Origin of the sequence: Rhodococcus sp. NPDC059968, from assembly GCF_042738615.1 — a bacterium.
GTDB lineage: Bacteria > Actinomycetota > Actinomycetes > Mycobacteriales > Mycobacteriaceae > Rhodococcus_F.
The window spans coordinates 1-54,353 of the sequence record NZ_JBHWUE010000062.1; the positions used below are offsets into that span (position 1 = coordinate 1).

The following is a 54,353-nucleotide window of genomic DNA, read 5'->3' on the forward strand; positions in this document are numbered from 1 at the left end:
TAGGGGAAGGGGTGGGCGTGGTCGACGGCGAGCGGTGTGAGGACCGGGAAGATCTGGTCCTGGAAGTGCACCGTCAGCCGGCCGCGGTCGTCGTCATCGAGATCGGACCAGCCGACGATCGAGATGCCTTCGGCGGCCAGGGCGGGGCGCACCGAGTCGAGGAACACCCGTGCGTGTTTGTCCGAGATCTCCTGGGTGCGTGTGGCGATCAGTGCCAGTTGCTCACGAGGGGTGAGGCCGTCGGCGGACCGGACCGACAGACCGGTCTCGTCGCGGCGTTTGAGACCGGCGACCCGGACCATGAAGAACTCGTCGAGGTTGGAGGCGAAGATGGCGAGGAACTTGGCGCGTTCGAGCAGCGGGAGCGAGGTGTCCTCGGCGAGTGCGAGTACCCGGGAATTGAAGTCGAGCCAGGTGAGTTCGCGGTTCAGGTAACGATCTTCGGGGAGCCCGTCGGCGAGCACCCTCGCCATTGCGCTGGTGGAGGCTGGCGGTGCCCCGGGAATGGTCGGCGGGGGTGTCAGGACGCGACCGTCGCGTCCTCCGGTCTCCACATTGACGTCGGTGTTCTGATCGGGTGCGTCGCCGGTGCTCACTCCTCGATCATCGCACCCTCGGTCCGAATCCGTTCTGCGGAAGGATCGTCCTGCCGCACGGCAAATTGGTAGTGAGACCGTGTGTCGCCGCCGTGCCCGCGAGCGCAACCGAAGTCTTGTCGGCGTGCTCGAAAGGTCGCCGAAAGCCGACGAGGAGGCGGAAGGCTAACGGTGCGAGGTGGACCGTGGCTTCAATTCCCGACCGCAGATCGGGCGTGTGACCCGATTCGGCGTACCCGCGCGGATGGTGGAATTCACACCACACGGGAGGACGTACGCCTGCGCCGTATCGGCAGCATCCGGCGCTGTCTCGACGGTCACGTCTCGATCAAGGTGGCGAGCTTGGCGGTCGCGGTGCGCTCGATGAGCAACGGAACGAAATCCCGAATGCGCCCGCTCTTGAAGTGTGCGGCCGCTTCTTCCACAGCGGTTTCCACCACCTCCGGCGAGGCGGCCGGGAACTTCGTGAGCAGCCGCGTGGTGACCTGCGAGATCTGGCGTGCTTCTTCCGCGGAATTCATAATACGAATTGTTCTTGCCCGCGACCTCCCAGGTCAATCCAGCACCGAGCGTCTGTGACCAACGCATCTCCGCGCTTCATCCGCCCGGTCCCGCTCACGCGTTCGAGTGGTGTCGTGCGCGGTGGATCATGATCGGGCACGGGCTGTGGTGCAGGAGATGGTGGCTCACCGATCCGAGGATTGCACCGGCGAGACGACCGTGGCCATGGCTGCCGACGACAACCAGTTGCGCGGCGGTGGCCCGATCGAGGATCAACCGGGCCGGAGTCGTCGGCTCGACCACCTCGGTGACCGCTACGCCGGGGTATCGCTCCCTCACCCCGGAGAGGTGCGCGGCCAGCACATCATGTTCGGAGTCCTCGAGAGCGTCCCGGTCCACCAGGAATGGGATGGTCACGTTCCCCGCCGCGTGCCGGGGCGACCACGCATGGACGGCGACCACGGGTGCACCGAACAGGTGCGCGAACTCGAAGGCAGAGAACACGGCGGCGGCGCTGGAGTCACTGTCATCGATGCCGACGACGACCGGGCGCCGATCCGGGAGCATCTCGGATTGTTGGCGGCACACCGTGATCGGGCAGGTGCCATGCCTGGCGAGTGCGATGGCGGTCGATCCTGCCGCCGATACCCCCACACCCGATGGGATGTCGGCACCGAGCACGATCATCCTTGCGGTCGCACCCGCTGCCGCCAGGGCCGGAGCGGTCGGGCCGGGTGCTAGGTCGGTGTGCACGTCGAGTTCCGGAAAGCGGAGCCGTACTTCGGTGGACGCATCATCGAGAACCTTCTCACCGGCCGCGCGGTGCTGGGCGATGGCCGGCCCCTGCCCCATGACCGCGGCGTCGGTCATCAGGTAGAGGGCCTCCGGGAGGGCGTGCACGACCCGCAGCGGTGCCCCGGTGCGGGAGGCGAGTGCCGCTGCCCACACGGCCGCCCGACGAGCGGCCGGTGATCCATCGACACCGACCACCACCACTGGACCTGCCGGTGTGTTCATGTCGAGTCCTTTGGTAGGAACACGATTGGTAGGAACACGATTACGCCGACGACCCCGACCCCGACCCCACGTCGCCGAGCACTGTCAGTGTGCACGAACGTCGTTTCACAGCGCAGGAGCTCGCCTGGGGTGGTTGACTCCTGCGGTACGTGGGTCGGTCAGGTTGCGGGTGCGATGGGGTTGCCCTGCCATCGGGTGGACGGGGGGACGGTGTCGCCGCGCATCACCAGTGAGGCGGGGCCGACGGTGGTGCCCTCGCCCAGGGAGGCGGCGGGAAGGGCGACGCAGTGCGGTCCGAGGGTGGCGCCTGCGCCGAGGGTCACGGTGTCCATGCTCATGATGCGGTCGTGGAACAGGTGGGTCTGCACCACGCAGCCCCGGTTGACGGTGGCGCCGTCGCCGAGGTGCACCAGATCGGCCTCGGGGAGCCAATAGGTTTCGCACCACACGCCGCGTCCGAGGTGGGAGCCCATCGCCCGCAGCCACACGTTCAGTGCCGCGGTGCCGGTGGCCGCCCGCGCGAACCAGGGTGCGGCCACCGTCTCGACGAAGGCGTCGCAGACCTCGTTGCGCCACACGAACGAACTCCACAACGGGTGCTCGATCGCCTCGATCCGTCCGACGAGGGCCCACTTGGCGGTCACGGACACCGCGGCGGCCACCGCACCTGCGAGGATGAGGACACCACCGGAGAGCGCGGCCGCGGTGAGGAAGCCGAAGGTATCGGCCAACGCCTCGAGCGTGAACAGCACGCCGAGCCCGATTCCGAAGGTGACCATCACCGGAATCAACCGGCACGTCTCGACAGCGGCGCGGGCGATTTTCAGCCGCCGCGGCGGCTCAAAGGTGCGGGCGGCGTCCGTCTCGTTCACGGCACGGCGCAATCGCACCGGCGGGCTGCCCAACCACGACGAGCCGGCCTTCGACTTGTTCGGCGCCGCCGACAGCACCGCAACCAGACCGTTCTTCGGTACCCGGCGGCCGGGCCCGGTCATGCCGGAGTTGCCGAGGAAGGCGCGTTTGCCGACCTTGGCCTGTTCGATCCGCAGCCACCCGCCGCCGAGTTCGTAGGGGGCGATCATGGTGTCGTCCGCGAGGAACGCGCCGTCGGCGACGGTGGTGAACTTCGGCAACAGTAGGACGGTGGAGGCCTCGACGTCCTTCCCGATCTTCGCGCCCAGCAGGCGCAGCCACCCCGGGGTGAGCAGGCCCGCGTAGAGCGGGAACAGGAAGGTGCGGGCGGAGTCCATCAGGCGCTCGGTGGCCCAGACCTGCCAGCCGATCCGGCTGCGCACCGGGTGATACCCCTCATGCAAGCCGATGCCGAGCAGCCGGACGGCGAGCACGGTCAGGGCGGCGAACACGATGAGTGCGAGCAGGGTTGCGGCGGGAAGCATCGGCAGCGCCGCGGCGGCGGCGTCTCCCACGGTGTCGGCGCCGCGGATCCACCAGCCGAGCAACAACAGGCCGCAGCCCAGCGCGATCAGCGGCATCGCGGACAGCGCGAGCGACGTGAGCCCGTAGACCGGCACCCATCGGGTCGCGGGCTCGGGACGCTGCGCCGGCCACCGGTGGCGGGCCTTGCCGACCTTGGCGGCGGGTGATCCGGCCCAGCGTTGACCGGCCTTGACCCTGCCGAGCACCGCGGACCCGGGGGCGATCTCGGCGTCGCGCCCGATCGTCGCCCCGGGCAGCAGCGTCGACCGGGCGCCGACCGTTGCGCGTTCGCCGATGCTGATCGACCCGACATGGACTACGTCGCCGTCGATCCAGTACCCGGACAGGTCGGTCTCGGGTTCGACGGAACAGCCGTCGCCGAGTTCGAGCATCCCGGTGACCGGGGGCAGGGTGTGAAGGTCGATGCCGCGGCCGATCCGGGCGCCGAGCGCGCGGGCGTAGTAGATCATCCACGGCGCACCGGACAGGTTCGCGGCGCCACTGGCCTCGACAAGGCGTTCGGCCAGCCAGATGCGCAGGTGCACCGACCCGCCCCGCGGATACGTGCCCGGTGTCACCCTCCGCAGCAGGATGCGGGCACCGACCACCGAGGTGGTCATTCGGCCGAGCGGGGTGATGACCACCAGGAACATCGCCGCCACCGCCCACCAGGACAGAGTTGGTGCCCAGGCGACATCGACGAACCACGCCAGCACGTTGTTCGCGACGGCGAGCCAGGTCAACCATTGCAGTCCGGTCAGTGTGGTCAGTGGCACGGACAGTGCAAGCTGCGCCCACTGGGCGCGGCGCGGTGTGGGGATCACGGTGCGCGCTTCGACCGCTGCCGCCGGGGCCAGGTCGTCGAGGAACTCGGCGAGTGACCCCAGCCGCGGGTGGTCGTACAGCTGGGCGACGGTGACCTCAGGGAACCGCTCCCGCAGCGCACTGACCAGCTGGGCGGCACTGAGCGATCCGCCGCCGATCGCGAAGAAGTCGTCGTCGAGCCCGCCGGCCTGGGCGCCCAGAATCCGAGCCCACAGATCGGCGACCCAGGCCGCGGTGCCGTGGAGGTCCGTGGACGCGGCATCTTGTGTGCCGGTCCCCGGCAGCGGCCAGGGCAACGCGTCCCGGTCCACCTTTCCGGAGGTGCGGGTGGGCAGGTCGTCGACCACCGCCAGCCGAGGCACCAGTGCGGCCGGAAGCTGTTCGGCCAGCCACGTCCTGGCTGCGGTGATGTCGAAATTCTTTGGTGCGGCGAGGTAGCCGACGAGCACCTTGGTGCCCGAGGCGGTGGTGCGGACCGCGGCGGCCGCCCCGGAAACCCCCGGCAAGGCCTGCAGCGCCGCGTCCACCTCGCCGAGCTCGATGCGCCTGCCGCCGATCTTGACCTGGTCGTCGGCACGTCCCTGGAACAGCAGTCCTGCGCGGTCGAGCCGCACCAGGTCGCCGCTGCGGTACGCACGATCCCAGCCCAGGGTCGGCATCGGCGCGTACTTCTCGGCGTCTTTGGCCGGGTCGAGGTAGCGGGCCAGCCCGACGCCGCCGATCACCAGCTCACCGACCTCGCCCTCGGCCACGGGGTGGCCGTCGGGGTCGACCACTGCCAGGTCCCAGCCGTCGAGCGGCAGCCCGATCCGGACCGGGCCGGTCCCGGTCAGCGGGGCAGCGCAGGCAACGACGGTGGCCTCGGTGGGGCCGTAGGTGTTCCACACTTCGCGGCCCGGGACGGCGAGGCGCTGCGCCAATTCGGGTGGGCAGGCTTCCCCGCCGAAGATCAACAGTCGCACCGATTCCAGCGCTTCGACGGGCCACAGTGCGGCCAGGGTAGGAACGGTCGAGACGACGTTGATCTCGCGGGAGATCAGCCACGGGCCGAGGTCCATGCCGGTGCGCACCAGCGACCGGGGCGCGGGGACCAGGCACGCCCCGTGCCGCCACGCCAGCCACATTTCCTCGCAGGACGCGTCGAAGGCCACCGACAGCCCGGCGAGGACCCGATCACCGGGGCCGAGCGGGGCGCCCTGTAGGAACAGCCGGGCCTCGGCGTCGACGAAGGCCGCGGCGTTGCGGTGGGTCACCGCGACGCCCTTGGGGGTGCCGGTCGAGCCGGAGGTGAAGATGATCCAGGCGTCGTCGTCGGGTGTCGGGACACACACCTCGGCCGGTACCGACGCGGATGTCTGGGCGCCTTCCGCGGTGATGATCGTCTTGACCCGCGCCTGGCCGAACACGAGCTCGGCGCGTTCGTCGGGATCGTCCGCGTCGACCGGTACGTAGGCGGCGCCGGCGGCGAGGGTGGACAGGATCGCCAGATACAGCTCCCGCGAACCCGAGGGCATCCGGATGCCCACCCGGTCGCCGGCGCGGACGCCGCCGCTCGCGAGCCGCCGTGCGCCCTCGCGCACCTGCATCATCAACTCTGCATACGTCACGGTGGCATCGCCGTCGTCGATCGCGGGTGCGTCGGGGTACCGGCGGGCGGTCGCGTCGAGGATGTCGAGCAGGGTGCGGGGTGGGGCCGCGAGGTCACCGCGGGTGAATTCGGTGGGAAGGATCCGTTCGCTGAGTGAGACGGACATGGAGAACCGTTGTTCCTCTCTGGGGTGGGCACGCCGGGGTCTGGGATGGGCAGGCCGGGGCCAGGTACCCGAGATCGATGAGCGACAGTGGCGCGGGCGACGGAGGTCGCCTCGGTGTCAGGCGCCGATGTCGGCGAATTTCTTCGGATGACCCAGGGCGCGCAGCGCGAGCCGATGCAGGGTCCGGCGATCCGTCGCCGTGAGGTCGGCGAACAGTGTGTCGGTGGCGCCGTCGACCAATTCTTCGGTCCGGGCCACCGCCTGCTCGCCGTCCTCGGTCAGCGAGAGCAGCTGCTTTCGCCGATCCTTGGCGTGTTTTCTTCGCACCACGAAGCCTCGTTTCTCCAGGCCGTCGACCAGGCGCACCATGTCGCTGCGGTCGACGGCGAGAACGTCGCACACCTGGCGTTGGGTGAGCTCACCCTCCTGCTTCAGGCACGCAAGGATCCAATGCATTCGAAGGGATAACCCCTCATCGGCCAGCGCAGAATCGAGCTGCACACGCCCCACCCGATGGAGGTCGGCAACGACGAATGCTGCGCTGCGCAGCAACGCGTCGGGCGGGGTGGTCGATTTGGGCACGCCGACCACCGTAGCACTTTGCGGGGGATGCAGATGATGGGTAACACCCGCAATCCTCGGCGTGTCGCCGCAGGTAACGGTCCTGACCAGCGGCGATGCCAAAGATTATTGATCGACTCACACCCACGCACTCGGCGTGGTGGGACAGTGGAGTCATGGGGTTCGCCGACCACCGAGGAGGGCTCCGATGAACACCACACAAGCCCCCGCCGTCGAGGAACGACGCAGCCGCAAGTCCCGCGAACCCGGCGAATTCCTCCGCCGGTACCTGCAGCGGGAGATCCACAATCTCGGCCTCGCCGACACTGCCGTCAGGCGTGACGAGCCCGAGGCGATCCACGACATGCGCAAGGCGGCGCGCCGCGCCCGCAGCGCCCTACAGGCCTACGCCCCCGGGCTCGGACTCACCGAGGCGGCGCAGCCGCTCGTCTTGGACCTGCGATGGCTCGGCCGACGACTGAGCGAGGCGCGCGATGTCGAGGTTCAGTGGCAGCGGATCATCACCCGGATCACCGAGTCCGCGGCCCTACCCGCTCAGGAATCCGTCTACGCCCGCGTGAACGAGTACTTCGCCGAACAGGCCGAGGTGGCCCGGAACACGGCGCTCGGTGCACTCGATTCGGACCGCTATCGAGCGCTCCTCGATTCGCTGAACGGAATCGTCGGCGAACTCGCCACGAGATCCGGACCAGGCCCGTCGACGCCCGCACCGGCCACAGGCGCAGCGACCGGGAACGCGACGGCGAGGGACCTCGTGCGGACGCTGAAACAACTGGCCACCAAGGTGTCCAAACGGGTCGACAAGGTGAGCGACAGCACGTCCCGCACCGAGCGCGACGAGCGGATCCACCGCGCCCGCAAAGGCGCGAAACGGATGCGCTACGCGATGGAGGTGATCCGTCCCCTCGCCCCGAAGAAGACGAAACATGCCCTGGACCACTTCAACGACTTCCAGGACGTCCTCGGCGAATTCCAGGATTCGACGGTGGCGCGGGAGCGGCTGCTGAGCATCATCACCGCGCACGATCACACCGCACAGTCGAGTTTCGGGCTCGGCATCCTCTATCAACAGGAACTGCAGATCGGCGACGAGCAGGCCGAACGCCTGGACGGTCAATGGCGGGCGGCACGGAAAGCGGCACGCCCCCTCTGGCGATGACCGGCCGAGCAGGACGATGCGCTCCGATAGAGGGTTCGTCGACAGGGGTGCATTGACCGGAACGCGATTTAGTTCTGATGTGCCGACTCGGGTGACGGAATTGTCGAACCGCAGTGTGGCGCAATCGGCTGCCACCCATTCGCAGGTGCCGGACCGCTTCGCTGGTGCGCCTGGGTCAGGATTGCCGCTCGTGTGCGAGGTCGACGAGGCGATGTGCGAGCGCCGGGGCGAGCTGGAAGGTTCGGATGAGGTGACCGGCGTCGTACCCGGACCAGGCCGCCCAGAGCCGCGCAATCTCTTCGAATCCCATCCCAGCCGACTGGCCGGGCGGAATGTTCGGCCGCCGCGACGCCCTGATACCTGCGCTTACAGCGGCGCGGGCGTACCTCCGTGTTCTCGTCCAGCACCGTTGCGGACCTCTAGGGGACGGTGCGGGTCGTGGCACTGCCGGTCCCGGCGTGCCGGCACCCGCCGCGCGAGGAGATGGGGATCTCCTCGAATTCGCCGCCGGGCAGCTGGATGTGGACATGGGCCTCGCCCGCCACCACCCCGAGGGGGCCGAGCCCGAGCAGGCGGGCCAGGACATAGGTGGCACTGAGGCTGGTCACGTCGCGGGTCACCCCCAGCGGCAGCAGCGACCGGGTTTCCGCGAGCACCTCCTGCTCCCCGGCCCGCAGCACCAGGCGCAGTCCCGGCGCGATCGCCTGGGCGGCGAGGGAGACCGCGATGTTGTCGCGGTCGTCGGACCCGACGGCCGCCGGCGCCACGGCACGGTGAATGCCGATCCGCTCCAACAGTGCACTGTCCCCGCCGTGGCCGACCACCGCGGGAATGGTCAACTCCCGCACCAGCCGCAGGTTGCGGGCGTTGGTGTCGCGTTCGACGCCGACCACCGGTATCCCCAGCGCGCGCAGTTCCCGGCACAGGCGCAGCCCGACCTGTCCGAGCCCGACCACGATGACGTGCCCGGACCGGGGCACCGCCCGGGCACCGATCAGGGCGGTCAGCCGCGGGCCGAGCAGCCGGTCCACCATTCCGGCGGTGAACATCGCGGTGAAGACGATGGTCATCAGCATGGCCGTCGAGGCGACGACCGCGTACGGGGTGTTGCCGTGCGGATCGGCGGCGGGCCCGACCGTGGTCACCACCCGCACCGCCTCGTGAAACGCGTCGGCGGCGCCGTGGCCCTCCCCGGCCGTCAGCCACACCCAGTCCCCGACCAGCACGGCGGCGAGCCCGAGCAGCCCGGCCAGCAGGATCCGGGTGCCGGTCTCGTGCGAGCCCCACAGGCCGGCCACCTGCATCGGCCAGGTGCGCCAGCGGCGGTGCGCCCGGAGGGTGACCGGGACCTCGTCGAGCACCGCACCCACGCTGCGGATGCCCCGCGGCCGCTCGCCCACCCGGGTGACCGCCAACAGGCCGGGTTCGATGCACGGACCGGCCAGTGACGGGGCGGCCAGATCCGCGGGTGAGGTGACATCGCACTGAGGCAGGAACCGCGCCAGCTGGTCCCCGATGGTGCGGTCGAAAATCGTCACCGTCATCGGCGCCGACGGCTGGATATGCGCGGCCGCCAGCGCGTACCGCAGCGCGTGCACGTCGTCCTGCAGCAGGATCGCGATCCCCCGCACCGGTGCCCCGTCGAGGGTCCGACGGAGTTCGTCGTCGTCGGGCCCGACAAGGTGGCGCACCTCGTGCCCGCGCTGCGCCAGCGACGAACACACCCGCCGGGCCACCGTGGTGTCCCCGATCACGACGAAGGAATCTGCCGCCATGTGTTGCCCACCCTCCGAACTCGCGGGGGAAGATCTTCCTGTCCAGGACAACACCGCCCGTCGCAGTGCGCACCCCGAGGAGGCGGCGGTGTGACCGAATCCGTCCGTACGGGCACCTGTGACCGCCCCGGCATTGCGGCGAGTCCCTCCCGAAAACCCCTCAACTCGGCCACATCTCGCGAAGCGGAAGCGGCTGTCATCGTGCGGGATGGTCGTCCGCGCACGCCACTGATCTTGCACCCAAGCGCATTTGACTCGGGCATCCTTCCGCGATCCGGCAGCAGCTTTTGAATTCCCCACGGGCGGGTTGGGTGCGGACGTCACGGGTGGTCGGGATCCGCCCACTGCTCGAATCGTTTCCGCAGGTCCGGAGCGGGGGTGGGGAGACCGGCGCCGGCAAACGCGCGGCGCACCGCCAACTCGTACACCGCGGCCGAATCGTCGAGCCACACGAGGTGGTGATTGACCTCCAGGGTCACCGCACCGTGAAACGCCGTCCAGACGACGGCGAGCTCCTCGGCCGGTAGCTCGGGGGAGTCGAGGTCGGCCAGGGCGTCGACGATCGGGGCGAACACCGCGGTCTGTGCGGCAATGGTCGGGCCGCCCGGCGGGGCCTGATAGCCGGGCAGCTGGTCGGAGAAGATCAGGTTGAATTCGCTGCGATGTGTCAGGGCCCAGTGCCGGTAGGCCAGGGTCCCGATCATCGCCCGGTCCACCGGCGGAGCATCGTCGAAGACGGTGACCGCGGTCGCGGTGGCCGCGGCCAGGCTCCGGTAGCTCCCGAGCAGGAGCAGAGTGAACACGTCGTCGAGGCTGGCGAAGTAGGTATAGAGCGAGGCGGCGCCGAGCCCGACACCGCGGGCGATCGCCCGCATGGATACCGCTCCGGGCCCACCCTGGGTGAGCTGGCGCCGCGCCTCGACCTCGATCTCGGCCAGCAGTTCGCGGCGTTGCCGGTCCCGTCGGGTCTCTCGGTTCCCATTCGACATCGGTCCACCCTACCTGGGAAACGGCCCTCTTACGAACATCGTTCGGGAACCGTACGCTAGTCGACATCGAACACTGTTCGGTGTTCGACCAATAGTCGGAAAGTTCCGTTGTCCTGGCAACACTCGTGTTCGCCAGCGTCGACAACACGTCCGCCCCGCTCGAAGGAGTCACCCAAATGACCACCACATCTCACGTTGTGCTCGGTGCCGGTCCGGTCGGACGCGCCGTCATCTCCTCACTCGCCGGCCGCGGGATCACCCCCACCGTGGTGACCCGCTCCGGACAGGCGGTTCCCGGCGCGGTCAGCCTGCGGGCCGACCTCGGCGACCCGTCCGCGGCCGCCGCCGCGACCGCGGGTGCCGAGGTGGTGTTCCAGTGCGCGCAACCCGCCTATCACCGCTGGCCGCAGGAGTTCCGGGCGCTGCAGTGTCGTGTAGTCGAGGCGGTCGCCGCGTCCGGGGCGCTGCTGGTGGCGGCCGAGAACGTCTACGGCTACGGTCCAGTTTCTGGACCGCTGACCGAGGCGCTCCCGCTGGCCGCGACCACACGCAAGGGCCGGGTGCGGGCGCAGATGTGGCGCGACCTCGCCGACGCCCACCAAGCGGGGCGTTTGCGCGTTGTGGCCGGGCGGGCGTCGGACTTCTTCGGGCCCGGCGTCACGGCGTCTGCGGTCGGCGACCGGTTCTTCGCACCGATCTGTCGCGGCGAGCGGGTGGATGTGGTGGGCGATCCGGATCGCCTCCACACCTTCACCTATGTCCCCGACTTCGGGGAGGCGCTGGTCCGGTTGAGCGAGACGCCTGCGACCTGGGGGAGTGCCTGGCACGTCCCGAACCCCACTACCGTCACTACCTGCGAGTTCGCCGCCATCGCCGCGGGCCTCGCCGCGGCGCCGCTGCGGTTGCGCCCGGTCCGGGCCTGGCAGTTGCGTCTGGTCGGGACGGTGGTGCCGCAGGTTCGCGAGATCGTCGAGATGCTCTACGAGTTCGACGAGGACCACGTCGTCGACCACACCGCGTACACCGGCGTGCTCGGTGACCCCGCGACACCGTTGGAGGAAGCGGTGGCGGCCACCGTCGCGGCGTACACCGCGCCCCGCCGCCACGCCGAGCACGCCAACCGCCTCATTCGTCGGCGCGCATGATGGGGCGCAGTCGTTCGGTCTTCTCCGGTGTCCACCCGGGTGGTTGGAGGACGGTGGCCCAGCCGTTGGCGACGTCTTCGACGTAGCGGTGGCCGTGCCCGTCGGGGACGTCGATCGCCACGGCCATGTCGGCCGAGACCTGCAGGAACGTGACGACGGGGATCCATTGCATGTCGTCGGGGACGTCGTAGCCGCGGGGTTCACGTAGCCAGTCCGGCTTGGCGAACAGCAGGTCGGGGTTCCACCAGGCGATCGGGTCGGAGGCGTGCTGTAGGTACACCACGCGAGGATTTGCCCATGGGTCGGCAGGGCGTTCCAGGTTGTCTGGACGGGCGACGAACCGGATGTTGTCGCCCTGCTGGTAGATCGGCAGCCATTGCGGTGAGCCGTCATCGCGGTGGGCGGTGACGTCCTTCCACATGGTGTTGTTGAACGTGGGACCGCTGAACAGGGCGCCGTCGGTGCGGGCCTCGATGTTGTTGGGTGACAGGAACGGCGCCTCGCCGCCGAACGATCCGAGGCTTTCGCCGAACACGACGAGCTTGGGGCGCTGGCCTTCCGGCAGCGCCCGCACCCGGCGGTCGACCGCCTCGAACAGCGCCTGCCCGGCCTGACGCGCGTTTTGCTTGTCCACCAGAAACGACAGCCAGCTGGGCAGGTACGAGTACTGCATACTGACGATTGCGGTCTCGCCGTTGAACATGTATTCGACCGCGTCGGCCTCTGCCTCGTTGATCCAGCCCGTGCCGGTCGTGGTGGCGACCGCGACCACCTTGCGCTGCAGCCCGCCGGTGCGCTCGAGTTCGCGCGCGGCCAGCTCGGCGGTGGCCTGGATCCCGTTGGCCGAGTTCAGGCCGGCGTAGGCCCGGATCGGCTCGACCGCGGGCGCGCCGTTGAACGCCGACAGCTGTGCGGTGGTCGGCCCGCCGTCGACGAAGATGCGGCCCTGATGGCCCAGCGAGTCCCACGACACGAACGAGCCGGGGCCGCCCGAGCGCAGCGGCGACGCCGGCGCCGGGGTGTTCGGGCTCTGTTCGTTGTTGAGCGCCGCGAAGGTGCTGTTGAGCGTGTGCATCGCGAACTGCACCACCACGCCGTTGAGGAGTGCGATACCCAGCGCCACCACGAGCAGCACCGCCACTACCGCAGAGACCCGGGGCGGGGCGACACGATTGAGTTGTCGGATCAGGTACCGGATCAGCCTGCCGATGAGTTGGCCTATCTCGACCAAAACGAACAACACCATAAGGGCCAGGGCCGGGGTCAGCAGGTAGTCGGGCCTCGTCAGCCGCGGCACACCCATCAGGTCGCGCACGTGGTCCTGCCACACGTGGAACCAGACGATCATCGCGATCGTGCCAATCACGCCAACCACGATCAGCCCGATCCACGCCACCCGTGGCGCGGGCGGGCTGGCATCCTTCGAGGTCATGTAGCGCACCAGCCACACCGCGAACACCCCGATTGCGTAGCCGATGGCGCCCGCCGCCGCGCTGACCAGTCCCTGGAACAGCGGCCCACGCGGAAGGAGCGACGGGGTCATCGACAACCACACAAACACCAGCCCGACAGCCGTTCCGGTGAATGTGTAGTGGCGCTTCCACCAGTCCGGCTTGGCTGCCGGTTTCGTGGCCTCCTCGGTGTGGGACTGAGCTCCGGCCTCGTCCTGCTCGGGAGTCGATGACTGCGTCGTGTCAGATTCATTCATCTTGTGCACGTCTTTCGCTCACGCCAAGGGGCTGCACAGCCCCCTGGCGATCGGCGGCAGCCCCGCGCGGGGCTTCGTGGTCGCGAGCGTTCAGGTCGGCGTAGGCCTCGGTGAAACGGGTGAACGCGATGCCGGCGTCGCCGTCGCTGCCGTGGTGGGCCGTGATCGCGACCCGATTGCTTGTGCGGGCATGCGCGCGGCCCGGCGCGTATCCGCAGGATCGCCCGGTATCGGCGAGCAGTTGTGGGTGCATTGCCTCCACCGTTTGCCGAGTCCGTCCAGTCACGAAGTCGACGCACGTAGTATAGCGGTGGGTTTGCCCAGCTCAACTGGGTGTTCGCTCGTCCTCACGGCTGCAGCTGTGGACTGTTCGACTCGCTCGCTACGACCACACAGGTCGGCCGGAACGAATCGAGACGGCATCCAAGATGACGGCCATGGACGCGCCGTGTAGTCCACTTGCTTGGGCGAGTGGCGGGTTCCGTGGAGCTGCCGGTGGCGGGATCCCAGCCGGCTGCTGGCCGACCGGGCCGAGTGCGATGGCCGCGGTGGTCGGAGCCCGAATCGACCGGTCAGGTTGGAGGGTTCGGCCCGACATAGCGGGGACGGCGGTCAGGATGCACGATCCACAGACCACCCTTCGCGGTCTTCCCGGTCGGCAGAAACCGTGCGGCACTGTGGGCGGTCGCGGCCGCAGCCAGTTGGTCGAACACCTCCCCGTGGGTGCACCAGAGGGTCCCGTCGTCGCACCGGCCGAGCGCGGAGAGCAGCGCACCGACCGGGGCGTCCCTGACCAGACGCGGGTCGTCGACGATCGGCAATCCACGCGCCACCGCCAGGGGTTGCAGGGTTTGCCGACAGCGCGCGGTGGGACTCGAGAACAACGCGGACAGTGTGACATCGGCGAGGGCATCGACGAGATGAGCGGACTGCTGGTGGCCGAGAGGGCTGAGAGGGCGGACCGCGTCCGGGCCCTGCCACGCCTTCTTGGCGACGGCGTCCGCGTGACGCACCAGAACGAACATGGTTGCCCTCCCGGGGACATCGGCGCGGCGTTGTGCCACCGCCGGACAGGATAGTGCCGGCGGTCCTCGGGCAGCGGGCAGACGCCGACCGGCGGGATGCCCGACCGAACGCCCCGCCGATGCGCCGTTCGCGTTCGGTCGACGCCCAGTCGAGGGGTCGGCCCGCGAGCAGTAGGTCTGATCGAGTGTCATTCGGGCGAGTGCCACGTCCTCACCGCGAGATCGGTGTGAGTGGGTGCCGCGCTCATGTAGGAGTGCGGGCGAAGGTACGGTGCGGTTGCGTGCCCGACGAGTTCACTGCACCGTCAAGGGGTTTCGCGACGCCTGTTGGCCGTCGTGAGGCCGCCGCGATGGATCGACACCACTTCCAGTGCACCCTTGTGCGGATGGGTGACAGTGACGGCGGGGGAAAGTGTGCGCACCCTACGGGCGTCGTGTTCGTGTCCATCCGGTGAAAGGTTTGTTGCTGGTTCCCACGAATCCGACTGTGAGGCAAGTTGTTTCATTGGCACTGCCGCCCGCGGCGGTTGCGTCGGGCGTGCGAGCCGATAGGCTGTGGCAGCGAGATCGATTGTTCGACCGTCCCCCTCCGTCCGCCAGCACGACCTGGGAGTCATCGTGTCGTCCACCTCCATGCGCCTTGCCTCGTTCAATGTCGAGAACCTCTTCTCCCGTCCCCGCGCGATGGGCAGCGCCCCGGACGAGGTGGCGAGCGAGATCCTCGACGCGCACGCCCGCCTCGGGGCCCTGATCGCCCAGGACACCTACACCGACGGTGACAAGAAGCTGATCCTCGATCTGCTGGTCGCGTTGGATCTCGACCGGTCGGACACCGCCGCCTATGCGGTGCTGCGGCAGGTCCGCGGCCGTCTGGTCAAACGCTCGAAGGGCCTGACCACCGTCGTCGCCGAGGGTCGCGGCGACTGGGTCGGCTGGGTCGATCTGACCACCGAACGCGTCGACGCACTCGCGATGACCCACACCGCCCAGGTGTTGCGGGAGGTGAACGCCGATATCACCGCCGTGATCGAGGCCGAGGACCGGATCGCCCTCAAACGCTTCACCGAGGCCGCGATCGTCGACCCGGAACGCAATCCCGTGTTTCCGCACGTGATGGTGATCGACGGCAACGACGACCGCGGCATCGACGTCGGGGTGCTGTCGAAGGCGGCGTACCCGCTGCGGGGGATCCGCTCGCACGTCGACGACCTCGCACCGACCGGGCGCCCGATCTTCAGCCGCGACTGCCCCGAGTTCACCTTCGCCTTCCCCGACGACAGCGCCCTGGCGGGATCGTCGTTGATGGTGCTGGTCAACCACCTCAAGAGCAAGGGATACGGGCGGCCGGAAGACAACAACGCCCTGCGCCGCCGGCAGGCCGAGCGGATCGCCGAGATCTATCGGCAACTCCGCTCCGACGGGGCCGAGTTCGTCGCCGTCGCCGGCGACCTCAACGACACCCCCGACAGCGAACCCCTGGCGCCGTTGCTCGCCGACACCGACCTGCGGGATGTGGCCGAGGTGAACGGGTTCGACGACGGCGGCCGGCCCGGCACCTACGCCAACGGCACCGCCGGAAACAAGATCGACTACGTGCTGCTCTCACCCGCGCTGTTCGACCGTGCTACCGGTGGGGCGATCTTCCGTCAGGGTGTGTGGGGCGGCAAGCATGGCACCCTGTTCGAACACTTTCCGACCATGACCTCCCCGGTCCACGCGGCCTCCGATCATGCCGCGATCTACGTCGACATCAAGATCGGCTGATTGCACTCAGTTCCTAGCCGTGGGCCCGTGCTGAGGGGGTCCAGTCGCTCGGCATAGCGGCGCCGTCGAAGCTGCCGTTTTTTGACACTGCCGCCGGCGCAAACACCAGGACGTTGGCCGACCGTGCGCCTGAGGGGGGTGCGAATTCGGTGTCCGAGGTTCGTCCGCGCAGGGCGGCGCGGGCGCAGAGCACCGCGAGGAACGCGAGAACAATGGAGACGACGACCTCGGCGCGGACACCAGCGGCACCGCCACCGCGAGGATCGCCAGTGCGAACGCCGCCCGCGCCCACCAGCGGCGGGCTCCGGTCGCGGTGTCGGGGGCGGCGGATCGGTCGTCGCTCACCGTCACGTCCCCGGGCGTGCGGTGATCCGGCCGTCGCCGATGGCCTGGCGCAACGCGGCGTGGTCGCGGGCGTTCTGGTCGGCGTAGGACTCGGCGAAGGAGGCCAGCGCCTTGTCGAAGTCGTCGTCCGAACCGAGGTAGCCGGCGATGGCGAACCGGTCACCGGCGCGGGCGTGCGCGTACGCGAGGACCCGGGCACACAACCGTCCGTAGAGGGCCATGGCGTCGGGATTCATGGTCTCGACGACGGCGGAGCCCTTGCCGTCGCGGAGTTGGCGGATGTAGTAGTCCCGGACCGCGCCGTCGGCGTCGGGTCCGTGCTGCCAGCCGAGGAAGATGTCGCTCGCGGCCTGCATCAGGCGTTGCCCGGTCACGACGCGTTCGCCGTGGTTCGTGAAGGCTGGGCCGTCGACGTATTTTTCGAGGACCGACGGCCCTGCCTCCTTGGCCTGCAGGAACAGGGGGTCGCCGCCGGGGCCGCGGAGCAGGACGATCCAGGCCCGGGTGCCGACGCTGCCCACCCCGACGACCTTCCGTGCCGTTTGGACGTACTCGAATCGATCGAACAGGACACGGCGGGCGGGCTGCAGGGTGTCGCGGTAGTCGCGCATTCGCCGGATCAGCTCCCGGTTGATCTGTTCGGCTTCGGTGTCGGTGAAGATCTCCTCGATGGGGACGATCAGCGGCGGCGTGCTCACGATCCGCGGCTGCCCGTCCACCAGGGTGGTCAGTTTGGACAGTGCCTGCATGCTGTCGCGGCCCCAGGATTTGTCGATCGTCTTGCGGACCCGTTTGCGGGTCGAGGAGTCCAGGACGTCGCGGAGCTCGTCCAGCTCGGTCGCGGCGTCTATGTGGGAATACCAGACCGCGAGCTCGCCGCGGTCGGCCTGGTAGGTCATGGTCTCGCGGTATTCGGCCGCGCAGGCGCGGGTGATCCGTTTGCGCTGTTTCCGGCTGAACCCGTTGACGCGCCCGGCGACGGCGAGGCTCGCGACGAGTCGTTTGACGTCCCATTCGAACGGTCCGGGATAGGTTTCGTCGAAATCGTTGACATCGAACGCGAGTTTGCGCTCGGGTGTGGCGAAGAGTCCGAAGTTGCTCAGGTGGGCGTCCCCGCACAGTTGGGTGTGCAGGCCGGTGGCCGAGGCGTGGGAGAAGTCGTCGGCCATCACCAGCGCCGCGCCGCGGTAGAACGCGAACGGTGACTCGGCCATCCGCCCGTACCGGATGGGGACGAGGTCGGGGACCCGGGTGGCCGCCTGGGACTCGAGCAGGCCGACCGGGTCACGGTCGCGGTCCGGGGCGTGTTCGGCGATGGCGTCGAACGGGATTCGGCGCCGAACCGTTTCGCCGTGTTCGATCCGTGCCGCCCGGGTCGGAGGGTCGCCCGCACCGGCGGGTGAGGGATCGGGGAATGGGTCTCGTTCTGTCATGGCGTGGTCCCTCGGGTGGCCTTCGTCCGCGGATCAGGGATGACCACGGCCTACATCGAACCGGCCCCACCATCTTGCGCGACCGGCGCGCCCGCTGTTGGCAATCGGTGGTCTCGGACCTGGCCCCTGCGCGGGCTGGAAGCGATGAAGGACCTGCATCCGTTGCAGCGAGGGCCACGATCTTCACCTGTAGCTCCACCTCTAAGAGTGCCTCGGCGGCCATCATCCCCTCTACCACTGGGGCGCCGAAGGCTTCGGCTACTGCGCGGATGTTTGCATTACCGGGGCCGCACCCGAGGTGAACCACCTCGACGCGGTCGACGGGTTCAGGTGCGCCCGCTTGCTCACCGTCGCCTGATCTCACTCGTTGGCTTCCATTCGTGCTCGCACGTCAGAGCTTCAACCGGCGCACACGTCGTTGCACTGGAGACCGCTGACAGCAGATTCCTTCAATCGCCGGACCGGTCAGAGTGCCCCGTCTGTGCTGGTTGGGGTCGCACTCTGCCTCCGGTATGAATCGAGAAGCAGTGTCTTGGATTCGAAGGAAATGAGACGGCCGTCCTGATGCATTGCTGGTCGCGGTTGCTGCCCTGTACCGGCGTTTCGATCGATTCGCGCACGTGTGCGAGGAGCACCGCGACGAGGATCGTCGAGGTCCGCTCGTTGACCCCACCTGTGGGCACGGCGGAGGATTTTCTTCATGACGCACGATGAAGAGTTGCTGCACATCGACCAAGTCATCGACCGCCTCGATACGCGGTTCCCGGACCTGCCCCGGGAGAGCATCGAACAGGTGGTGCGTTCGGCGCACGAGCACTTCGCGACCGGGAAGGTGCGGGACTTCGTTCCGCTTCTGGTCGAGCGGCTCGCCCGAGAGAAACTTCAGGGGCTGGTCCCCGTCGTCCCGGTCGTCCCCGTCGAGCCCGTGGCGGCGCCGAAGGCCGGTGCCGAGGTGATGGGCTCTGAGGTGGCCGGTTCCGAGGTGATCGCACGTCGCAGGTCGTGGGCGGGCTGGCTGCGGGGCTGGTACCCGGACACCCGGATGTCGATCGCCGCAGTGGTTCCGGAATAGGTGTTTCCCGGCTCGGATCGGACCTGATCGTCCGATCCGGATCACCGGTCCTCGAGGTCGTGTCCGTCGCTGAAGACGAGCCGACCCTCGTCCAACGCGACAGCCCACCGCCGAACGGGCGCCCAGTCCCGGCCCAGGTGAGCGTTGGCGGCGACCTCGTCGCAGTAGTCCTCGACCACCGTGCCGGGTAGCCGGTCGAGATGGTTGTCGCCGGCACCGCCGCGGAACCACACCTTCGAGCCGACCGTGAATCGGCCTGGTGCGCTGCTGTTCGGCTGGTCGGGCACGGCTGTCATTCTTCCATGGAAGAGGCTCGCCGGTCGCCTGGCCGCCACCACGTTCGTGGGGCGGTGCACCCCCACTTCCCGGGTCGGGGACGAATCCGGCTCCGGACGAGGATGTGGCTCTGCCATGGGGCAGTGCGCACCGCGGCTCCCCCTGACAAAGGGGGTTCTGGTCCATTAAAAAAACAAGAGGCTGGCTCATGGTTCGGATGTGACAACGACGGGCATCGCAACAATGTGGCCGAAGAGTCGCAGGGCGGGTACCGATGGAGAGGAGACCCTGATGGGGGTTCCGGGAGTGTCGCGCGGACGATCAAAGGTGTACTGGGAACATCAGGTGGCGATCGAAGCGCGCGGCCCCGAGTTCATCGTGCGTGCCGAATCGACGACGTCCAATGAACAGGCGTCGATCAGTGGCGACTACCCGTCTGCTCGGTCCGGCCGAGGCGCCGACACCGCACCCGGGGATCAACGCGACTGATCCGGCCCACTCAGTCGCCGTGGGTGGTCGGCCACGCCTCCACCGCAGCTTCAGAGGCCCTGCCATGGCCGGGGCAACCAGGTCACGTCACGGCCGGGATTCCCCGCGAGAAGGACTGATTTCCCCGGGAGGGGGTATTCGCAGGTAGCGTGCCGCCGAGCCCGAGTGTCTCGGACAGCCGGGTAATCCAGAGCGAGAGGGAATCCGGGACGATGCGGGAACAATTCGACGAACAGCTCGAGGAGCTCAGGGAGGATCTGGTCGAGCTGTGTGCCTTGACCGTGGCCGCGATCGATTGCGCTACCCGGGCCTTGCTCGAGACCGACCTGACCGCCGCCGACCGGGCCGCCGAGGTCAACACGGACATCGACACCCGGAGTCGGGAGCTCGATCATCGCGCGCTCACGCTGATCGCGCGTCAGCAACCGGTGGCGCAGGATCTGCGGGCCCTGATCGGTGGCATGCACAACATCGCGGACCTGCGGCGGATGGGCAGCCTGGCGGCGCACATCGCCGAGGTGGCGCGGCTGCACCACCCCGAGCCGGTCGTTCCCTTCGAGCTGCGGGGCATCATCTCGGACATGGGCGCCGCGGCGACGGCGCAGGCCGCGGCGGCCCGGGAGGTCCTGCGGACCCGAGACGAGGCGGCGGCGTTGGACCTGATCTGGGCGGACGAGCGGACCGACGAGCTGCTCCGCAAATTGTTCGCCGCCACCAAGGGCGACGACTGGCTGTACGGGGCCGCGTCCGCGGTGAACATCACGCTGCTGGGCCGGTTCTATGAACGGTTCTGCGATCACACCGTCGAGATCAGTCGCCGCGTCATCTTCGTGATCACCGGAGAATTTCCCGACGAATGACTATTCGGGCTGGTGGGTCCTCAGGTCGGGTTCGTGCCGGGTGTCGCCGGTGGCCGGGTCGGCGTGGCCCATCCGCTCGAGGTGGGCCTTGATCCATTCGGTGGTGTTCCTTCGCGCGGGGTATTCGACCGGTATGTCGGTCATGGTTTGCCTTCCGTCGTTGATCGGTGCGATCGGAACGCGGGGACCATTGACCCGCCGCCGATCGCTGTGGTCGAGGTGGGCGGGCGCGGGCGATCAATACCGTACCGGCGGTGAGGAATCCGGTGGTGGTCACCGCGATCAGGATCATCGCCGGTGTGGTCAGGGCGCCGATCCCGAATACCAGCGCGGCCCCGGACACCGCACCCAACGCCAGGCAGGCCGCACCCGCCGTCACGGTCACGAGCCCGGCCACGCTTACCTGCCCGATCCGGTAGCGGGCACGCACCGCGGCTGTGCGGGTCGCGGATGTGGTGGGCCGGTGGGGTGGTCGGTGCTGCGGGCGGCCCGTCACTGGACGCGGGGATCGTTCTCGGCGCCGGGACGGGGAAGCAGCCGCCCACCGGTGAGGTCCTCGACCTCGACGGCGAGGTCGGTCGTGGACAGGTGCCTGTCCGGGCGAGGGTGCGGGATGCGCTCAGCGGGTGGGTGTCGGGGCGAAAGATTCGTCATCAGCGGGTGACCATCCGGTTGATGTGCTGGGTGCGCCACCATCGTATGCGGCGTGGAGCAACCACCGCGTTTCCGGGAAGTGAGGTCGTCGTGACTTCTCGGGGCGGGGTGGACGACCCGACCACCATCGATCCTGCGATGGTCGAGCAGCGTTGCGGCGTGGGGCGGTGTCGTCGTCCTCGGCGGCGGTGTCGCTCCCGGAATGGGGGGCACTTCAGTCCCGGTAGGTCGGGGCGGGTGGATCGGGGGGCGGGCCGAGCGCGGTCAACCATCGTCGGTAGAGGGTCGTCCACGTCCCGTCCGTGCGCATCCGCTCGAGGGTGCCGTTCACCCGGCGCACCAGGTCGGTGTTGGTCTTGTTGATCCCGATGCCGTATGGCTCGAATTCCAGTGCGGGACCGACGATCTCGAATGTCGGGTCCTGGGCGGCGAGGCCCTCGAGGATGGTGTCGTCGCTGCTGGCGGCGTCGGCCTGACGCTGTTGGAGGACCACCAGGCAGTCGGCCCGGTCGGGGACCGCGACGATCGTGGCCTGCGGTTGAACCCGCCGGATGGTGTCGAGGGAGGTGGTGTCGGCGGCGGCGCACACGCGTGTGCCGGCCAGGTCTGCGGGCCCGGAGATCGGCGACCCCTCCGGCACCAGCAGGCGTTGGTGGGCCTCGAGGTAGGCGGTGGAGAACGCCACCCGCTCGGCCCGCGCACAGGTGATGGTGGTGGTCTGCGCGACGATGTCCACCTCGTTCTTCTCGAGTGCGTCGAAGCGGCCGCCGGGGGTGAGGGGCCGGAATTCGACCTTGTCCGGGTCGCCGAGGAGGTCGCGTGCGACCTCCCTCGCCAGGTCCACGTCGAAGCCGGTGAGGGTGTCGGTGGTGGGGTCACGGAAACTGAACAGGTTGGTGTCCTGGCCGACCCCGACGATCAGCCGGCCGCGGGCGAGGATGTCGGCGACCAACCGTCCGGGCCGGTCGCCAGTCGGGACGGGTGGGGCCGGGCGCAGGCTGGCCAGCGCGCCGCAGGTGGACGGCGCCGGTGGCTCCGCGGGGGCGATGCCCGGCGGTGGGATGATCTGCGTTCCGGTCGGCAGGGACAGCTGCGTGTAGTCACCGGTGACGGCGGGTGTCACGGATTCGGGGGCCGTGCACCCGGCGAGGACGCCCGCGGTGGCCAGGAGTGCGCCGGCGACGCGACGAGCGCGGGATGTTCGACGCCCGGGGTCAGGCCCTGGGCGCGGGCCGATCCCGGTCCCCTTTTCCAGTGCGCGCCGGGGCATCAGTGGTACTCGTTCAGCCGGGGCCAGATGCCCCCGCCGACGGCGAACCCGCAGAGCACGCCGATCACGAGTGCCCCCACGGGCAGCAGCGACGTGACGCGATACGCGTCGTCGACGGCATCGCGTTCCTCGCCCCGCAACGTCTCGATCGCCGACCGCAACGCCCCATCGAGTGCGGCGAACCGGGCGGTGGACGCGTCGCCGCCGGGGCCGACGGCGAGGGCGGCCGCCCCCGGATAGTCCCCGTTCCCGAGCCGCTCCTGCAGCACCGTGTGGGTGTCCCGCCAGCCGCCGAGCGCCGCGGCGGCGTCGGCGACCGGAGCGTCGGCCACCCCACCTCGAGAAGTGTTCCGGTGTTGGGCGAGGATCTCGGACAGCACGACCGAATGCCGCGAGAAGTCGACCTCGGATTGGGGGTCCGCCCCGCGCCGCAGCATGCCGAGCACTTCGTCCGCCCGCGCCTGCTGCGCCAGGATCCGGGCCGCCGCGAGCGCGCTCAGCGGTTGCGTCCCCGCGCTCCGGGCGCGCTCGACCGCCGACGCGGACACCAGCACCGCCGCCGCCGACCACACCAGCAGCCCGACCATCAGCAGCGTGGCCACGACCAGGCCGGGGTTGACCAGTCGCCGGCTCTTGCGTGCCAGGTACACCTGCGCCAGCATCAGTGCGAGCACAGGGGACATCGTCACCGCGAACGCGACCACCGGCAGCCGAGCGGTGCGGGTCTGCGTGGTGGCCACCGATTTCCACTGCTCGGTGCACAGCCGGTGCGCCAGCGGCAGGATGGTGCCCTGCATCATGGACGAGGCGTTACCGAGGTAGGTGAGTCCAACCGGGTTTCCGGAGCGGTCGTTGGCGCGGGCGGTGGCGATCAGGCTGGTGTACTCGGCGAAGCGCCTCGACACCTCGGACAGCAGGCCGACCGTTTCCGCGTCCGCCGCGGAGACGCCGGTCGAGGCGGTCACCAACGCGTTGGACGCGTCCCCGACGGCCTGGTTGTAGCGCTCGCGTACCGCGACCGGCTCGGTCCCGCCGAAGAGGAACGACGTCGTCGCGGCGGCGTCGGCGATCGACAGCGAACTGTAGAGGCTCTGGGCGGCGTCGGCGAGGGGCTCCGTGTGCGTCCGCAGGGTGTCGATCTCCCGCTGACGCGCGTCGGTGACCACTGACGTCACCACGCCCGCCGCCAGCGCGGCCGCGACGAGGACCACCGCCAGCACCGACAGCCGGCCCGGGGTGGACGCGAGAAGATCCCGCCAGGGTGGGCGGCGGGACTCGGGTTCGACGAGCATCGACTCGTCCAGTTCGTGCAGCTCGGGAGCGACGGTGTTGCCACGTTGGAACATCTGATGCCCTCCTCCCCGCACCGATACCGAGCGTTCGCTGCGGTGCGATCAGATCATCAGCGCGATTCAGTGCGGATGGTCGTTCGGCGTGTCGTCCGTGATGGCCCAGCCGCCGGCCACCAGGTGGGCGCGGACCCGCTCGACGTCGGCGTCGAGGGGGATCTCGTTGGTGACCTTGGTGATCATCGTCTGGATGTCGGTCTTGCCGATCGGGAGGTCGCCCTGGTCGACGAGTGCGGTGGTGATGTCGCGGACCTCGTCGTCGGACAGGCGCCGGCGGAGCAGGGCGATCAGCGGGATGTAGTCGGTCTCCGGGACGCCCTGTGGATACCCGGCGCGGAGCCAGCCGATGATGCTGGCCAACAATGGAGGCAGGGCCTTTGCGAGCGGGGTTTTCTCCGCGAGCGGCGCCTCGAGGGGCCAGCCGCCCGCGGCGAGGCGGGAGGCGACCCGGGTGATGTCGTCCTCACCGGGGTGTTCGTGGATCAGGTGGGCGATGGCGTCCTCGATCTCGGCGCGGTCGATCCTGCCGTCCTCGAGGGCATGCCCGTCCGGCGCCGACAGTTCGTCGACGATCTCGCCGACCTCGGTCTCGGTGAGGTGGCGGTGCAGGACGGCGAACAGCGCGACGTAGTCCTCCCGGGGCACCCCGTGGGGATAGCCGCCGCGAACCCAGGCCAGGACCTTCGCCGGGACTGAGGTGATCGATGTCCGATGCACGACGGGTCGTCCTTTCTGCGCGTCAGAAGAGGTGGATCCCGAAATCGTGGGCGAGGAAGTCCTTCATGATGAACAGGATTCCGGCGACGATCGCGACGAGGATCACCGCGAAGCAGGCCACCCCGGCGAACAGAGCGGCCGGTGTGCGGGTGGCGCCGTTTCCGTCCGCGGTCGTCGTGGCCCCCGGCGACAGGAACCGGATTCCGAGCGCAAAGATGGCGGGCAGGCCGGCGCCGAAGAGCAGGCCGATGAGCACGACCTGCCAGAGCGAGTTCACGGTGTCCAGGAACAGATCCACGATGCCACCCCTCTCAGAGCTGGGTCGAGTGCGGAGTGGTCGAGTCCGGGGTGGGGGTCTTGGTCTTCTCGGACGGCGGGGTCAGGCCACCGTCCCACTCCTCGTTCACGTTCGAGGTGTCGATCGGGTTCCGCCGCGAGCGCAGGTACATGGCGCCTGCGGCCACCAGGAGCAGCGCGAACACGACGAGAACACCGGGCAGTCCGCCGATGACGTCGGCGATCAGCCAGCACACCGCCCCGACCACGGCGGCGGAGGGAAGGGTGAACAACCACGCGACTGCCATGCGTCCGGCGACGCCCCACCGGACCTCCGCGCCGGACTTGCCGATCCCGGTGCCGAGGATGGATCCGGTGGCGACCTGGGTGGTCGAGAGCGGGAGGCCGAAGTGGCTGGAGGTGAGGATGATCGCGGCCGAGGACGCCTCGGCGGCCATCCCCTGGGGCGAGGCGATCTCGACCAAACCCTTCCCGAGGGTGCGGATGATCCGCCAGCCGCCGAGGTAGGTGCCCAGGGCGATCGCGAGGGCGCACGAGAGTTTCACCCAGAACGGCATCGCGGTGTCGGCGGTGATGCTGCCGTACGCCACCAGCGCCAGGAAGATGATGCCCATCGTCTTCTGGGCGTCGTTGGTGCCGTGCGCGAGTGAGACCAGCGAGGCCGACCCGATCTGTCCCCAACGGAAGCCTTGTTCCTTGGCGTTTTCCTCGACGCCGGCGGTGATGCGGTAGATCAGCCAGGTGCCGGTGGCGGCCACCAGGCACGTGACCACCGGTGCGAGCACCGCCGGAACGAGGATCTTGCTCAGCACCCCCGACCACTCGACGCCCCCCATGCCGAGGGCGGCGATGGTCGCCCCGATCAGGCCGCCGAACAGGGCGTGCGACGAACTCGACGGGATGCCGAGCAGCCAGGTCAGCAGGTTCCACAAGATGCCGCCGACGAGGCCGGCGAAGACGATGATCAGCAGCGCCTGCCCGCCGGTGTCGCCGAGGTTGACGATGCCCTTGGCGACCGTCGCGGCGACCTCGACCGACAGGAACGCGCCCACCAGGTTGAGAATCGCGGACAGTGTCACCGCCACCTTGGGTGTGAGTGCGCCGGTGGCGATCGAGGTGGCCATGGCGTTGGCGGTGTCGTGGAAACCGTTGGTGAAATCGAAACCCAGTGCGGTGACGACCACGATGAGAAGAACGACAAATTCTGCGTTCACTACTCCAGCCTGGTCGGAACCGTCCCGGCGAACCACCCCCCGCCTGGGTGTTCATGGTTTGTTCAACCCCCGTTTCCGCTCGGGACACGCAGCCACCGAGATCGAGAGCGCAGGCTTTGGGGTATGAACGCTGCGGAGGAAGCGCGCCAGCTGTCGCAGGTCGCGGCACGGTTGCTGAACACGTTCCCGGCCGCATCGCGGGAGGCGGTCGGGACCGCGGTGGGGGAGGCGGTCGCCCAGTTTGCGGGATGCCCGATTCGGGATTTCGTTCCGTTGCTCGTCGAGCGTGCGGCGACCGCGAAGCTCGGCTCGTTGCTCGCGGCATGACTTTCGACGCGATGGCGGAGGACTCGGACGTGGCGCAGGCGCGGATCTTCTTGGGCCACCTGGACGCGGAGATCGACATCGTCGCGGCGCGTAGCGAGACCGTCGACGCTCTCGCCGAGCACGCCCGCAGGGCCCACCGGCCGACCGACCGGCTGCGGAGGCCGCGGCCCTGCGAGCCGAGCTGTACGAGGTGCACCGACTCGTCGATGCGAGCGTGTTCCGGTTTCCCGAGGTGATGACCCGCGACGCATCAGCACTGGGCTGACCACACCCGGAATGGTGCCCGGTCACTTGCCATCGGCCCTGCGGGGCCGTGCGAGGAACCCGCCACCCTGCCTCCCCGCGGATGGCGGGTTCCGTTGTTCGCCCGTGCCCGCGCTCCACAGCGAAGACTCCCGCTGCGGGAACGGTGGTGCGGTGTCTTCGCCGAATGTCGGCGAAGACACCGCCCTCGTCGACACCGTGACGGTGGGCCAGGCACGCGCGTAGCGGCATGCCTTCGCTCGGCGGATCTGCCGAACACGGTGGCACCGTCGAGCACCGTGGTTGCGGTGCTCGACGGCGGCACTGTGGGGTTCAGGTGTTGTTCGCCGTCCGCGGGGTGGCGTTGCGGGCTTCGATGGCCTTGACGGTGTTGTCGAACGGCTTTCCCAGGACGCGGGTGCCGAAGACGCCGAGCACGGCCCCGAGCGCTCGTCCCTTGAGGTTCTTGCCGTCGCGGACCACGACGGCGTCGACGTCGGTGGTTCCATCGGGCATCGGGGTGAGGGTGTAGGTGTGGCCGGAGTTTCCGCCCCACAGGTTGGAGTCGGTGGTGGTCATGACTACACGGTGGGGGTCGGTCCAGTCGTAGTGCAGGCGTTCCCAGGCCCCGCCGGAGCCCTCGGTGACGTCGGCGTGGTCGGTGCCGAGTTCGTGCACCTGCAGGTAGTCGTCGGCGCTGTTACCGAAGATCGCCTGGCGGCCGGGCCCGAAGTCGGTGAGCGCGTCGAGGAATTGTTCCGGGGTGGCGGTGGTGGTCTGGTGGAGGTGGATCGTGGACATGGTGTTCTCCTTGCTGGGTGGGGCAGCGTGAGGGGTAGACAGGTGGGTATTGAGGGCAGTCAGACGGGCAGCTCCGTCCCGGCCTGTTCGGCGACCATGTAGGCGGCGTACCAGTGGGGCCAGTTCGGATCCTCTGCCCCGGTGCGCTTCTCGTGTTCGCCGTGAGCGATCGCGGCGCGAATCAGCGCACTGGTCAGGTCGGCGGTACTGCCGAATGTTGTTGCCGTGGTGGTGACCGCCTCGGTGGGGCGGGTTTCGGTGGTGCTCATGGTTTCCTTCTCGCGGGTCTCAAAAGCGGGGTATGTCGGCTGCGAGGCTGTCAGCTCGCTGGTGGGGAGCGCTGTGCGCTCTTCGGCTCCCCTGGGGGGGTGGGGCGGCCGGGCTGCGCTACATCGGGGTGCTGCTGTTCCAGCCGACCAGGATTTGGTCGAGCACGATGGTTTCGGCGCGCCGGTCCTGCCGCTGGTCCCGCTGGCGGTCGTGCTGACGTTGCTGCTGCACGTCGTTGTCGCGGTCGAGCGGGTTGTCGTGGGTGACCGCGGCGGCGACGGGCTGTGCAGGGGCCGGTGCGGCGGTGGCGGCGTTCGCGGCGGCGACCGGGACGAGGCCGACTGCGATGGTTGCGGCGGCGACGGCGGCCAGGCGCTTCCAGGAGGAGGTGCTGGTGGCGGAGCGGGTGTTCCGGTGAAGCTGTGTGGTGCTCATGGCGGGTGGTCCTAATCCGAGTGCCGCGGGCCCAGCGTCTGCGGCTACTCGAACGGTGTCCGGAAGGGCCGGAAGCGTTACGCCGACCAACCTCGGGGCTGCTGTGACGTGCGTCACTACCGGAGCGGCTACTGCGGCGGATCGGGACGACCACCCCGGAGCGATTCGACGACGCCACTGATCGGCCAATCGTCATCAGGGACCGAATCGTCCTGTGCACGTGCGGAAGCGGTCACTTCGCCCACGCCGACCGACGGACTCATCAAGACTAAAACTCGCGGCGCCCGGATTCGCCGATGTTGACCAGCGTCCAGTCAGGGAGACCAGCATGAGTTCAACAGGCAAGACCGTCGTTCTCGTTCATGGGGGTTTTGTGGACGGATCCGGCTGGAGGGCCGTCTACGACGCACTCAAGAAGGACGGATTCGGCGTGCGTGTCGTGCAGAATCCGACGAAATCGCTCGCGGACGACGCCGCCACGACACGACAGGTCATCGACGACGTCGACGGCCCCGTGATCCTCGTGGGGCACTCCTACGGAGGAGCCGTCATCACCGAGGCGGGTACGCACCCCAACGTCGCCGCCCTCGTCTACATCACGGCTTTCGCGCCCGACACGGGTGAGTCCGTGAACACCCTCCTCGGCGGCTTTCCGCAGGACGGACCCCAGCCCCCGATACTGCCGCCACGAGACGGCAACCTCTTCCTCGACCGGGCGAAATTCCACGACTCGTTCGCCGCGGACGTGCCCGCCGCACAAGCGGCGTTCCTGGCCGACTCCCAGGTTCCGTGGGGTCTCGACGCCCTCGGCGGCACCATCAGCGAGGCCGCCTGGCGCGTCAAGCCGAGTTGGTATCTGCACGTCACCGAGGACCGGATGATCCCACCCGCCGCACAGGCGTCGATGGCCGAGCGGATCGGCGCGACCGTGATCGAGACACCCGGAAGCCACGCCGTGTACGTGTCGCGACCCGACGTCGTCGCAGACATCATCCGGCGCGCAGCATCGGCAGCCGACGAATAGGTGCCGACCTCACACCCCGAGGGACCACACGATCCACCGAACGCCTGATCAGAGTGGTCAGGACAGCTCAGTGCGGGACAGAAGATGGTGCGCGGAACCATCGGACGAGGTACCTGTCGGTCACCGAAGTCCGGATGTGTGCCTCAGGTATTCGGTGAACCCTCCGGCCAATTATCCGTCCCACTTCCGGTATATCGCCTGCCGGACAAGAGCCCTTCAGTCGAGAGCACGCGTGGTTCCGCAGGCAGCATCGGACACCGACCCTCCCCGGCCCGACCGGTGCGCGCGGCGTGACGAAAATTCCAGGTCACGGGACAGTTTTCTGCGATCGTCAGCCCATGTTGACGGCCGACTCGGGGATCGACCTGGTGGTTATCACGGTGAACAGTTGCGCGATCACGTCGTTTTCGACGATCGCGACGTCGTACCCAGAGATCAGTGGCTCACTCGATCCGGCGTCCGCTGCTCGATCAAGCGGGAAGATGTCAAAGGCCAGCAGGCCCAGGTTGGCGGTCTGGTAGACCGGACCAGATTGTACGAACGTCAAGCCCGACAACGGACCATCGAGCAGTTCCTGCGCCCTCTCATGTAGTCGGTCTTGGCCGATGACCGTCCCCTCAGGGTCCGACCAGCGGACGTCGGGGGCATAGTTTCGGCGTACCACCATCAGGCGCCGCTGCGGGTCACGTTCGTTGAACACCGCCAGCAGGTTCTCCTCCATCAACCGAACGATGTTCTCGCTCAACGCGCTTTTTCTCCCTCGTACCGGGGCATGACTGCCGGGTTCCACATGCGGACGACGCCGTGCGGGTTACTCCACGTGGATGTGGGTGTCGTGGAGTTCGGTGACCGCGGCGTCGAGGATCCCGGTGAGCGAGTGCGCCGGGTTCCCGCACCACTCCCATGGCCCGGCGAAGGGATCGGGGTCGTGCCAGGCCTGGCAGTACCAGCCGGGGAGCAGTTGATCGTGGGTGTCGGCGTCGTCGCCGTCGAGGATGTCGGTGAGCACCTCGAGGACCGTTTCGTAGAAGTCCTCCTCGACGAGCACATCACCGGCAGTGAATGCGGTATCGGCGATCACGGTGGCCAGGTGCCGCGACAACCGAGCAATGGTGTCCCCTTGGGCGACGAGCATGGTGAGGACTTCTGCGCTGCCCTCTTCGTCGGAGGCCAGATCCTGTTCCATTTCGATGTGGTGCACGATCATTTCGTGGCATTGGGCCAAGGCGGCCGTCGTCTTCGCGGCCGTCGCCATTGGGATGCGCACCCACGACACCTCGGCGATGTCGACGTCCGCGGTGACATCGATCGCTATCCCGCCGGCAACCAGGTCCGCCCACGCCGGAACGGCGTCGGGGTTGATCGTCAGTTGGGCGTCGCGCTCACTGATGCCGGCGATCGCGGCGACCGTGGCGGCGTTGCTGTCGATGAACACCGCCAGTATCTCGTCCGGGTAGTGCACGCCGCGGGCGGCGAGTTCGGTCGCCAACAGCGACACGTACCGGGCCGACCACGACTTCTCCCGTTGCTGCTCCGCCATGCCCCCTAGTGTGCCGAACCCGGGGCCGCAACTTTGTTGAACGCGCCCAAAACCCAAACCCACGGCTCCCGCTGCTCGGACAACCCGGCTCTCAGTGACGTACACCGCCCTTGAACCTCCCTTGGCCCGCCCGATGAATGGTTCCCGACCAACGAGGTCGGCAAGTCCGGGAAACCGCTCAAGCAGCCGTACTACATCCACCCGACCGAGAGCTGCATTCTCCCGCTCGCCGGCATCTTCGACTTCTGGCGCAACCCCGACCTTCCCGAGGAGGACCGGGACGCCTGGCTGGTCACGTTTTCGGTGATCACCACCAATTCGACCGACGACGTGGGACATATTTCACGATCGGAGCCGATGAGTGTGGCGGCTTCTCAGGTCTTCACCGATCGACAGCAGCCGTGACCCGGCAAAACCACTCATGACATGGGCGGGGCTGCTCGGCGCGTTCGACGTCCCAGGTCTGCGTGTCGGTTACATCGGGGCGGCCGGCTGGTGCTCCGTTCGTGGGGACCGGATCGGGGAGGCGTCGAGTGCGCGGGTGGCGGCTCGTTCGACCAGGAGCGGGACGAAGTCCCGGATCGGGCATCCGTCGAACCGGTGGAGCGCGGTGTCGATCGTCTCGTCGACCACGTAGGGGTGGAGATCCGGGTTCCGCCGGTACAGGCGGGCCCGGATGGCGTCGATGTGCTGGGCTTCGCTGACGTCCACACCGAAAATTCTCGTCCTCCACCCACCGGAAGGCGATCCTTTTCCCGGGATTTCACCCGAGGAGGACACCGGCGGAGCTGCCCGAACGGTGTGTGTGCGGGGTTGACGCGGTGGCCGCCGATGCGCACGATACGGACTGGACCGCAGCGGCGCAGTCTTTGTCCGAGACCCCGTGCGGCACGTACCTTCTGCCGCGCCGAGCAGGAGAAACGAGCCGATGACCCCGATCGCGCACGATCCCGACACGGCCCAGGCCGAGGTTTTTCTGTCCCTGCTACTGGCCGAGACCGCCGGCCTCCTCGTTCACATCGAGTACGCACAGACCCAGGTCGAACAGCTTGCCCCCACCGATCGTGACCTCGAGCGGCATTGGCGGGCCGAGGAACGCGCGTTACGCACCCGACTTCACCAGGCGCAGGTGCTGGTCGACCGGCTGCTGGTCCGGTTCCCGGTGCTGGTGGACCGTCCACGTGCGCCCGCATCCGACCGGTGGGCGGGGTGATCATCGCGGATTTCTGGTGGCCTGATCCAGGCGTGCCAGCGCGAGCGTCGCGGCCGTCGGTGCCAGGCCGATCCGCGGCCACTCGGCGGTGAGGGTCACCGACCGTACCGGCGTCGGGGTGTCGATCCAGTACTGCGGCTCGGTGCGGTACGTGCACAGTCCGGCCGTGCACGCCTGCAGATCCGGGCGCGCGAGGTACGGGTCCGCGACGGCGATCCGGTCCGTCCCCGCCGACACGTCGAGGTAGGACCACCGCGCCGACCGATCCGCCGGGTCGGTCAGCGTCCGGGTCTCACGGTGGGCCCGCTGGGCCGGGGTGCCGGTGGCGGTGAGCGCCAGGTACACCGCGAGCCCGCTGCCGAATGCGACGATCCGCCCCAGCTCCAGCGTCACCTGCGGATCGGCGGCCAGCACGCGGTGACCGTGCACCCGGACGCCCCCGCACGGGGGCGGAGGGTTCGCCGGCCAGCGTCGTCGATGCACAGCCTGATCGTGCACCCACCACGGTGGTCGCAGCAACGGATGAAACCTGTGAATATCCTGAGGGCCTGCGGAAACACCGATTGCGGGGACGCCGAACACCCTTTCCGGGCTCTACACTTTGTGCTGACATATCACGGTGATGGGGAGGGCGGTCATGGAGCAGAACACCCGAGGTGACTCCGGCGCGGACCAGGACGTGCACCTGTCCGCCGACGACCTGGCGGGCGTGGTCGAAGCACTCACCGGCGAGCGCGTGACCCTCGACCCGCACAGACGCGACCCGCACAGGACAAGCAAGCCGGGTCCCCGCGGCGGGCGCCGGGTTGACCCGCTCCAAGTCCTCGACCCGGACCGATCCGGGGATCTATATCCAGGCGATTCCCCTGTAGGAGGGATGCCGGAGGCCTCCTCGGGAGTGGTCGCGGGAGTCCACCTCCACCCGGTGACCGGACGGAGCCACCGGACACCGGGGTGCTCCTCCCCGGTCGGTGACTGCTCGGTGAACGGACTGTCGGACCGCTCGAGTAGGCGGAACTCCTCCCGGAGCTGACGGTGACCTATCCCCCCACCAGTTGCCCGGCCCGGAGCCGACCTGAGTCAGCGGGCCTCTTCGACGTACGAGGCCAGGTTGGCCAGCGAGGAGGCGATCCCGGCCTCGTGTGCCGCTTGGGTCGATGCCAGGTGGCACGTCCGTGGCGGTGACGGTCACCTCGGTCCCGTCACCAGTGGCAGTGAGGTGCCAGGTCATCGTCATGGTGCCCGCGTACGACGGGTCGTCAGCGTCGAACACCGCCCGCTGCACCACGCGCTCCGGTGGCGCGGTCGGCGAATCCGACATCGACGACATCCGTCGCAGCCGAAGTCTTGCCGGGGCTGTCGGCGGGGTCGAGGTAGGTCAGACCATCCGGAACCCGCCACCGGGGCGGGGATCCCACCGCTCGACCCGCCCGTGCATGCCGTCCGGCGGCAACCAGGCCTCGAGGGACTCCCGGTCGAGGAGGGCGCCGTAGACGGTCGCCGGTGGTGCCGCGATCACCCGGCTGGCGCGGTCGGTCCTGTCCAACTCGGCGTCTCCGCCATCATTCATCGACACCGGTGGTCACACGTAGTGGCGCGCCCCTATCGTGCTTTTGCCGCACTGTGGAATTCGTCAACGAGAGTAGATTTCACCATCGGGCGGGCTTCACCGGACACTTCACCCAGCGTCCACGAAGGCAGCTCTACCCGTGTTCGCGGAGTTCTCCGGCAGTTACACGCCGTGGCTAGCCTTGCCACACGAGCCAATAGGGAGCGTGAGTGTGGAGTTCAGGCATCTCGTCTCATTCATCACCATCGCCGAGGAATTGCATTTCGGACGGGCCGCGGCACGGCTGCACCTGACCCAGCCCTCGCTCAGCGCGCAACTGCAGAAGCTGGAGAAGTCCCTCGGGGTCCGGCTGGTCGCGCGAACCTCGCACGAGGTGAAATTGACGTCGGCGGGCAGGGAATTCGAGGCTCAGGCCAGGCTGATCGTCGCCCAGATGGACAAGGCCGCGCGGATCGCGAAGGCGACCGCGGACGGTCGCTCGGGAACTCTCAACGTCGGCTACAACATGCCGGCCAGCCGACATGTCCTGCCGTCGGTCCTCGCCAAAATGAGTGCCGAGCACCCGGACATCGTGGTCTCGTTGTGGGAGAAGCGAACCGGGCCGCAGCTCGCGGACCTCGCGGACGGCGCCCTCGACATCGCCCTGGTGTACGGGCATCCCCGCACCGCGGATTTCCGCTACCACCTGGTCCTGCGGAAGATTCCCCTGGTGGCGGTCGTCGGCAAGGGACACAGCTGGGCGGCCCGGCCGGCGGTGCCGTTCGCCGAGCTGGCGTCGCAGGAGTGTGTGATGTTCTCCCGCGAGCAGTGCCCGGCGATGTACGACTCGATCTTCGGTGCCGCCGCCGCCAGCAGGATCTCGCTCGATGTCGCGCAGACCGCAGACGATCCGGGCGCGACCGCGCACATGGTGTCGGTCAAGCCGTTGGTCGGGTTCGCGTCGCTTGCGCGCGCCGGTTCGGGAGGGCTCGGCGCGATGGGCGCGGATTCGGTGGCGGTGAAACTGGTCGATCCGGTTCCGACGATCGATTTGTATGCGGTCTGGCGGACCGTCGAGGTGAATCCGGCGGTGTTCTCGTTCCTCGACTGTATCGACCATTCCGAGGAAGCGAACCGCACCGAACGCGGGTTGGTCGCGATCTGACTCCGGCGGCCCGGACATTCGAGGACGCTGCACCCGCGGGCAGTGGTCCTGGGGCAGTCCGGGGCTTACCCGTCGTGGGAATGATGATCTGCTCTCTGCCGTCGATGGCAGAGAGCAGAGTGTCGGGCTCTGCTTCTTGTGATCCAGGACGGCGGGCCGCCGGAATTGCTCCGACCGCCCTCCGCAACCCGGCACCCGGCACCCGGCCGTGCGGCTACCTCAAACCTAGTTGAGTTTCTGCGGCACACCGTAGGTCATGACGGTGTCGCCGTTTTCGGTGACGGCCTTGGCGTACGGGCGGATGGTGACCGCTCCGATGGCGCCGGAGATGGACCCGTGTACGCCCTGCATCCGCACCAGCGCCTCGGGTCCGTCGAACTCCTGGTCCTCGAGCAGCGGGACCTCGGTGATCCCGCCCGGCTCGAGGTCGATGTCCAGCTCCTGCGACGGGATGATGTCACCGGCCAGCTCGGCGTTGGTCCCCGCACTCAGATCGAGGGTGAAGTCGGGGACGAGCCCCAGGTCGATGCCGGTGTCCGACCCGATCGCGAACCCGAGGCCGGGCGAGTTGAGGACGATGGTCGCACCGGCCAGCGCGATCGGGTAGCCGATCTGGTAGCCGACGGTGAGCTTGGTTCCCTCGAAGTCGGCGGCGTCGGGTCCGCTGATGTTGACCGCGGCGTAGCCGTTGTGGAAGAACTCGACGCTGGTCGGTACCCCGTCGAGGGGCGGGACGGCCTGGTACTGGGTGTCGCCCTGCAGGACCTCGATGCGGTTGCCGTCCACGTCGATGACGGAGCTGGAGTTGTCGATTCCGGCCGAGGCGGTGCCGTTGCCCATTACCACCGCGAGCGCGGCGACCCCTGCGACCGCGATCGTGCGGGTGAAGCTTCTGTATTTGCGAGTTGTGCCGATGCCTGTCATGCCGTCCCCATTCTGAGTGCGCTGCAACCGATATGGAAAAGCATCCAGAGCGTAACCAGCGAGCCGGAAAGTATCGCGGCGTTGGTCAGAAGTTCACCATCGACCGCCTGGTCCGTTTCTGCACGTGACGCCCTACCGGACGGGACACCCGGCCCCGGACGGGCTGTCGTCCCGAGCGCCAGGCAGCCGCTGCGGCCGCATCACCGGCCTCGCCGACGGCTCTCGAGTTGCGCTAAAGGAGTAGCACTTGAAGCTATCCGTGGTTTCACCAACGATGCGCGGAACCGGACACCGTCGACCTGGGGTGGTACGAAATTGTCCGGCGCGAGTGCGGCGGCGTGCGACCTCGGGTTGCTGCGGGTGACGGCCAACGGGGTGTTCCCACGTCCCACGTCCGGCGGCCGTGAGGGACCGGGAATCGTCGATCCACTGTCCGGACGCGTTGCCGAGATGCGAATCGGCTCCAGGCGGGCGCCGCGTGCGCGAAGGCATCTCCGGATGGCGGTTGCAGTGTCTAACATTCCGTTGATTTCCCCGGCGGCGGCGCCCACCAGGTGCGACGCTAGGAACCTTGTTCCCTAGCACGGGGGTTCGCGAAGTTTGATTACGGCAAATCCTCTCGGCGGTGGCGACCGAGGATTACTCGGTTGACGCCGAACCATGCAGTGACACGGGCGGATCCGAATCGGACACAGGCCGGTCCCGGGGGCCGGCCGGTACTGCTGCGTCTCACGTGTGTGGGGACGCGGCCTGGCGGTGCCAGGCCAGTTCGCGGAGCCGGACCCAGTCGACGGTGGGTTCGGCGGGGCGGACCCCCGGGCGGTCGCGGGGTACCCGGACGCGGAGGGCGCCGGGCTCGATCGTGCAGCGCACCGGGGTGGGCAGCAGCAGCGATTCGCCGTCGACGCCGACCGGGGTCTGACGTGTGTCGGCGTCGACGATCACCTCGGTGCTCGTGTGCTGGGTCAGGCCCCGGACGTTCGCGCGGCGCAGCAGCCCGATGGCCTGGTGGGCGTTGGCGACGGAGACGGTGACGGCGCCGAGGACGCCCCGGTCGAGTCGGTCGCGTCGGTTCAGGCCGGCGAGATCGCTGGTGCCGTAGGGGTTGTTGCTCACCAGCACCGCTTGTGGGTTCCTTACGGTGACGTTCCCGATCCGGGTGACGAGTGGGGCACCCGCTTGTCCGGCGAGCAGGTCCGGGAGCATCTGGAGCACGGTTCCGGTCTTGTCGTCGCGGTAGGCGGGGCTGCGGACCACCTCGGCGTAGACCCCGAAGGAGGCGTTGTTGACGAACGGGCGGCCGTTGATCCGGCCGAGGTCGACGGCGAGCTCGACGCCGTCGCGCAGGGCGTCGAGACATCGGCTGGGGTCGGTGCGGTCGAGTCCGAGGTCCATCGCGAAGTGGTTGCGGGTGCCGGCGCTGATCACCAGGAACGGCAGGTTGTTCTCTGCCGCGACCCCCGCGACGAGGGCTTGGGTCCCGTCGCCGCCGGCCACGCCCAGCAGGTCGGCTCCGGCCTCGATCGCCTGCCGGGCCAGGTCGGTGACGTCGACGGTGCCCGGTCCTTCGAGCAGGACCACCTCGGCGCCGAGTTCCTCGGCCTTGCGTTGCAGGTCGAATTTCGCGACCTTGCCGCCACCGGAGTGCGGGTTCATGATCAGCACCGGATGCCGTACCGGTGGGGCGGGCACCTCGCGGACGGCGGTGTCCGAGGTTCGTCCGCGCAGGGCGGCGCGGGCGCAGGGCACCGTGAGGAGCGCGAGAACAATGGAGGCGACGACCTCGGCGAGCAGGTGGGCGCGGATGAACAGGACCAGGACGACGATCGGTGACAGTATCGCGATCGCCAGTGAGATCCAGCGCAGCACACCGCGACTGGCGAGGAACCAGTACAGGGCGGCGACCATGACGGCGACGCCGCCGATTCCGACGAGGAGACTCCCGACGGTGCTGAGCAGTCCGGCGGCCATCAGCGGCACCGCCGCCGCGAGGATCGCCAGTGCGAACGCCGCCCGCGCCCACCAGCGGCGGGCTCCGGTCGCGGTGTCGGGGGCGGCGGATCGGTCGTCGCTCACCGTCACGTCCCCGGGCGTGCGGTGATCCGGCCGTCGTCGATGGCCTGGCGCAACGCGGCGTGGTCGCGGGCGTTCTGGTCGGCGTAGGACTCGGCGAAGGCGGTCAGCGCTTTGTCGAAGTCGTTGTCCGAACCGAGGTACCCGGCGATGGCGAACCGGTCGCCGGCGCGGGCGTGCGCATACGCAAGGACCCGGGCGCACAGCCGGCCGTAGAGGGTCATCAGATGGGCGGACATGGTCTCGATGACGGCCGACCCCTTGCCGTCGCGCAGCTGGCGGACGTAGTAGTCCCGGACCGTCCCATCCGCGTCGGGTCCCTGCTGCCAGCCGAGGAGGATGTCGCTGGCGGCCTGTATCCGGCGTTGCCCGGTGACGACGCGCTCGCCCTGGTTGGTGACCGTGGGACCGTCGACGTACTCCGCGAGGACCGACGGTTGTGCCTCCTTGGCCTGCAGGAACAGGGGGTCGCCACCGGGGCCGCGGAGCAGGATGATCCAGGCCCGGGTGCCGACGCTGCCCACACCGACGACTTTCCGTGCCGTCTGGACGTAGTCGAATCGATCGAACAGGACACGTCGGGCGGGTTGCAGGGTGTCGCGGTATTCGCGCATTCGTTGGATCAGTTCCCGGTTGATCTGTTCGGCTTCGGTGTCGGTGAAGATCTCCTCGATGGGGACGATCAGCGGCGGCGTGCTCACGATCCGCGGGGTGCCGTCCACGAGGGTGGTCAGTTTGGACAGCGCCTGCATGCTGTCGCGGCCCCAGGATTTGTGGATCGTCTTCTTCACACGTTTGCGTGCCGAGGAGTCCAGGTCGCCGCGGAGCTCGTCCAACTCGGTGGCGGCGTCGATGTGGGAGTACCAGACCGCGAGCTCGCCGCACTCGGCCTGCTGGGTCATCGTTTCGCGGTATTCGGCGGCGCAGGCGCGGGCGATCCGTTTGCGCTCTTTGCCGCGGAACCCGTTGTCGCGGCCGGCGACGGCGAGGCTCGCGACGAGTCGTTTGACGTCCCATTCGAAGGGGCCGGGATAGGTTTCGTCGAAGTCGTTGACATCGAAGGCGAGGTCGCGCTCCGGTGTGGCGAAGAGCCCGAAGTTGCTCAGGTGGGCGTCCCCGCACAATTGGGTGTGCAGGCCGGTGGCCGAGGCGTGGGAGAAGTCGTCGGCCATCACCAGCGCCGCGCCGCGGTAGAACGCGAACGGTGACTCGGCCATCCGCCCGTACCGGATGGGGACGAGGTCGGGGACCCGGGTGGCCCCCTGGGACTCGAGCAGGCCGACCGGGTCACGGTCGCGGTCCGGAGCGTGTTCGGCGATGGCGTCGAACGGGATTCGGCGCCGAACCGTCTCGCCGTGTTCGATCCGTGCCGCCCGGGTCGGATGGTCGCCCGCACCGGCGGGTGATGGATCAGGGAATGGGTCTCGTTCAGTCATGGCGTGGTCCCTCGGGTGGCCTTCGTCCGCGGATCAGGGGTGGTCGGGATGACCACGGCCCACATCGAACCGGCCCCACCATCTTGCGCGACCGGCGCGCCCGCTGCTGGCAATCGGTGGTCTCGGACCTCGCCCCCGCACGAGCTGGAGTCTCACCGCCGCTATCCGGCACTTCGGGGCGTGAGCGGAACTGACCGAGCATCAGCCGGAGTCACCCGCGGCGGGGTGTTGGGGGACAGCGCAACAGTGGTCACGCTCGCGGGAAGGCCGACCTGTGGCCACTCGGCGGTCAGTGCCACCCGCCGTCCCGGCGGCGATGCGGTGAGCCAGTACGTCGGCTGGGTCCGGTACAGGCGTGTCCCGCGGTCGACTCCTGGAGATCCGCGCGGTGAAAGTACGGGTCTGCGACCGCGAGGCCGTCCGTCCCGACCCAGACGTTCAGATACGACCGGTGCGCCGACGGGTCCGCCGGATCGGTGAGCGGACGGGCTTCATGCCGGGCCCGTTCGGCCGGGTGGCCGGTGGCGGTGAGGGTCAGGTGCACCGCGATACCGGACGGGTACACGGCGATCCGCAACAGATCCAGGGTCAAGTGGGTGTCCGCGGCGAGGAGCCGGTGCGGGGTGACTGCTGTAAAAAGACATTTCCGCAGCATCTCGATCAAATAGCCAGGTCAACATACTTTTTGCTCTGCAGAGTGCCGTCGCAGTGCCTCGACCGTGGATTTCGTGGCTGTCGTACCCGGACGGTTCACCGTGGGGGTACGTCGGTGAACCGTCCGGCGCCCGGCGCATCGAGTTCGGCGACCGCCTCGGCGACCGACTCCTTCACGTCGTCGCGGTAGGAGTCGGTGAGGTCGATGTAGAACCTGGTCGTCCCGACCACCGCAACCGGCGTCGTCGCACAAGCGGTCGCCGACAACGACGACCTGGTGGGCTGTGCCAGGCGGTGTCGATGCGGTGATTGCTGCTGAACGGTTCGGCGGCGCTGATCATCCGGTCCAGGACCCGCGCCAGGTGCGGGTGGTCCTAGGGATGCTTGGGCGACAGCAATAATGCGGTGGTCGGGACGATCTCGCCGGGCTGGTAGCCGTGCATGTGGGCGACCGCATCGGACCATTCTCACCGCTGCCTATCAGGGAAGAAGCGGAACGGTTCGGCTAATCGACATGCTCCGTGACGAGTAGCCGACCGCGTTCTCCGCAGCAACCCGGAATAGTTGCTGGTCAGCGCATTCCGAGGAGTCGGCGGACGGGACCGCGTTTGCGCGTCGCCTTGATCGTCGTCGCCAGGCCGATACGGCGCCCGGTGAGCGGATCGGTGGCGGGGGGACCGCCGAACCCGGCTTCGGACGCGGTCTCGGGCACTGCGTCGCGGGTGTCGGTGTTCGGCGTCTCGGCCGACGAAGCCCACGAAATCTGCCGACGCCGCTTACCCGACGCCGACGATCAACCCCAAGGCGCAACCGCCACATAACGTATCCGGATGGGGCACAGGCTTTCGCCGAGGATTGGGCTCCATGAACCGACGGTGCCGGCGACGAGTGCTCGAATCCGCTCCGAGTCCAAAGCGGGATGCTCGACTGGGCTGGTCAGGCTTTCAGCCCAATTTGAGCCCGTGTTGAGGGCCGAGACTGGCAACGGCCTTCTTGAGCTTTTCGCCGATATCGTCGAGACCCTCCGCTGCCGAAGCGTCGACGGCCGCGCTGATCGCCGCAATCAGACTGCCGTCGGGTGCCAGCAGAGGCGTGGCCACGGCGAACGCGTCCGCGAGCGTGACTCCCCGGTTGAAGGCGAGTCGGCGGGACCGAATCTCGGGGAGCTCGGCGAGGAATTGTCGGACCCCGCCTGCCTGCTCGGGGGCGGCGAGGTCGAGGAGGCGGTACATCTCCTCGTCAGGGACGTTGGCGAGCACGGTTTTTCCGGCGGCGGTCGTATACAACGGGCGACGGGCGTGGGTGCGCGCGACGAACGTGAGGCTCGGTGATTCTTCACCCACGAGGTCGGTGAAGACGATGGCGTCCCCGACGCGCACTGCAACGAGGACGGTGCAACCCAGGACCTCGCCCAACTCGGCGATGAACTGGTGATCGAGTGAGAGCGCGGCCAGCTTGTTCGCGCGTGCGGCGAGGACGAACGGCCCCGGTCCGAGGTGGAACCGGCGCTCCTCCTCGAGGAGATAGCCGCGGGCGAGCAGCCCGTTGGTCAGCTCCTGCACGGAACTCTTCGCCGCGCCCAGGGCGGTTGTCAGCTCGGCCAACGTCACCCCGCGCGGGCTCAGGGACACGGTCTCGAGGATCTCGATCACGCGGTCGACTGTGCGATGCGGGCGAGCAGGCATGCCGGTGACCCTAGCAAACACCTCAAACAGGTGGGCTCCGCCTCTTGCGACGAGGCGCGCGTCACAGTAGCCTTGAGACATGATCCGGAAATCCGGTTCAACATCCGTAAATCCGTACGCACGAAGGGGTCAAACCATGACCGCACCAGTCTCTCCCGGAATGATCCGCACCAAGACCGGCGTCCCGCTGCCGTTGGTCGCTCAGCCGCAGGATGACCTTCTGACCGTGAACATCGCTGAGATCCCGCTGCTCAAGGACGCTATGGGCCCGGGGATCCATATTCAGCCGCTGCGCCTGGACCCCGAGAAGGGGCAGGTGGTACTGATGGCCACCATGGCGCCCGGTTGCCTCCTGCCCGTCCATTACCACACCGGTACCGCCGAGGTGTGGACGTTCTCGGGCTGCTGGAAGTACGCCGAGTACCCGGATCAGCCGCAGGTCGCCGGCTCCTACCTCTACGAGCCCGGCGGCTCGGTCCACACGTTCTACTGCCCCGAGGACAACACCGAGGACACCGTCGTGCTGCTGTGGATGGAAGGCGCGCAAATCGGATTCAACCAGGACGGCACGTTGCATTCGATCAATGACGCGACCTCCATCCAGCATGTGACCGAGACGGTGGCGGTGGCTCAGGGCACCGGACCGGTCGGCTACATCCACGGCGGCTCGGCCGGCGTCATCAAATCCTGACATCTCCCTACCTCCACGGTTGCCGCCCGCGCGCGGCATCACACCCGCGCCGGGCGGGGCCACCCGGGCCGCCCGCGACGGCAGTTCAGGAAGGCCCGAAAGACGGTGTCGTGCAGGTGAGCAGCTCCACGAGCTTGTCGGACGACACGTCGCAACATCGGCTGCGCTTACCTTGTTCTGGCCGCTGCCGGCGCCCGGGGGTAGCGGCCTCGGCCTCGACCTGATGTGCGCGCGATCCATCGCGGGTTCCCGCCGATGAACAATCGTCGAACTGATCGCGCTGGTGACCCCGGACATGGCGTGCTGATGCTGCTCGCCGCCAGATGTCTGGCCCATGTGCAGTGCCGAGTAAGACTGCACGAACGCATTTCATCGCCAGAAATCACGGAAACTTCTGCGCACCAGAGTTATTGGGCGACACAGGAAACAGGGAGGTGCTGCTCTGGTGAAGACGTGCGCAGCGACGAGACCACCACTGCGGCGGTGCCGCGGTCAACAACTCCTGATCGGAGAGGCAAGCAATCATGTCCGCGTTTGACGGTATCCGGGTCCTCGAATTGGGCCAAATCTACAACGGTCCGTACTGCGGACTTCTGCTCGCACAGCTGGGCGCCGAGGTCATCAAGATCGAGCCGCCCGGCGGCGAGCAATTGCGCTTCCGCTCACACCAGCCGGTCGAGTCCCACGAGTTCGTGATGCTCAACTCCAACAAGATCAGTGTGGTGCTCGACCTGAAGACCGACGCCGGTCGCCACGCGCTGCTCGACCTGGTCGAGACCGCCGACGTGCTCATCGAGAACTTCGCGCCGGGCACCATCGAGCGGCTCCAGCTCGGCCCGGAGCAACTCCTCGAGCACAATCCGCGTCTGATCGTGGCCCGCGGCAAGGGCTACGGGTCCACGGGCCCGTACGCACACATGTCGGCGATGGACATCACCGTGCAGGCGATGTCCGGCAGCGCCGCGGCCACCGGAATGCCCGACGGTCCACCGACCAAGGCGGGCGCCGCATTCGTGGACTTCTCCGGCGGCATCCACCTGTTCGGGGCGATCAGCGCGGCCCTGTTCCAGCGCGAGCGCACGGGGCGGGGGCAGCTCGTCGAGGTGTCGATGCACGACACCATCTACCCCATGCTGGCCTCCAGCCTCGGCGGCCTGCACAACAATCCCGACCGAAAGCTGTCCGAGCGCACCGGGAATCGGCATTCGGGTATGGCGCTCGCGCCGTACAACATCTACGAGGCGAGCGACGGATGGTTGGCGATCATCTGCATCTCCGAGCGGCACTGGCGTGGTGTCGCGACCGCACTGGGCCGGCCCGAGCTGGTCGACGACCCCAGGTTCGCCGCGGAGAGCGCCAGGGCCGCGAACATCGATGCGGTCGACGAGGTGGTGTCGTCGTGCACCAAGACCCGCACACGCGCCGAACTGGTGCGGGACCTGCAGGCCGCCGGTGTGCCGTGCGCGCCGGTCAAGTCGATCCGGGAGGTCGACACGGACGAGCACCTGATCGAGCGCGGCATGATCCGGTACGTCGAGCACCCGGCGAGGGGTCGGGTGCCGGTACCGGGATGTCCGCTCAGGCTCAGTGACTCGCCGGTGGGACCACTGCGCGCCGCCCCGCTGCTGGGTCAGTCGACCGAGGAGATCTTGGCGGAACTGTCCGGTGAGGAGCCCCAGCATGTCCCCACTGCTTGAATCCGGCACTGCGCTGGCGGCGTACTACGCCCAGACGCGGTCGCGGACGGGAGAGGTTCTCGCACGACGCAGCCTCGGCACCCTCGACGCGGTGACCATCGGCCGCTACGCGATGACCATCGGCGCGGCCGATCCGAAGCACTACGACCCGGCGGACGCACGGTCGGCCGGGTACGCCGATGTCGTGGCGCCACCGAACATGCTCGCCGCGATCGTGGAGTGGGGTCTGGGCACCCCCGAGGCTCGGCTCCAGCCCGACGGAACCCCGCACGGCGGGGACATGCCCCTCGGTGACGGCGACCTCGGGCTGCGCGTCATGGGCGCCGGTGAAGAGATGGAGTTGGTCAACCCCGTGATCGCGGGCACGGAGGTGGTGCTCGAGACAACCCTCGCGGCGGTCACTCCCAAACAGACCCGGGCCGGCAGCTGCGTGTTCGTCACCACCATCAACACCTTCATGTCCGCCGAGGGTGCCGTTCTCAACCGGAACCGGCGCACCGTCGTACTGCGCAACCCCCTGCAGGAGTCCTAGATGTCCATCAGCTTCCAGGCCGGAGACAGGCTGCCACCGCTCGAGCACACGGCTACGCCCTTTCAGTTGTTCCGCTACAGCGCGGTCACCTGGAACCCTCACCGCATCCACTTCGACGAGTCCTATGCCCACGCGGAGGGCCATGACGGTGTCGTGCTGCACTCCCACCTCCGGGCGGCACTCGCCTTGCGTTGCGTCACCGAGGGCCTCGGCCCGACATGGCACGTCACGAAGGCCGCCTACCGCCTGCGCAGACCCGTCTATGCACCGGCGGACCTGACCTACACCGCCCGAGTGACGGCGGCCGACAACGACAGCTTGACCCTCGAACTCATCGAGCAGCACCCCTCAGGTGAGGTGGGCTTCGAGGGGACGGCGTGGGTCAGCAAGACCGCAGGAGTGACGTCATGACACCAGCACAGGAACGGGGGCAACGTCCGATCCACGTCGGGAATTGCTCCGGCTTCTACGGTGACCGCGCCTCGGCGATGGCCGACATGGCCCGAGCCGGCGGCATCGACGTCCTCACCGGTGACTACCTCGCCGAGGTCACGATGCTGATCCTCGGCAAGGCGCGCGCCAAAGACGGCACCAAGGGCTATGCGACCACCTTCCTACAACACTTGGACCCAGCACTGGATCACCTCGTCGCGAACGGGATCCGGCTCGTCGTCAACGCCGGCGGACTCAACCCCGCCGGGCTGGCCGACGCAACCCGAGCCCTGATCGCCGGCCGCGGTTACGACCTGCAGGTCTCGCACATCGGAGGCGACGACGTGTTCGGCCGCCTCGACGAACTGCAGCAGGCCGGCCATACGCTGCCGCAGCTGACCACCGGCGAGCCGCTGTCGTCCTGGCCGCACCGCCCACTGACGGCCAACGCGTACCTGGGCGGATTCGGTATCGCCCGCGCCCTGGCCCGGGGCGCCGACATCGTCATCACCGGCCGCGTCGCCGACGCCGCGTTGGTCGTCGGTCCCGCCGTTTGGTGGTGGAACTGGGCCCCCGACGACTACGACGCGCTGGCCGGCGCCGTCGCGGCCGGACACGTCATCGAATGCGGGCCGCAGGCGACCGGCGGCAACTTCTCCGGATTTCGCACCATTGCCGACCTCGTGCAACCGGGGTTCCCGATCGCCGAAATCGACGCCGATGGCTCCTCGGTGATCACCAAGAACGCGGGCACCGGCGGCGCCGTCACCCCGGACACCGTCACAGCTCAACTGCTCTACGAGATCGGCGAACCCGCCTACCTCAATTCCGATGTGATTGCCCACTTGGACACCGCCGAGCTCACCGACCTCGGCGACGACCGCGTCCAGATCCGCGGCGTGCGGGGCTCGGCGCCACCGGCGACGACCAAGGTCGCGATCACCGGGGTGGGGGGCTGGGAGAACAGCATGATCCTCGCGCTCACCGGCACCGACCTCGACGCGAAGGCGGCCCTCGTCCAGCGATTCGTGCACCGCGAAATCGAGGCCGCGGACGGCCTCGACGCGGTCGCGATCACCCGCATCGGTCAGGCCCGCCGCGATCCCGACAGTCAGAATGCGGGCACCGCGCTGCTCCAGATCGCAGTGCAGGGGACCAAGGAGGCCGCCGGGCGCGCCTTTTCGTCGCGGATGGTGGAGCTGGCCCTGTCCAGCTACCCCGGGTTGTACACCCTCGGCCCGCCGCAACCGGGGTCCGCGTTCGGTGTCTACTGGCCGGCACTGCTCGACCAACGAATGCTCGACCACAGGGTCCACCACCATGACGGCACCACCGAGATCATCGCACCCGGCACGCCACACGATGTCGGTGTCGAGGGAACCCCGCCGGTCGAGCTCTTCCCCGCGCCGGCGGTGCGAACGCCGTGGACCGACGAACCACTCGTCATCGCCTCACTGGGTGAGATCGTGCATGCCCGCTCCGGCGACAAGGGCGGCGACGCGAATCTCGGCGTCTGGGTACGCGACCGGGAGGCATGGCAGTGGCTCCAGTCGACCCTCACCGTGGACGAACTCCGACGCCTTCTCCCCGAAACCCGCGAATTGACGATCTCGCGTTACGAACTGCCCAAGCTCGGTGCGGTCAACTTCCTCATCCGGGGGATGCTCGGCAGCGGTGCCACCTCGACACTGCGGCTCGACTCCCAAGCCAAGGCACTCGGCGAGTGGCTGCGCGCCCGCAGCACCAAGGTTCCCCGAGCCCTGCTCAACACCTCAGGAGCGCACTGGTGAGCGATCCCGACGAGAGCAACGTCGACGTCGTCCGCACGGCAACCCGAGAGCTGGCTCACAAGTTCGACTACGACTACTGGCGCGCGAAAGACACACTGGCCCAGTACCCGTGGGAGTTCGTCACGGCGTTCGCCGAGGGCGGATGGCTCGGCGCGCTCATTCCCGAGGAGTACGGCGGCCTCGGGTTGGGCCTCGCCGAGTGCGGCGTGATGATGCAGGAGATCGCCGCATCGGGTGCCGGCGCGAGTGGCGCCTCGGCGGTCCACTTCTACCTGTTCCCACCCGCACCGATCATCCGCCACGGCTCGGAGGAGATGAAGCAGCAGTTCCTGCCCAAGCTCGCCCGCGGCGAGATCCTCATGGCGTTCGGCGTCACCGAGCCCACCGCCGGCGTGGACACCTCGCGCATCACAACCAGGGCCGAGAAGGTCGCCGGCGGCTGGGTGGTCAACGGCCAGAAGGTCTGGATCACCAACGCACAGAACGCCCACAAGATCCTGCTGCTGGCGCGCACGTCCGCCCGCAACGAGGAAAGACCGCTGGACGGGATGACGCTCTTCTTCACCGACCTCGACCGCGACCGGATCGCGGTCCGCGAGATCGAGAAGCTGGGCCGGTCGGCGATCGACTCCAACGAACTCTTCATCGAGAACCTCGAGGTCCGCGACGACGAAGTCGTCGGTGAGGTGGGCCGGGGCTTCAGCTACCTGATCGACGGGCTGAACTCCGAGCGCATCGTGGTGGGACTGGAAGGCGTCGGTATCGGTCAGGCGGCACTGGAGCTGGCGACGAAATACGCCACAGAGCGTGTCGTCTTCGACCGGCCCATCGGCCAGAACCAGGCGGTCGCCCACCCACTGGCGGATTCCTGGATCCGGCTGGAATCGGCTCGACTGATGGCGATGCACGCCGCCGAGCTCTACGACAATCACCAGGACTGCGGCAAGGAGGCCGCCGCGACCAAATATCTGGGCGCCGAGGCCGGCTTCGATGCCTGCGACCGGGCCATGTCCACGCACGGTGGCTACGCCTACGCGAAGGAATACCACGTGGAGCGCCTGTGGCGGGAGGCGCGGCTGCTCCGCAACGCACCGTTTCCTCAGGAGATGGTCCTCAACTACATCTCCGCGCAGGCGCTGAAGCTTCCCCGCGCCTACTGACTCCGATCACCGCATGCGATGAACGCCGCCGTTCGCTCCGTTCGGACACTCACAAGCATCACGAACAGGACAGCCTGATCGAGTCGAATGACTCGTGGTGGAAGCAAGATGGGAGGGAAGTAGTGTCGAATTCTCTAATGCACGGTGAGGTGCTGATGACAGATCATCTCAACGTCGGCAATCATGTGGCGCTCGTGATCGACGAGGATCGGGATCGCCTCAAATCGATGAAACGTACGTTCTCCGCTGGCGCACCGGAGAACAAGGTCTTCCTGGTCGACGCGTCCGAGGGGCGCGCGATCATCACATCCGTCGATGAGATCCTCTCACTGCACCGCGGACCAGGAAAGGTCGTAGTATTCCTTCGCGCGGACCCTGCCGGCTGGACGACGGCCGCGGTCCTGGCAGGGATGCGGCACCACACACGCTTCGAACGAACCGATGTCGTTGTGATGGCAGCGGGAACGCCAGACACACTCCCCGTGCAGATCACCGACTTTCCCGGATTGCGGATGGTGCCACCTGGCAGTCATTCGTGCGGCCTGGTTGTCAGGTTTCTCGAAGCCCGCCTGAACGATTCGGCGGGCACTGAACGTGGGCGCACGCGCGCTATCGACCGCACTCGCTGACAACGAAACCCCGAAACCGTGTGAAGACCGCGAGTACTTATGGGGGATCGGTGCCACGCGCCGGTGTCGCCCGAGTCGCTGAAGGTGCCCGTCGAAGATCTGCTGTCGGCCGATGTGGCGCTTGTCGGCGGCGTTCGTCTCGCCGTCTGTCCGGCGAGGGTGGGGCGGACGTCGATGGTGGTGACGAAGAACGTGCAGGATTCGCCGATCGATTCGAAGTGGCAATCCAACTCGACGGGCCGGCCGCAGGCGCGCCGTACGGGGTCTGGGCGGGAAGTCCGAACTGGACCTACACGGCAAGGCCCGGCGGCGCCGCGGGGGGTTTCTCACATGCCGGGGAGCCGGCAGCACCACCCACCACGCGGCGTACCGACCCTGACCGTGTGAACACGAGAACAGCGCAGATGGCCCACCACAACGCCTTACCACCGACCAGGTCATCGACGGGATCAACAAGAAACCCGACGTTAACCACGTACGCACATTGCCCGTTGGACAACGCACACGGAGGAGATACATGAGGGTCGGATCAGAGGACCGAAACGCTCGTCGACAACACCGCGCCGGGCTACAACCAGGGTTGAGCGCGCAGGTCACAGCGAACACGCGAAACGCCTTCGGCATGCCGCCAGTGGTCACGCGATGAAGCCCGCCGAAATCGCCGACGGCGTGTTCTTCGTGCACTCCGAGATGGTCAACTGGGTGCTGCTCACCGACGGCGACGCGGTGACGGTGATCGACACCGGGTACCCGGGGCAGCGGGGCGAGGTGGAGGAATCGATCCGAGCTATCGGACGGGACCCTCACGACATCGAGGCCGTCCTCATCACCCACGCGCATGTCGACCACATCGGGAGCGCACAGTATCTCGCCGAGACTTACCGGGCGCCGGTACTGGTACACCCCGCCGAAGCAGCTCACGCCCGCCGTGAATGCCACGAGGTCGCGACCCCCTGGGACGTGCTCAGCAACATCGGGCGCCCCGGAGTCCTGTCCTGGGCAATGAAACTGGTGCGCCTGGGTGGCACCGCCAAGTACGGCATCGACTCCCCCACCCCGATGCCCGTAAACGGCGCCCTGACCTGTCCGGGTGCCCCCGTTCCGGTTCTCGTGCCCGGTCATACCTCCGGGCACACCGTTTATCACCTTCCCGATCACGGTGTGGTGATCTCCGGGGACGCCTTGATCACCGGGCATCCGACCTCGCCCCTCTCCGGTCCCCAGCTACTGCCGCAGTGGCTCAACCACTACTACGGCACGGCCGCCGTGTCACTGGACATCATCGGAGAGCTCGGCGCCGACATCCTTCTGCCCGGCCACGGGCCGATCCATCGCGGTTCCGTCGCCGAAGCGGCCGCGACCGCGCGTGAACGTGCCAGCCTCACCCTGTCAAGATCGGGGCCCACGCGTGGATCTGCGTGCCGCCCTGGGAACCTGCCGGGGTGAAGCCGGCTGGGGTGAAGTCGACGGCCTCGCGCAGGTAGAGGACGGATCCGTTCGGCAGCCGCCATGGTGCGTACGCGTCGGCAGCACAGCCTCGGACAGCAGCGGGCTGAGCTTGCAAATTCCGCCGCGAACTCGGCCGCGTCACGTCCCTGCTGCAGCACTGATTGCTCGGCGAGGAGGAGCACCCGATCCATCGCCCCTCTGCCCCAGCGCGATCTGCCTCGGTCGGAACGGCGGTGCGCATTCCTCGAGGCGTGTCGGCCAGCTGATAGAGCTGGTCTGGTCGGAGTCAGGCGCAGGGCTCGGCTCGGGCGGAGGCCTCCAGCGTGGAAGCAGACCGCTCCGGTAGCCGGCCCGGTTCGCGGCGGCTGTCGTAGTACGGGCCCGAGGACGCGAGGTCAGCGACCCCGCCCCAGCCCGCGCCGATGCCTCTACTGACGTTTCCGCTCCACGACCCAGGCCGCGACCTGTGTGCGGGAGGCGAAACCCAGTTTGGCCAGGATGTGCTCCACGTGCCCTTGCGCGGTGCGTGGTGAGATCACCAGGCGGTCGGCGATGGCCTGGTTGGTCAGGCCTTCGGCGATCAGGTCGGCGACTTGGTGTTCCCTCTTGGTCAGTCGCACCGACGAATCTGTGTCGGGCGTGGAGGTGCCGGCCGGCTGCTCATGGAGGGCGTAGGCGATCGCTGCATCGAAGCCGAGACTTCGGCCATTGCTGTGGGCCGCCGCAAAAACTCTGTCTCCGAGTTCCTTCCGGGACTCCTGGTCGCAGTCCTGATGATAAACAAGCAAATTGGTATGTATGACCACAGCACTGCCCACCGATCGCGCCAGCCCGTCCGCGGCTCCCATCAGCGTTGCGGCCCGTAGTGCGTCGCCCTGTTGGCGGGTGATCCAGGCCAGCGCCTCGAGGCAGGCTGTGGCGACGCGGGGGGTGTGCACTTGCCGGGTCAGCTCGAGCGATTGTTCGAGGAGCCGGACCGCGCGATCGGTATCGCCCTGTCGCCACACGTCGATGCCCATGGCCCACAGAGAGTGCGCCCGGTACATCTTCTCGCCGTATCGTTCGGTTATCGCGAGGGCACGTTCGTGGCATTCGATCGCCCGGTCCGTCCGGCCGGACAGTCCGTAGGCCGTTCCCAACGGGTACAGGAGGCTGGTTTCGAGTGTGCGATCTCTCCGTGCACTGAACTCGGCGAGAGCGGATTCGAGGTGGGAGCATGCTCGCGCGAGATCGCCGCTGTAGAGGGCCAGCATGCCGTCGGCGCAGTCGCTGTACGCCCGCAGCACGGGGTCGCTCGTGTGCGCGGTGAGAGTCCGCGCCGCCTCGACGAGCGCCGCCCCGGCCTCGAGGTCTCCCTGGCTATTGGCCATCACGCTGTCGTAGCAGAGCGCCGTAACCCGTTCGAGGGTTGTTGCACCGCTGCCGCGGTCGAGGAGTTGGTCGAGCCACCGCCGGCCCTCGTTGTAGAGGCCTTGGGAACTCCAGAACCAGTACAGCGCGGCGGCGGTGCGCAGGCCGGCGGCGGGATCGTCGTCGATGCCGAACTCGAGGGCCTCCCGCAGATTCGGCTGCTCCCGCTTCAGCCGGGCGATCCAGTCGAGCTGGCGGTCGCTGATCCACTCCGCCTCCGCATCGAGCACCAGCGTCTCGTACCAATCCCGGTGCCGGCGACGCAACGCCACAGCCTCACCGGTCTGCTCGAGCTTCTCGTAACCGTACTCGCGGAGGGTCTCGAGCATCCGGAACCGCACCACCGACCCGGATTCCTCCCGGATCAGGATCGACTTCTCCACCAAGGAGGTCAGCGTGTCCAGCAGCTCGTCCGGTGCCAGGCCCGCGCCGCACACCTGCTCCGCCGCATCGAGTTCGAAACTCCCCGCGAACACCGCCACCCGCCCCCACACCAGTTGTTCACCGGCGGTGCACAACTCGAAGCTCCAGTCGATACACAATCGCAGGGTCTGTTGCCGCGTCGGCGCACCCCGGTTGCCGCGGGTCAGCAGCGTGTAGCGGTCGGTCAGGCGCCCCAGGATCTGCTCGGGCGACATCGCCCGCAACCGCGCCGCCGCCAATTCGATCGGCAGCGGCAACCCGTCAAGCCGGTGACAGATCCCCGCCACCGTCGCCGCGTTCTCCTCGGTGATCGCGAAACCGGGAACAGCGGCAGCGGCCCGTTCGACGAACAACGTCACCGCATCGTATGTGGGCAACCCCCGCAGCGAGGGCCGCCGTTCCGGATCAGGGACGGCCAGCGGAGGGACCCGCAGCACCGCCTCCCCACCGATGCCGAGCGGTTCGCGGCTGGTGCCCAGAATCCGCAGACCCGGGCACACCCGCAACAGGGTCTCGGCCAGTTCCGCCACGACATCCACCACGTGCTCACAGTTGTCGAGGACCAACAGCACCACTCGTGGCGTAAGGAACTCGATCAGCACCTCCCGCAGCGGCCTCGCCGAGTGGTCCCGCAATCCCAGTGCGCCGGCGACCGCGTCGACCAGCGACGACTCGTCGCGCAGTCCACCCAATTCGACGAGCCGAACACCGTCTGCGTAGTCGCGCTGCCCAGCCGACGCGACCCGCATCGCCAGCCGCGTCTTGCCCACACCGCCGATCCCGGTCAAGGTCACCAGCCTCGACCCGGCCAGCAGGTTCTTCGCCTCGGTGACCTCGTGTCGGCGGCCGACGAAACTGGTCAGTTCCAGGGGAAGGGTTCCGGTAGTGCTCCGAGGGGCGGGTTCTGTGGGGTGCCGAACGCCTGACGCTAGTGCTCGATCACTGACCTCTGCGCCGGGTTCGGCGCGCAGCGCCATCTCGTCGACCGGGAAGCCGTGGTTGCGTTGCAGCCCTCGCAGTTCCTCCCCGAAGTCGGCGGCGGTGGCCGGCCGCTGACCGGGCTCGCGGGACATCGCGCGGGCGATCTCCGCGGACACATCGTCCGGGATCCCCTGCTCACGCAGATCGGGCACCTCTTGCGAGGTGATCCGCAGGAACTGCGCGACGACCTGCTCACCGCTGCGGCGTTCGAACGCGGCGTGGCCGGTCAGGGCGCTGAACAGGGTGGCGCCGAGGCCGTAGACGTCCGCGGCCGGGCTCGGCGGATCCCCGCCGAGCACCTCCGGCGCGGTATACGCCGGCGACCCGGTGACGGCACCGGTGGAGGTCTCGAAGCCACCGCTGATGTGCGCGATACCGAAATCGGCCAACTCCGGCTCGCCGTAATCGGTGAGCAGGATGTTCGCGGGTTTGACGTCGCGATGAAGGATGCCGAGCCGGTGCGCCGACTCCACCGCGCCCGCCATCTTCACCCCCAGCCGCAGTGCCTCGCCCACCGGCAGCGGACCGTGGCAGCGGATCCGCACGTCGAGGGAATCCTGCGGGTGATACGGCATCACGATGTAGGGAAGGCCGCTGTCGGTGGCACCGACCTGCAGAATGTGGACGATGTTCGGGTGTCCGGTCAGCCGGCCCATCGCCCGCTGTTCCCGGAAGAACCGTGCCCGGCTCTCGTCGTCGAGTTCGACGGTGAGCACCTTCACCGCGACCGTGCGGTCCAGCTCCTCCTGGGTGCAGCGGTAGACCACGCCGAAACCGCCGCGGCCGATTTCCTGGACATCGTCGAAGCCGGTGCCTGCCAGCTCCGCCGCCGGGGAGGGCGGGTACCGCTGAGTGTCGAGTGGATCACCTTCACCCATCGGACGGTCTACTCACTCCGTCGGCTCATGGTGCTGCGGGCTGGTCCCGACGGCACGACCAGCGGAAATACAACCGTGGACTCACCTCTCGATGGCGTCCTCTCAAGGATATCGCCGACACCCCGGCCACACGGAATCGCTGCACTACGCCGCCATCGCCCGGCGGCTCATCGGTGTGGCCTGGTTGACGCCACTCCCAGGGCTGGCCTCACATCACGCCTACGGCGCCCTCCGCAGGAAATCCTCGATGATGGGGCCGAGCGTGGGGGCGTTGGTGAGGAGGTCGACGTGGCCGCCGGGGTGCGTGACGAGGGTGGCGTTCGGCAGCAGCCGGTACATGATGTGCGCGTTGATGATCGGGATGATCGGGTCGTCGGTGCCGGCGAGGATGAGGGTGGGTTGGCGGATTGCCGGGAGGGTGAACAGGCTCGACCACACCGCCCCGGCGAGCAGCTGGTGCAGGTAGCCGCGGTGGGATCCGGCGGCGAGTTGGTGGCTGACGAGCTGGGTGACGGCGGCGTTACCGAAGTCGGCGCTGCCGCCGTAGATCGTCGCGGCGATGGAGGCCAGGTAGTCGCGGTCGACGAACCGGCGCGGGGTGAGCATCTTCGCGAGGACGGCGGGCCGGGCGGGCACCATCAGGGCGCCGGTTGCGGTGGCGGCCAGGACCAGGCGTCGACACCGGCGCG

At 68.3% G+C, this 54,353-nt stretch carries 54 protein-coding genes and 7 pseudogenes (1 of these 61 running past the window's edge); 23 read left to right on the forward strand and 38 right to left on the reverse strand.

What is annotated here, in order from left to right:
- From ACFWAY_RS35925 to ACFWAY_RS35945, 5 genes and pseudogenes are all read right to left on the reverse strand, one after another.
- Positions 1-473: pseudogene (locus ACFWAY_RS35925) on the reverse strand (RNA degradosome polyphosphate kinase); the annotation flags it as partial.
- 440 nt (positions 474-913) lie between these two features.
- A complete protein-coding gene (locus ACFWAY_RS35930) occupies positions 914-1,117 on the reverse strand; it encodes a three-helix bundle dimerization domain-containing protein (protein WP_378513855.1) in 204 nt (67 codons plus the stop codon).
- 94 nt (positions 1,118-1,211) lie between these two features.
- The gene (locus ACFWAY_RS35935; protein WP_378513856.1) at positions 1,212-2,114 is read right to left on the reverse strand and encodes a universal stress protein; all 903 of its coding nucleotides are present in this window, start codon (positions 2,112-2,114) and stop codon (positions 1,212-1,214) included.
- 158 nt (positions 2,115-2,272) lie between these two features.
- Positions 2,273-6,130 carry a Pls/PosA family non-ribosomal peptide synthetase gene (locus ACFWAY_RS35940; protein WP_378513857.1) on the reverse strand — a complete coding sequence of 1,286 codons (3,858 nt, stop codon included), beginning with the start codon at positions 6,128-6,130 and terminating at the stop codon, positions 2,273-2,275.
- 117 nt (positions 6,131-6,247) lie between these two features.
- The gene (locus ACFWAY_RS35945; protein WP_378513858.1) at positions 6,248-6,814 is read right to left on the reverse strand and encodes a MarR family winged helix-turn-helix transcriptional regulator; all 567 of its coding nucleotides are present in this window, start codon (positions 6,812-6,814) and stop codon (positions 6,248-6,250) included.
- Between the two features lie 85 nt (positions 6,815-6,899).
- On the opposite strand from ACFWAY_RS35945, the gene ACFWAY_RS35950 reads away from it, so the two are divergent.
- On the forward strand, positions 6,900-7,871 hold the full coding sequence (locus ACFWAY_RS35950) for a CHAD domain-containing protein (protein WP_378513859.1): 972 nt from the start codon (positions 6,900-6,902) through the stop codon (positions 7,869-7,871).
- 175 nt (positions 7,872-8,046) lie between these two features.
- Here the strand turns inward: ACFWAY_RS35950 and ACFWAY_RS35955 are convergent, their stop codons facing one another.
- From ACFWAY_RS35955 to ACFWAY_RS35965, 3 genes are all read right to left on the reverse strand, one after another.
- Complete coding sequence (locus ACFWAY_RS35955) at positions 8,047-8,181, reverse strand: hypothetical protein (protein WP_378513860.1); 135 nt, start codon at positions 8,179-8,181, stop codon at positions 8,047-8,049.
- A 109-nt stretch (positions 8,182-8,290) separates the two neighbouring features.
- Positions 8,291-9,646, reverse strand: a complete 1,356-nt coding sequence (locus tag ACFWAY_RS35960) for a potassium channel family protein (RefSeq protein WP_378513861.1) — start codon at positions 9,644-9,646, stop codon at positions 8,291-8,293.
- Between the two features lie 320 nt (positions 9,647-9,966).
- Complete coding sequence (locus ACFWAY_RS35965) at positions 9,967-10,635, reverse strand: TetR/AcrR family transcriptional regulator (protein ID WP_378513862.1); 669 nt, start codon at positions 10,633-10,635, stop codon at positions 9,967-9,969.
- Between the two features lie 176 nt (positions 10,636-10,811).
- Here ACFWAY_RS35965 and ACFWAY_RS35970 point away from each other — a divergent pair, with 176 nt between their 5' ends.
- Positions 10,812-11,780 (forward strand): NAD-dependent epimerase/dehydratase family protein, encoded by a 969-nt coding sequence (locus ACFWAY_RS35970; protein ID WP_378513863.1) that lies wholly within the window; start codon positions 10,812-10,814, stop codon positions 11,778-11,780.
- On the opposite strand, the gene ACFWAY_RS35975 is transcribed toward ACFWAY_RS35970, so the two are convergent.
- From ACFWAY_RS35975 to ACFWAY_RS35985, 3 genes are all read right to left on the reverse strand, one after another.
- Positions 11,761-13,488 (reverse strand): alpha/beta hydrolase, encoded by a 1,728-nt coding sequence (locus tag ACFWAY_RS35975; RefSeq protein ID WP_378513864.1) that lies wholly within the window; start codon positions 13,486-13,488, stop codon positions 11,761-11,763. The genes ACFWAY_RS35970 and ACFWAY_RS35975 overlap by 20 nt on opposite strands.
- Entirely contained in the window at positions 13,481-13,741 is a 261-nt protein-coding gene (locus ACFWAY_RS35980; RefSeq protein WP_378513865.1) for a DUF2252 family protein, read from the reverse strand. Before ACFWAY_RS35980 ends, ACFWAY_RS35975 begins: the two co-directional genes overlap by 8 nt.
- 319 nt (positions 13,742-14,060) lie before the next feature.
- Positions 14,061-14,513, reverse strand: coding sequence for a SixA phosphatase family protein (locus tag ACFWAY_RS35985; RefSeq protein WP_378513866.1), 453 nt, complete (start codon positions 14,511-14,513; stop codon positions 14,061-14,063).
- 618 nt (positions 14,514-15,131) lie between these two features.
- On the opposite strand from ACFWAY_RS35985, the gene ACFWAY_RS35990 reads away from it, so the two are divergent.
- On the forward strand, positions 15,132-16,277 hold the full coding sequence (locus tag ACFWAY_RS35990) for an endonuclease/exonuclease/phosphatase family protein (RefSeq protein ID WP_378513867.1): 1,146 nt from the start codon (positions 15,132-15,134) through the stop codon (positions 16,275-16,277).
- A gap of 347 nt (positions 16,278-16,624) precedes the next feature.
- On the opposite strand, the gene ACFWAY_RS35995 is transcribed toward ACFWAY_RS35990, so the two are convergent.
- Entirely contained in the window at positions 16,625-18,055 is a 1,431-nt protein-coding gene (locus tag ACFWAY_RS35995) for a DUF2252 domain-containing protein (protein ID WP_378513868.1), read from the reverse strand.
- A 700-nt stretch (positions 18,056-18,755) separates the two neighbouring features.
- Here ACFWAY_RS35995 and ACFWAY_RS36000 point away from each other — a divergent pair.
- Positions 18,756-19,127, forward strand: coding sequence for a three-helix bundle dimerization domain-containing protein (locus ACFWAY_RS36000; protein ID WP_378513869.1), 372 nt, complete (start codon positions 18,756-18,758; stop codon positions 19,125-19,127).
- 41 nt (positions 19,128-19,168) lie between these two features.
- Here the strand turns inward: ACFWAY_RS36000 and ACFWAY_RS36005 are convergent, their stop codons facing one another.
- Positions 19,169-19,414 (reverse strand): hypothetical protein, encoded by a 246-nt coding sequence (locus tag ACFWAY_RS36005; protein WP_378513907.1) that lies wholly within the window; start codon positions 19,412-19,414, stop codon positions 19,169-19,171.
- Between the two features lie 280 nt (positions 19,415-19,694).
- On the opposite strand from ACFWAY_RS36005, the gene ACFWAY_RS36010 reads away from it, so the two are divergent.
- Both ACFWAY_RS36010 and phoU read left to right on the forward strand, forming a co-directional pair.
- The gene (locus ACFWAY_RS36010; RefSeq protein WP_378513870.1) at positions 19,695-19,892 is read left to right on the forward strand and encodes a hypothetical protein; all 198 of its coding nucleotides are present in this window, start codon (positions 19,695-19,697) and stop codon (positions 19,890-19,892) included.
- Positions 19,893-20,104: 212 nt separating this feature from the next.
- Entirely contained in the window at positions 20,105-20,752 is a 648-nt protein-coding gene (gene phoU, locus ACFWAY_RS36015; RefSeq protein WP_378513871.1) for a phosphate signaling complex protein PhoU, read from the forward strand.
- On the opposite strand, the gene ACFWAY_RS36020 is transcribed toward phoU, so the two are convergent.
- On the reverse strand, positions 20,753-20,896 hold the full coding sequence (locus ACFWAY_RS36020; protein ID WP_378513872.1) for a hypothetical protein: 144 nt from the start codon (positions 20,894-20,896) through the stop codon (positions 20,753-20,755).
- A 110-nt stretch (positions 20,897-21,006) separates the two neighbouring features.
- Here ACFWAY_RS36020 and ACFWAY_RS36025 point away from each other — a divergent pair, with 110 nt between their 5' ends.
- Positions 21,007-21,171 carry a hypothetical protein gene (locus ACFWAY_RS36025; protein ID WP_378513873.1) on the forward strand — a complete coding sequence of 55 codons (165 nt, stop codon included), beginning with the start codon at positions 21,007-21,009 and terminating at the stop codon, positions 21,169-21,171.
- 73 nt (positions 21,172-21,244) lie between these two features.
- Here ACFWAY_RS36025 and ACFWAY_RS36030 read toward each other — a convergent pair whose 3' ends face one another.
- From ACFWAY_RS36030 to ACFWAY_RS36060, 7 genes and pseudogenes are all read right to left on the reverse strand, one after another.
- Positions 21,245-21,406, reverse strand: coding sequence for a hypothetical protein (locus ACFWAY_RS36030; protein WP_378513874.1), 162 nt, complete (start codon positions 21,404-21,406; stop codon positions 21,245-21,247).
- Positions 21,407-21,620: 214 nt separating this feature from the next.
- A complete protein-coding gene (locus ACFWAY_RS36035; protein ID WP_378513875.1) occupies positions 21,621-22,676 on the reverse strand; it encodes a glutamate ABC transporter substrate-binding protein in 1,056 nt (351 codons plus the stop codon).
- Positions 22,676-24,022: a hypothetical protein gene (locus tag ACFWAY_RS36040; protein ID WP_378513876.1), complete on the reverse strand. Its 1,347-nt coding sequence runs from the start codon at positions 24,020-24,022 to the stop codon at positions 22,676-22,678. The genes ACFWAY_RS36035 and ACFWAY_RS36040 overlap by 1 nt, the downstream gene beginning before the upstream one ends.
- A 66-nt stretch (positions 24,023-24,088) precedes the next feature.
- On the reverse strand, positions 24,089-24,397 hold the full coding sequence (locus tag ACFWAY_RS36045) for a DUF3349 domain-containing protein (protein WP_378513908.1): 309 nt from the start codon (positions 24,395-24,397) through the stop codon (positions 24,089-24,091).
- 48 nt (positions 24,398-24,445) lie between these two features.
- A pseudogene (locus ACFWAY_RS36050) lies at positions 24,446-24,742 on the reverse strand (DUF3349 domain-containing protein); the annotation flags it as partial.
- Between the two features lie 22 nt (positions 24,743-24,764).
- Positions 24,765-25,040, reverse strand: a complete 276-nt coding sequence (locus tag ACFWAY_RS36055) for a hypothetical protein (protein ID WP_378513877.1) — start codon at positions 25,038-25,040, stop codon at positions 24,765-24,767.
- 13 nt (positions 25,041-25,053) lie between these two features.
- Positions 25,054-26,253, reverse strand: a complete 1,200-nt coding sequence (locus ACFWAY_RS36060; RefSeq protein WP_378513878.1) for an anion permease — start codon at positions 26,251-26,253, stop codon at positions 25,054-25,056.
- A gap of 123 nt (positions 26,254-26,376) precedes the next feature.
- On the opposite strand from ACFWAY_RS36060, the gene ACFWAY_RS36065 reads away from it, so the two are divergent.
- Positions 26,377-26,580 (forward strand): three-helix bundle dimerization domain-containing protein, encoded by a 204-nt coding sequence (locus tag ACFWAY_RS36065; protein WP_276143614.1) that lies wholly within the window; start codon positions 26,377-26,379, stop codon positions 26,578-26,580.
- Positions 26,577-26,816, forward strand: a complete 240-nt coding sequence (locus ACFWAY_RS36070; protein WP_378513879.1) for a hypothetical protein — start codon at positions 26,577-26,579, stop codon at positions 26,814-26,816. Before ACFWAY_RS36065 ends, ACFWAY_RS36070 begins: the two co-directional genes overlap by 4 nt.
- Positions 26,817-27,156: 340 nt before the next feature.
- Here the strand turns inward: ACFWAY_RS36070 and ACFWAY_RS36075 are convergent, their stop codons facing one another.
- From ACFWAY_RS36075 to ACFWAY_RS36085, 3 genes are all read right to left on the reverse strand, one after another.
- On the reverse strand, positions 27,157-27,624 hold the full coding sequence (locus ACFWAY_RS36075) for a hypothetical protein (protein WP_378513880.1): 468 nt from the start codon (positions 27,622-27,624) through the stop codon (positions 27,157-27,159).
- A gap of 59 nt (positions 27,625-27,683) precedes the next feature.
- Positions 27,684-27,893, reverse strand: coding sequence for a glyoxalase (locus ACFWAY_RS36080; protein WP_378513881.1), 210 nt, complete (start codon positions 27,891-27,893; stop codon positions 27,684-27,686).
- 118 nt (positions 27,894-28,011) lie between these two features.
- Positions 28,012-28,329: a hypothetical protein gene (locus ACFWAY_RS36085; RefSeq protein ID WP_378513882.1), complete on the reverse strand. Its 318-nt coding sequence runs from the start codon at positions 28,327-28,329 to the stop codon at positions 28,012-28,014.
- A 328-nt stretch (positions 28,330-28,657) separates the two neighbouring features.
- On the opposite strand from ACFWAY_RS36085, the gene ACFWAY_RS36090 reads away from it, so the two are divergent.
- Positions 28,658-29,353 (forward strand): alpha/beta fold hydrolase, encoded by a 696-nt coding sequence (locus ACFWAY_RS36090; protein WP_378513883.1) that lies wholly within the window; start codon positions 28,658-28,660, stop codon positions 29,351-29,353.
- Between the two features lie 331 nt (positions 29,354-29,684).
- On the opposite strand, the gene ACFWAY_RS36095 is transcribed toward ACFWAY_RS36090, so the two are convergent.
- The gene (locus ACFWAY_RS36095; protein WP_378513884.1) at positions 29,685-30,074 is read right to left on the reverse strand and encodes a nuclear transport factor 2 family protein; all 390 of its coding nucleotides are present in this window, start codon (positions 30,072-30,074) and stop codon (positions 29,685-29,687) included.
- A gap of 90 nt (positions 30,075-30,164) precedes the next feature.
- Complete coding sequence (locus tag ACFWAY_RS36100) at positions 30,165-30,893, reverse strand: hypothetical protein (RefSeq protein ID WP_378513885.1); 729 nt, start codon at positions 30,891-30,893, stop codon at positions 30,165-30,167.
- 177 nt (positions 30,894-31,070) lie between these two features.
- Between ACFWAY_RS36100 and ACFWAY_RS36105 the strand changes: the two are divergent.
- Positions 31,071-31,298: pseudogene (locus ACFWAY_RS36105) on the forward strand (SOS response-associated peptidase family protein); the annotation flags it as partial.
- Positions 31,299-31,367: 69 nt separating this feature from the next.
- Here ACFWAY_RS36105 and ACFWAY_RS36110 read toward each other — a convergent pair.
- On the reverse strand, positions 31,368-31,604 hold the full coding sequence (locus ACFWAY_RS36110; protein WP_378513886.1) for a three-helix bundle dimerization domain-containing protein: 237 nt from the start codon (positions 31,602-31,604) through the stop codon (positions 31,368-31,370).
- Positions 31,605-31,821: 217 nt separating this feature from the next.
- On the opposite strand from ACFWAY_RS36110, the gene ACFWAY_RS36115 reads away from it, so the two are divergent.
- On the forward strand, positions 31,822-32,106 hold the full coding sequence (locus ACFWAY_RS36115; protein WP_378513887.1) for a hypothetical protein: 285 nt from the start codon (positions 31,822-31,824) through the stop codon (positions 32,104-32,106).
- On the opposite strand, the gene ACFWAY_RS36120 is transcribed toward ACFWAY_RS36115, so the two are convergent.
- The gene (locus tag ACFWAY_RS36120; protein WP_378513888.1) at positions 32,107-32,520 is read right to left on the reverse strand and encodes a serine/threonine protein kinase; all 414 of its coding nucleotides are present in this window, start codon (positions 32,518-32,520) and stop codon (positions 32,107-32,109) included. It lies immediately after the preceding gene.
- 223 nt (positions 32,521-32,743) lie between these two features.
- Between ACFWAY_RS36120 and ACFWAY_RS36125 the strand changes: the two genes are divergently transcribed.
- Complete coding sequence (locus tag ACFWAY_RS36125; RefSeq protein WP_378513910.1) at positions 32,744-33,139, forward strand: hypothetical protein; 396 nt, start codon at positions 32,744-32,746, stop codon at positions 33,137-33,139.
- A gap of 180 nt (positions 33,140-33,319) precedes the next feature.
- Here the strand turns inward: ACFWAY_RS36125 and ACFWAY_RS36130 are convergent.
- A pseudogene (locus ACFWAY_RS36130) lies at positions 33,320-33,676 on the reverse strand (SRPBCC domain-containing protein); the annotation flags it as partial.
- A 211-nt stretch (positions 33,677-33,887) separates the two neighbouring features.
- Here ACFWAY_RS36130 and ACFWAY_RS36135 point away from each other — a divergent pair.
- Positions 33,888-34,820: a LysR family transcriptional regulator gene (locus tag ACFWAY_RS36135; RefSeq protein ID WP_378513889.1), complete on the forward strand. Its 933-nt coding sequence runs from the start codon at positions 33,888-33,890 to the stop codon at positions 34,818-34,820.
- A gap of 225 nt (positions 34,821-35,045) precedes the next feature.
- Here the strand turns inward: ACFWAY_RS36135 and ACFWAY_RS36140 are convergent, their stop codons facing one another.
- The 6 genes and pseudogenes from ACFWAY_RS36140 to ACFWAY_RS36165 all read right to left on the reverse strand — a co-directional run.
- The gene (locus ACFWAY_RS36140) at positions 35,046-35,744 is read right to left on the reverse strand and encodes an MspA family porin (protein ID WP_378513890.1); all 699 of its coding nucleotides are present in this window, start codon (positions 35,742-35,744) and stop codon (positions 35,046-35,048) included.
- Between the two features lie 729 nt (positions 35,745-36,473).
- Positions 36,474-37,820, reverse strand: a complete 1,347-nt coding sequence (locus tag ACFWAY_RS36145) for a diacylglycerol/lipid kinase family protein (RefSeq protein WP_378513891.1) — start codon at positions 37,818-37,820, stop codon at positions 36,474-36,476.
- A gap of 2 nt (positions 37,821-37,822) precedes the next feature.
- On the reverse strand, positions 37,823-39,253 hold the full coding sequence (locus tag ACFWAY_RS36150; RefSeq protein WP_378513892.1) for a DUF2252 domain-containing protein: 1,431 nt from the start codon (positions 39,251-39,253) through the stop codon (positions 37,823-37,825).
- A 289-nt stretch (positions 39,254-39,542) separates the two neighbouring features.
- Positions 39,543-39,845, reverse strand: a complete 303-nt coding sequence (locus ACFWAY_RS36155) for a hypothetical protein (RefSeq protein WP_378513893.1) — start codon at positions 39,843-39,845, stop codon at positions 39,543-39,545.
- 200 nt (positions 39,846-40,045) lie between these two features.
- Positions 40,046-40,458: pseudogene (locus ACFWAY_RS36160) on the reverse strand (PAS domain-containing protein); the annotation flags it as partial.
- A gap of 20 nt (positions 40,459-40,478) precedes the next feature.
- A pseudogene (locus tag ACFWAY_RS36165) lies at positions 40,479-40,640 on the reverse strand (acyl-CoA desaturase); the annotation flags it as partial.
- Here ACFWAY_RS36165 and ACFWAY_RS36170 point away from each other — a divergent pair.
- Positions 40,636-40,728 (forward strand): annotated as a pseudogene (locus ACFWAY_RS36170) (TetR/AcrR family transcriptional regulator); the annotation flags it as partial. The pseudogenes ACFWAY_RS36165 and ACFWAY_RS36170 sit on opposite strands and share 5 nt — an antisense overlap.
- A gap of 123 nt (positions 40,729-40,851) precedes the next feature.
- On the opposite strand, the gene ACFWAY_RS36175 reads toward ACFWAY_RS36170, so the two are convergent.
- On the reverse strand, positions 40,852-41,592 hold the full coding sequence (locus ACFWAY_RS36175) for an IclR family transcriptional regulator (RefSeq protein WP_378513894.1): 741 nt from the start codon (positions 41,590-41,592) through the stop codon (positions 40,852-40,854).
- 136 nt (positions 41,593-41,728) lie between these two features.
- Here ACFWAY_RS36175 and ACFWAY_RS36180 point away from each other — a divergent pair, with 136 nt between their 5' ends.
- The 8 genes from ACFWAY_RS36180 (at position 41,729) to ACFWAY_RS36215 (ending at position 49,969) form a co-directional block, all read left to right on the forward strand.
- A complete protein-coding gene (locus tag ACFWAY_RS36180; protein WP_378513895.1) occupies positions 41,729-42,283 on the forward strand; it encodes a 2,4'-dihydroxyacetophenone dioxygenase family protein in 555 nt (184 codons plus the stop codon).
- Between the two features lie 524 nt (positions 42,284-42,807).
- A complete protein-coding gene (locus ACFWAY_RS36185) occupies positions 42,808-43,980 on the forward strand; it encodes a CaiB/BaiF CoA transferase family protein (protein WP_378513896.1) in 1,173 nt (390 codons plus the stop codon).
- Positions 43,964-44,512, forward strand: a complete 549-nt coding sequence (locus ACFWAY_RS36190; protein WP_378513897.1) for a MaoC family dehydratase N-terminal domain-containing protein — start codon at positions 43,964-43,966, stop codon at positions 44,510-44,512. Before ACFWAY_RS36185 ends, ACFWAY_RS36190 begins: the two co-directional genes overlap by 17 nt.
- Positions 44,513-44,923, forward strand: a complete 411-nt coding sequence (locus ACFWAY_RS36195) for a MaoC/PaaZ C-terminal domain-containing protein (protein WP_378513898.1) — start codon at positions 44,513-44,515, stop codon at positions 44,921-44,923. It abuts the gene before it with no gap.
- The gene (locus ACFWAY_RS36200) at positions 44,920-46,734 is read left to right on the forward strand and encodes an acyclic terpene utilization AtuA family protein (protein ID WP_378513899.1); all 1,815 of its coding nucleotides are present in this window, start codon (positions 44,920-44,922) and stop codon (positions 46,732-46,734) included. The genes ACFWAY_RS36195 and ACFWAY_RS36200 overlap by 4 nt, the downstream gene beginning before the upstream one ends.
- Positions 46,731-47,894 carry an acyl-CoA dehydrogenase family protein gene (locus ACFWAY_RS36205; RefSeq protein ID WP_378513900.1) on the forward strand — a complete coding sequence of 388 codons (1,164 nt, stop codon included), beginning with the start codon at positions 46,731-46,733 and terminating at the stop codon, positions 47,892-47,894. Before ACFWAY_RS36200 ends, ACFWAY_RS36205 begins: the two co-directional genes overlap by 4 nt.
- Positions 47,895-48,049: 155 nt before the next feature.
- Positions 48,050-48,523, forward strand: a complete 474-nt coding sequence (locus ACFWAY_RS36210; protein WP_378513901.1) for a hypothetical protein — start codon at positions 48,050-48,052, stop codon at positions 48,521-48,523.
- Between the two features lie 642 nt (positions 48,524-49,165).
- Positions 49,166-49,969, forward strand: coding sequence for an MBL fold metallo-hydrolase (locus ACFWAY_RS36215; RefSeq protein WP_378513902.1), 804 nt, complete (start codon positions 49,166-49,168; stop codon positions 49,967-49,969).
- 431 nt (positions 49,970-50,400) lie between these two features.
- Here ACFWAY_RS36215 and ACFWAY_RS36220 read toward each other — a convergent pair whose 3' ends face one another.
- Both ACFWAY_RS36220 and ACFWAY_RS36225 read right to left on the reverse strand, forming a co-directional pair.
- Complete coding sequence (locus ACFWAY_RS36220) at positions 50,401-53,664, reverse strand: protein kinase (RefSeq protein ID WP_378513903.1); 3,264 nt, start codon at positions 53,662-53,664, stop codon at positions 50,401-50,403.
- Positions 53,665-53,883: 219 nt separating this feature from the next.
- On the reverse strand, positions 53,884-54,353 hold the 3' portion of the coding sequence (locus tag ACFWAY_RS36225) for an alpha/beta fold hydrolase (RefSeq protein WP_378513904.1). The gene runs 352 nt beyond the window's last position; only the last 470 of its 822 coding nucleotides appear in the window; its start codon lies beyond the right edge, outside the window; the stop codon is at positions 53,884-53,886.

What these genes read in the sequence shown, in the direction of transcription:
- ACFWAY_RS35985 (WP_378513866.1), bottom strand. Translation starts at nt 14,513, where the DNA reads ATGTTCGTTCTGGTGCGTCACGCGGACGCCGTCGCCAAGAAGGCGTGG.
- ACFWAY_RS36070 (WP_378513879.1), top strand. Translation starts at nt 26,577, where the DNA reads ATGACTTTCGACGCGATGGCGGAGGACTCGGACGTGGCGCAGGCGCGG.
- ACFWAY_RS36210 (WP_378513901.1), top strand. Translation starts at nt 48,050, where the DNA reads ATGACAGATCATCTCAACGTCGGCAATCATGTGGCGCTCGTGATCGAC.
- ACFWAY_RS36010 (WP_378513870.1), top strand. Translation starts at nt 19,695, where the DNA reads ATGGGGGTTCCGGGAGTGTCGCGCGGACGATCAAAGGTGTACTGGGAA.
- ACFWAY_RS35935 (WP_378513856.1), bottom strand. Translation starts at nt 2,114, where the DNA reads ATGAACACACCGGCAGGTCCAGTGGTGGTGGTCGGTGTCGATGGATCA.
- ACFWAY_RS36035 (WP_378513875.1), bottom strand. Translation starts at nt 22,676, where the DNA reads ATGCCCCGGCGCGCACTGGAAAAGGGGACCGGGATCGGCCCGCGCCCA.
- ACFWAY_RS35940 (WP_378513857.1), bottom strand. Translation starts at nt 6,130, where the DNA reads ATGTCCGTCTCACTCAGCGAACGGATCCTTCCCACCGAATTCACCCGC.
- ACFWAY_RS36175 (WP_378513894.1), bottom strand. Translation starts at nt 41,592, where the DNA reads ATGCCTGCTCGCCCGCATCGCACAGTCGACCGCGTGATCGAGATCCTC.
- ACFWAY_RS36115 (WP_378513887.1), top strand. Translation starts at nt 31,822, where the DNA reads ATGACCCCGATCGCGCACGATCCCGACACGGCCCAGGCCGAGGTTTTT.
- ACFWAY_RS36085 (WP_378513882.1), bottom strand. Translation starts at nt 28,329, where the DNA reads ATGAGCACCACACAGCTTCACCGGAACACCCGCTCCGCCACCAGCACC.
- ACFWAY_RS36100 (WP_378513885.1), bottom strand. Translation starts at nt 30,893, where the DNA reads ATGGCGGAGCAGCAACGGGAGAAGTCGTGGTCGGCCCGGTACGTGTCG.
- ACFWAY_RS35980 (WP_378513865.1), bottom strand. Translation starts at nt 13,741, where the DNA reads ATGCACCCACAACTGCTCGCCGATACCGGGCGATCCTGCGGATACGCG.
- ACFWAY_RS36215 (WP_378513902.1), top strand. Translation starts at nt 49,166, where the DNA reads ATGAAGCCCGCCGAAATCGCCGACGGCGTGTTCTTCGTGCACTCCGAG.
- ACFWAY_RS35975 (WP_378513864.1), bottom strand. Translation starts at nt 13,488, where the DNA reads ATGAATGAATCTGACACGACGCAGTCATCGACTCCCGAGCAGGACGAG.
- ACFWAY_RS36040 (WP_378513876.1), bottom strand. Translation starts at nt 24,022, where the DNA reads ATGTTCCAACGTGGCAACACCGTCGCTCCCGAGCTGCACGAACTGGAC.
- ACFWAY_RS36220 (WP_378513903.1), bottom strand. Translation starts at nt 53,664, where the DNA reads ATGGGTGAAGGTGATCCACTCGACACTCAGCGGTACCCGCCCTCCCCG.
- ACFWAY_RS36020 (WP_378513872.1), bottom strand. Translation starts at nt 20,896, where the DNA reads ATGACCGACATACCGGTCGAATACCCCGCGCGAAGGAACACCACCGAA.
- ACFWAY_RS36150 (WP_378513892.1), bottom strand. Translation starts at nt 39,253, where the DNA reads ATGACTGAACGAGACCCATTCCCTGATCCATCACCCGCCGGTGCGGGC.
- ACFWAY_RS35960 (WP_378513861.1), bottom strand. Translation starts at nt 9,646, where the DNA reads ATGGCGGCAGATTCCTTCGTCGTGATCGGGGACACCACGGTGGCCCGG.
- ACFWAY_RS35995 (WP_378513868.1), bottom strand. Translation starts at nt 18,055, where the DNA reads ATGACAGAACGAGACCCATTCCCCGATCCCTCACCCGCCGGTGCGGGC.
- ACFWAY_RS35955 (WP_378513860.1), bottom strand. Translation starts at nt 8,181, where the DNA reads ATGGGATTCGAAGAGATTGCGCGGCTCTGGGCGGCCTGGTCCGGGTAC.
- ACFWAY_RS36195 (WP_378513898.1), top strand. Translation starts at nt 44,513, where the DNA reads ATGTCCATCAGCTTCCAGGCCGGAGACAGGCTGCCACCGCTCGAGCAC.
- ACFWAY_RS36075 (WP_378513880.1), bottom strand. Translation starts at nt 27,624, where the DNA reads ATGTCCACGATCCACCTCCACCAGACCACCACCGCCACCCCGGAACAA.
- ACFWAY_RS35970 (WP_378513863.1), top strand. Translation starts at nt 10,812, where the DNA reads ATGACCACCACATCTCACGTTGTGCTCGGTGCCGGTCCGGTCGGACGC.
- ACFWAY_RS36200 (WP_378513899.1), top strand. Translation starts at nt 44,920, where the DNA reads ATGACACCAGCACAGGAACGGGGGCAACGTCCGATCCACGTCGGGAAT.
- phoU (WP_378513871.1), top strand. Translation starts at nt 20,105, where the DNA reads ATGCGGGAACAATTCGACGAACAGCTCGAGGAGCTCAGGGAGGATCTG.
- ACFWAY_RS36065 (WP_276143614.1), top strand. Translation starts at nt 26,377, where the DNA reads ATGAACGCTGCGGAGGAAGCGCGCCAGCTGTCGCAGGTCGCGGCACGG.
- ACFWAY_RS35965 (WP_378513862.1), bottom strand. Translation starts at nt 10,635, where the DNA reads ATGTCGAATGGGAACCGAGAGACCCGACGGGACCGGCAACGCCGCGAA.
- ACFWAY_RS36030 (WP_378513874.1), bottom strand. Translation starts at nt 21,406, where the DNA reads ATGACGAATCTTTCGCCCCGACACCCACCCGCTGAGCGCATCCCGCAC.
- ACFWAY_RS36000 (WP_378513869.1), top strand. Translation starts at nt 18,756, where the DNA reads ATGACGCACGATGAAGAGTTGCTGCACATCGACCAAGTCATCGACCGC.
- ACFWAY_RS36095 (WP_378513884.1), bottom strand. Translation starts at nt 30,074, where the DNA reads ATGGAGGAGAACCTGCTGGCGGTGTTCAACGAACGTGACCCGCAGCGG.
- ACFWAY_RS35950 (WP_378513859.1), top strand. Translation starts at nt 6,900, where the DNA reads ATGAACACCACACAAGCCCCCGCCGTCGAGGAACGACGCAGCCGCAAG.
- ACFWAY_RS36125 (WP_378513910.1), top strand. Translation starts at nt 32,744, where the DNA reads ATGGAGCAGAACACCCGAGGTGACTCCGGCGCGGACCAGGACGTGCAC.
- ACFWAY_RS36090 (WP_378513883.1), top strand. Translation starts at nt 28,658, where the DNA reads ATGAGTTCAACAGGCAAGACCGTCGTTCTCGTTCATGGGGGTTTTGTG.
- ACFWAY_RS36080 (WP_378513881.1), bottom strand. Translation starts at nt 27,893, where the DNA reads ATGAGCACCACCGAAACCCGCCCCACCGAGGCGGTCACCACCACGGCA.
- ACFWAY_RS36190 (WP_378513897.1), top strand. Translation starts at nt 43,964, where the DNA reads ATGTCCCCACTGCTTGAATCCGGCACTGCGCTGGCGGCGTACTACGCC.
- ACFWAY_RS36185 (WP_378513896.1), top strand. Translation starts at nt 42,808, where the DNA reads ATGTCCGCGTTTGACGGTATCCGGGTCCTCGAATTGGGCCAAATCTAC.
- ACFWAY_RS36180 (WP_378513895.1), top strand. Translation starts at nt 41,729, where the DNA reads ATGACCGCACCAGTCTCTCCCGGAATGATCCGCACCAAGACCGGCGTC.
- ACFWAY_RS36140 (WP_378513890.1), bottom strand. Translation starts at nt 35,744, where the DNA reads ATGACAGGCATCGGCACAACTCGCAAATACAGAAGCTTCACCCGCACG.
- ACFWAY_RS35930 (WP_378513855.1), bottom strand. Translation starts at nt 1,117, where the DNA reads ATGAATTCCGCGGAAGAAGCACGCCAGATCTCGCAGGTCACCACGCGG.